The organism is Streptomyces capillispiralis (genome assembly GCF_007829875.1).
GTDB classification, from domain to species: Bacteria; Actinomycetota; Actinomycetes; order Streptomycetales; family Streptomycetaceae; genus Streptomyces; species Streptomyces capillispiralis.
Genome location: NZ_VIWV01000001.1, coordinates 7738191 through 7795129 on the forward strand (window position 1 = coordinate 7738191; position 56939 = coordinate 7795129).

The 56939-nt window shown below is 73.7% G+C and carries 50 protein-coding genes (2 of these 50 cut by a window edge); 35 read left to right on the top strand and 15 right to left on the bottom strand.

What is annotated here, in order from left to right; all coding sequences use genetic code 11:
* Nucleotides 1-248, bottom strand: partial view of a hypothetical protein gene (locus tag FHX78_RS33850; protein ID WP_145871153.1) — the 5' portion only. The gene continues 79 nt to the left of window position 1, outside the view; the window shows 248 of its 327 coding nt (coding positions 1-248); the start codon lies at nucleotides 246-248; the stop codon falls past the left edge of the window.
* Nucleotides 249-472: 224 nt separating this feature from the next.
* Between FHX78_RS33850 and FHX78_RS33855 the strand changes: the two genes are divergently transcribed.
* The 8 genes from FHX78_RS33855 to pgm all read left to right on the top strand — a co-directional run bounded on the left by FHX78_RS33855 (nucleotide 473) and on the right by pgm (nucleotide 8889).
* On the top strand, nucleotides 473-1429 hold the full coding sequence (locus tag FHX78_RS33855; RefSeq protein WP_145871154.1) for an STM4015 family protein: 957 nt from the start codon (nucleotides 473-475) through the stop codon (nucleotides 1427-1429).
* Nucleotides 1430-1436: 7 nt separating this feature from the next.
* Entirely contained in the window at nucleotides 1437-2393 is a 957-nt protein-coding gene (locus FHX78_RS33860; RefSeq protein WP_145871155.1) for an STM4015 family protein, read from the top strand.
* Nucleotides 2374-3576, top strand: coding sequence for an STM4014 family protein (locus FHX78_RS33865; protein ID WP_145871156.1), 1203 nt, complete (start codon nucleotides 2374-2376; stop codon nucleotides 3574-3576). Before FHX78_RS33860 ends, FHX78_RS33865 begins: the two co-directional genes overlap by 20 nt.
* A gap of 61 nt (nucleotides 3577-3637) precedes the next feature.
* On the top strand, nucleotides 3638-4459 hold the full coding sequence (locus FHX78_RS33870) for an STM4013/SEN3800 family hydrolase (protein ID WP_145871157.1): 822 nt from the start codon (nucleotides 3638-3640) through the stop codon (nucleotides 4457-4459).
* Nucleotides 4456-5823, top strand: coding sequence for an STM4012 family radical SAM protein (locus FHX78_RS33875; protein ID WP_145871158.1), 1368 nt, complete (start codon nucleotides 4456-4458; stop codon nucleotides 5821-5823). The genes FHX78_RS33870 and FHX78_RS33875 overlap by 4 nt, the downstream gene beginning before the upstream one ends.
* Nucleotides 5824-5833: 10 nt before the next feature.
* The gene (locus FHX78_RS33880; protein ID WP_145871159.1) at nucleotides 5834-6682 is read left to right on the top strand and encodes an STM4011 family radical SAM protein; all 849 of its coding nucleotides are present in this window, start codon (nucleotides 5834-5836) and stop codon (nucleotides 6680-6682) included.
* Between the two features lie 42 nt (nucleotides 6683-6724).
* Nucleotides 6725-7144: a hypothetical protein gene (locus tag FHX78_RS33885; RefSeq protein ID WP_145871160.1), complete on the top strand. Its 420-nt coding sequence runs from the start codon at nucleotides 6725-6727 to the stop codon at nucleotides 7142-7144.
* A 104-nt stretch (nucleotides 7145-7248) separates the two neighbouring features.
* Entirely contained in the window at nucleotides 7249-8889 is a 1641-nt protein-coding gene (gene pgm / locus FHX78_RS33890) for a phosphoglucomutase (alpha-D-glucose-1,6-bisphosphate-dependent) (RefSeq protein ID WP_145871161.1), read from the top strand.
* A 53-nt stretch (nucleotides 8890-8942) separates the two neighbouring features.
* Here the strand turns inward: pgm and FHX78_RS33895 are convergent, their stop codons facing one another.
* A complete protein-coding gene (locus FHX78_RS33895; RefSeq protein WP_145871162.1) occupies nucleotides 8943-9458 on the bottom strand; it encodes a hypothetical protein in 516 nt (171 codons plus the stop codon).
* A gap of 299 nt (nucleotides 9459-9757) precedes the next feature.
* Between FHX78_RS33895 and FHX78_RS33900 the strand changes: the two genes are divergently transcribed.
* From FHX78_RS33900 to FHX78_RS33955, 12 genes are all read left to right on the top strand, one after another.
* On the top strand, nucleotides 9758-10843 hold the full coding sequence (locus tag FHX78_RS33900) for a PP2C family protein-serine/threonine phosphatase (protein WP_145871163.1): 1086 nt from the start codon (nucleotides 9758-9760) through the stop codon (nucleotides 10841-10843).
* Nucleotides 10844-10877: 34 nt separating this feature from the next.
* Nucleotides 10878-11411, top strand: a complete 534-nt coding sequence (locus tag FHX78_RS33905) for a MarR family winged helix-turn-helix transcriptional regulator (protein WP_145871164.1) — start codon at nucleotides 10878-10880, stop codon at nucleotides 11409-11411.
* 394 nt (nucleotides 11412-11805) lie between these two features.
* A complete protein-coding gene (locus FHX78_RS33910; RefSeq protein ID WP_145871165.1) occupies nucleotides 11806-12798 on the top strand; it encodes an alpha/beta fold hydrolase in 993 nt (330 codons plus the stop codon).
* Between the two features lie 65 nt (nucleotides 12799-12863).
* Nucleotides 12864-13277, top strand: coding sequence for an AraC family ligand binding domain-containing protein (locus FHX78_RS33915; RefSeq protein WP_145871166.1), 414 nt, complete (start codon nucleotides 12864-12866; stop codon nucleotides 13275-13277).
* Between the two features lie 93 nt (nucleotides 13278-13370).
* A complete protein-coding gene (locus FHX78_RS33920; RefSeq protein ID WP_145871167.1) occupies nucleotides 13371-14636 on the top strand; it encodes a glycosyltransferase family 4 protein in 1266 nt (421 codons plus the stop codon).
* The gene (locus FHX78_RS33925) at nucleotides 14633-15448 is read left to right on the top strand and encodes a transferase (RefSeq protein ID WP_145871168.1); all 816 of its coding nucleotides are present in this window, start codon (nucleotides 14633-14635) and stop codon (nucleotides 15446-15448) included. Before FHX78_RS33920 ends, FHX78_RS33925 begins: the two co-directional genes overlap by 4 nt.
* A 135-nt stretch (nucleotides 15449-15583) precedes the next feature.
* Nucleotides 15584-16693, top strand: coding sequence for a substrate-binding domain-containing protein (locus FHX78_RS33930; protein WP_145871169.1), 1110 nt, complete (start codon nucleotides 15584-15586; stop codon nucleotides 16691-16693).
* Between the two features lie 118 nt (nucleotides 16694-16811).
* The gene (locus FHX78_RS33935) at nucleotides 16812-18152 is read left to right on the top strand and encodes an ABC transporter substrate-binding protein (RefSeq protein ID WP_145871170.1); all 1341 of its coding nucleotides are present in this window, start codon (nucleotides 16812-16814) and stop codon (nucleotides 18150-18152) included.
* 29 nt (nucleotides 18153-18181) lie between these two features.
* Complete coding sequence (locus FHX78_RS33940; RefSeq protein WP_145871171.1) at nucleotides 18182-19156, top strand: carbohydrate ABC transporter permease; 975 nt, start codon at nucleotides 18182-18184, stop codon at nucleotides 19154-19156.
* On the top strand, nucleotides 19153-20016 hold the full coding sequence (locus FHX78_RS33945) for a carbohydrate ABC transporter permease (protein ID WP_145871172.1): 864 nt from the start codon (nucleotides 19153-19155) through the stop codon (nucleotides 20014-20016). The genes FHX78_RS33940 and FHX78_RS33945 overlap by 4 nt, the downstream gene beginning before the upstream one ends.
* A gap of 31 nt (nucleotides 20017-20047) precedes the next feature.
* The gene (locus FHX78_RS33950) at nucleotides 20048-21079 is read left to right on the top strand and encodes a hydroxyacid dehydrogenase (protein WP_145871173.1); all 1032 of its coding nucleotides are present in this window, start codon (nucleotides 20048-20050) and stop codon (nucleotides 21077-21079) included.
* On the top strand, nucleotides 21076-22974 hold the full coding sequence (locus FHX78_RS33955) for a DUF2264 domain-containing protein (protein ID WP_145871174.1): 1899 nt from the start codon (nucleotides 21076-21078) through the stop codon (nucleotides 22972-22974). The genes FHX78_RS33950 and FHX78_RS33955 overlap by 4 nt, the downstream gene beginning before the upstream one ends.
* Nucleotides 22975-22989: 15 nt before the next feature.
* Here the strand turns inward: FHX78_RS33955 and FHX78_RS33960 are convergent, their stop codons facing one another.
* Nucleotides 22990-23781, bottom strand: a complete 792-nt coding sequence (locus tag FHX78_RS33960; RefSeq protein WP_145871175.1) for a hypothetical protein — start codon at nucleotides 23779-23781, stop codon at nucleotides 22990-22992.
* 376 nt (nucleotides 23782-24157) lie between these two features.
* On the opposite strand from FHX78_RS33960, the gene FHX78_RS33965 reads away from it, so the two are divergent.
* The gene (locus tag FHX78_RS33965; RefSeq protein ID WP_145871176.1) at nucleotides 24158-27535 is read left to right on the top strand and encodes a CARDB domain-containing protein; all 3378 of its coding nucleotides are present in this window, start codon (nucleotides 24158-24160) and stop codon (nucleotides 27533-27535) included.
* A 194-nt stretch (nucleotides 27536-27729) separates the two neighbouring features.
* Nucleotides 27730-28635 (top strand): L,D-transpeptidase family protein, encoded by a 906-nt coding sequence (locus tag FHX78_RS33970; protein WP_145871177.1) that lies wholly within the window; start codon nucleotides 27730-27732, stop codon nucleotides 28633-28635.
* Between the two features lie 23 nt (nucleotides 28636-28658).
* Here FHX78_RS33970 and FHX78_RS33975 read toward each other — a convergent pair whose 3' ends face one another.
* The 5 genes from FHX78_RS33975 to FHX78_RS33995 form a co-directional block, all read right to left on the bottom strand.
* Nucleotides 28659-29834 carry a phospholipase D-like domain-containing protein gene (locus FHX78_RS33975; protein ID WP_145871178.1) on the bottom strand — a complete coding sequence of 392 codons (1176 nt, stop codon included), beginning with the start codon at nucleotides 29832-29834 and terminating at the stop codon, nucleotides 28659-28661.
* Nucleotides 29831-30382: a DUF6328 family protein gene (locus FHX78_RS33980; protein ID WP_373313061.1), complete on the bottom strand. Its 552-nt coding sequence runs from the start codon at nucleotides 30380-30382 to the stop codon at nucleotides 29831-29833. Before FHX78_RS33980 ends, FHX78_RS33975 begins: the two co-directional genes overlap by 4 nt.
* Before the next feature lie 93 nt (nucleotides 30383-30475).
* Nucleotides 30476-31939, bottom strand: a complete 1464-nt coding sequence (locus FHX78_RS33985; protein ID WP_145871179.1) for an alpha/beta hydrolase family protein — start codon at nucleotides 31937-31939, stop codon at nucleotides 30476-30478.
* Nucleotides 31940-32306: 367 nt separating this feature from the next.
* Nucleotides 32307-33311: an MASE1 domain-containing protein gene (locus FHX78_RS33990; protein ID WP_425282242.1), complete on the bottom strand. Its 1005-nt coding sequence runs from the start codon at nucleotides 33309-33311 to the stop codon at nucleotides 32307-32309.
* 60 nt (nucleotides 33312-33371) lie between these two features.
* Nucleotides 33372-34202 carry a PP2C family protein-serine/threonine phosphatase gene (locus FHX78_RS33995; protein WP_145871181.1) on the bottom strand — a complete coding sequence of 277 codons (831 nt, stop codon included), beginning with the start codon at nucleotides 34200-34202 and terminating at the stop codon, nucleotides 33372-33374.
* Nucleotides 34203-34401: 199 nt separating this feature from the next.
* On the opposite strand from FHX78_RS33995, the gene FHX78_RS34000 reads away from it, so the two are divergent.
* Nucleotides 34402-34752 (top strand): hypothetical protein, encoded by a 351-nt coding sequence (locus FHX78_RS34000; protein WP_145871182.1) that lies wholly within the window; start codon nucleotides 34402-34404, stop codon nucleotides 34750-34752.
* A gap of 21 nt (nucleotides 34753-34773) precedes the next feature.
* Here the strand turns inward: FHX78_RS34000 and FHX78_RS34005 are convergent, their stop codons facing one another.
* Together FHX78_RS34005 and FHX78_RS34010 are read right to left on the bottom strand one after the other, a co-directional pair.
* Nucleotides 34774-36354, bottom strand: coding sequence for a glycerol-3-phosphate dehydrogenase/oxidase (locus FHX78_RS34005; RefSeq protein WP_145871183.1), 1581 nt, complete (start codon nucleotides 36352-36354; stop codon nucleotides 34774-34776).
* Nucleotides 36351-37010 (bottom strand): TetR/AcrR family transcriptional regulator, encoded by a 660-nt coding sequence (locus FHX78_RS34010; RefSeq protein ID WP_145871184.1) that lies wholly within the window; start codon nucleotides 37008-37010, stop codon nucleotides 36351-36353. The genes FHX78_RS34005 and FHX78_RS34010 overlap by 4 nt, the downstream gene beginning before the upstream one ends.
* A gap of 75 nt (nucleotides 37011-37085) precedes the next feature.
* Here FHX78_RS34010 and FHX78_RS34015 point away from each other — a divergent pair, with 75 nt between their 5' ends.
* Nucleotides 37086-38678 (top strand): FAD-binding oxidoreductase, encoded by a 1593-nt coding sequence (locus FHX78_RS34015; protein ID WP_167531924.1) that lies wholly within the window; start codon nucleotides 37086-37088, stop codon nucleotides 38676-38678.
* A 132-nt stretch (nucleotides 38679-38810) separates the two neighbouring features.
* The gene (locus FHX78_RS34020; protein WP_145871185.1) at nucleotides 38811-39692 is read left to right on the top strand and encodes a diacylglycerol/lipid kinase family protein; all 882 of its coding nucleotides are present in this window, start codon (nucleotides 38811-38813) and stop codon (nucleotides 39690-39692) included.
* Nucleotides 39693-39708: 16 nt separating this feature from the next.
* Here FHX78_RS34020 and FHX78_RS34025 read toward each other — a convergent pair whose 3' ends face one another.
* Nucleotides 39709-40158, bottom strand: coding sequence for a hypothetical protein (locus FHX78_RS34025; protein WP_145871186.1), 450 nt, complete (start codon nucleotides 40156-40158; stop codon nucleotides 39709-39711).
* Between the two features lie 94 nt (nucleotides 40159-40252).
* Between FHX78_RS34025 and FHX78_RS34030 the strand changes: the two genes are divergently transcribed.
* The 6 genes from FHX78_RS34030 to FHX78_RS34055 all read left to right on the top strand — a co-directional run bounded on the left by FHX78_RS34030 (nucleotide 40253) and on the right by FHX78_RS34055 (nucleotide 45026).
* Nucleotides 40253-40954, top strand: a complete 702-nt coding sequence (locus FHX78_RS34030; protein ID WP_373313062.1) for a helix-turn-helix transcriptional regulator — start codon at nucleotides 40253-40255, stop codon at nucleotides 40952-40954.
* A gap of 22 nt (nucleotides 40955-40976) precedes the next feature.
* A complete protein-coding gene (locus FHX78_RS34035; protein WP_145871187.1) occupies nucleotides 40977-41519 on the top strand; it encodes a DUF488 domain-containing protein in 543 nt (180 codons plus the stop codon).
* 105 nt (nucleotides 41520-41624) lie between these two features.
* Nucleotides 41625-42080, top strand: a complete 456-nt coding sequence (locus FHX78_RS34040; protein ID WP_145871188.1) for a Fur family transcriptional regulator — start codon at nucleotides 41625-41627, stop codon at nucleotides 42078-42080.
* Between the two features lie 16 nt (nucleotides 42081-42096).
* Nucleotides 42097-44310 (top strand): catalase/peroxidase HPI, encoded by a 2214-nt coding sequence (katG, locus tag FHX78_RS34045; RefSeq protein WP_145871189.1) that lies wholly within the window; start codon nucleotides 42097-42099, stop codon nucleotides 44308-44310.
* A 141-nt stretch (nucleotides 44311-44451) separates the two neighbouring features.
* Nucleotides 44452-44685: a hypervirulence associated TUDOR domain-containing protein gene (locus FHX78_RS34050; RefSeq protein ID WP_145871190.1), complete on the top strand. Its 234-nt coding sequence runs from the start codon at nucleotides 44452-44454 to the stop codon at nucleotides 44683-44685.
* 5 nt (nucleotides 44686-44690) lie between these two features.
* Nucleotides 44691-45026 (top strand): DUF3140 domain-containing protein, encoded by a 336-nt coding sequence (locus FHX78_RS34055; RefSeq protein WP_145871191.1) that lies wholly within the window; start codon nucleotides 44691-44693, stop codon nucleotides 45024-45026.
* An 81-nt stretch (nucleotides 45027-45107) separates the two neighbouring features.
* Here the strand turns inward: FHX78_RS34055 and FHX78_RS34060 are convergent, their stop codons facing one another.
* Nucleotides 45108-46445, bottom strand: a complete 1338-nt coding sequence (locus tag FHX78_RS34060; protein WP_145871192.1) for a cytochrome P450 — start codon at nucleotides 46443-46445, stop codon at nucleotides 45108-45110.
* 218 nt (nucleotides 46446-46663) lie between these two features.
* Between FHX78_RS34060 and FHX78_RS34065 the strand changes: the two genes are divergently transcribed.
* Entirely contained in the window at nucleotides 46664-47536 is an 873-nt protein-coding gene (locus tag FHX78_RS34065) for a trypsin-like serine protease (RefSeq protein WP_145871193.1), read from the top strand.
* A 100-nt stretch (nucleotides 47537-47636) separates the two neighbouring features.
* Here FHX78_RS34065 and FHX78_RS34070 read toward each other — a convergent pair whose 3' ends face one another.
* Nucleotides 47637-50903, bottom strand: coding sequence for a family 78 glycoside hydrolase catalytic domain (locus FHX78_RS34070; protein ID WP_145871194.1), 3267 nt, complete (start codon nucleotides 50901-50903; stop codon nucleotides 47637-47639).
* Between the two features lie 253 nt (nucleotides 50904-51156).
* Between FHX78_RS34070 and FHX78_RS34075 the strand changes: the two genes are divergently transcribed.
* Complete coding sequence (locus FHX78_RS34075) at nucleotides 51157-51609, top strand: hypothetical protein (protein ID WP_145871195.1); 453 nt, start codon at nucleotides 51157-51159, stop codon at nucleotides 51607-51609.
* A 241-nt stretch (nucleotides 51610-51850) separates the two neighbouring features.
* A complete protein-coding gene (locus tag FHX78_RS34080; protein ID WP_268257222.1) occupies nucleotides 51851-51985 on the top strand; it encodes a cellulose binding domain-containing protein in 135 nt (44 codons plus the stop codon).
* Nucleotides 51986-52044: 59 nt separating this feature from the next.
* Here FHX78_RS34080 and FHX78_RS34085 read toward each other — a convergent pair whose 3' ends face one another.
* Nucleotides 52045-52467, bottom strand: coding sequence for a DUF350 domain-containing protein (locus FHX78_RS34085; RefSeq protein WP_145871197.1), 423 nt, complete (start codon nucleotides 52465-52467; stop codon nucleotides 52045-52047).
* A gap of 277 nt (nucleotides 52468-52744) precedes the next feature.
* Between FHX78_RS34085 and FHX78_RS34090 the strand changes: the two genes are divergently transcribed.
* Nucleotides 52745-53104, top strand: a complete 360-nt coding sequence (locus tag FHX78_RS34090; RefSeq protein ID WP_145871198.1) for a hypothetical protein — start codon at nucleotides 52745-52747, stop codon at nucleotides 53102-53104.
* A 129-nt stretch (nucleotides 53105-53233) separates the two neighbouring features.
* Here the strand turns inward: FHX78_RS34090 and FHX78_RS34095 are convergent, their stop codons facing one another.
* Nucleotides 53234-56939: the 3' portion of a metallophosphoesterase gene (locus tag FHX78_RS34095; RefSeq protein WP_167531926.1), read on the bottom strand. Its footprint extends 269 nt past the window's final position; 3706 of the gene's 3975 nt are visible here — the last part of the coding sequence; its start codon lies off the right edge, out of view; its stop codon occupies nucleotides 53234-53236.

Sequence of the window (56939 nt, forward strand, 5' to 3'; positions counted from 1 at the left end):
ATCGCGGCGTGCTCCTCGTGCACCACCCGGCCGCCCTCGGGCAGATGCAGCAGGAACGGGCCGTACGGGCCCGGCTCGCGGACGAGTTCGCCCCGGCCGAGCACCGCGTGCGCGTGCCCGGTGACCTCCCCCAGCGCCAGGACGAGCCTGCCCTTCGCGTCGCGCGGCTCCTTGGGCGCGTCCGGGACGTGCGACGGCACCGCCTCGTCCGCGACGGGCACGATCAGCACGTCTCCCTGCCGGTACATGGCTCTCCCCTCCGCTCCGGCGCACGGCGCTCCGGAGTCCATGCGCAGACAGTAGGGGCGGCCACTGACAACGGACCGTCACCGGCCCCGCCGCCGGGCGTTGTCAGTCCCTGTTGGTAGAACTGCTGCACGCGCCGCCGAACGGTTCGCACCCGGTGCTCCGTGACGGCCCACGCCCCGCACCACCTCCCTTTTTCCCGTGTCGCACGACAGGAGCAGCGCCGATGACCAGCGGAAGCCACCTCGAGGAGCTGTACGGCCTCCCCGCCTTCGTCTTTCCCGGGCGCGACGAGTCGACGGAGCTGCCCGAACCGGACGCCGTGGCCTGGGGGATAGCCGCCCGGACGTACGACGGCGAGGAGGGGTGGGTGGAGACCTTCGAGCGCTTCTGCTCCGAGGTGGACACCACACGGGTCCGCGCCCTGATCGTCGGGGCCTGGGAGGACGCGTACGACTCCGGTCCCACCGACGTCATCGAGGCGCTGGTGGCCGCGCGCGACCGGCTGCCCGCTCTGCGGGCGGTGTTCCTCGGGGACATCGAGAGCGAGGAGTGCGAGATCTCCTGGATCAACCAGGCCGACGTCACCCCCCTGCTGGCCGGCTTCCCCGCGCTGGAGGAATTCGGCGTGCGCGGCGGCCAGGGCCTGGAGTTCCCCGCCGTGCGCCACGACGCGCTGCGCAAGCTGGTCGTGGAGACCGGAGGTCTCCCGGTGGGCGTCGTCCGCGGCATCGCGGCCAGCGAACTGCCCGCACTGGAGCACCTCGACCTGTGGCTCGGCACCTCCTGGTACGGCGCCGACAGCGAGGCCGGCGACCTCGCGCCGATCCTCTCCGGCGCCCGGCTGCCCCGGCTGCGGCACCTGGCCCTGCGCAACAGCGAGATCCAGGACGAGATAGCCGCCGCCGTGGCGTCCGCCCCCGTCGTCGACCGGCTCGAGGTGCTCGACCTGTCCATGGGCACCCTCGGCGACGAGGGCGCCACCGCCCTCCTCGGCGGGCAGCCGCTGACCCACCTCAAGAAGCTCGACCTGCACCACAACTACCTGAGCGAGCCCCTGCGGCAGCGCCTGCGCGCGACGCTCGAACCGGCCGGCGTCGAGCTGGACCTCGACAAGGACGACGCCGACTGGGACCAGGACGACGACGGCACCATCCACCGCTACGTCGCGGTGGGGGAGTGAACCCGGCGTGCGCTACTACCCCTCACACCTGACGCGCTTCCACGGGCTGCCCGTGCACCACTTCGACGGCGGGGAGGACCAGGAGCGCCCCGGCCGGGACCTCCCCGCCCCCGCCTCGGTCGCCTGGCGGCTCGCGGCCGACTGGGAAGTCCCGTTCGAGAAGCGGTGGGGCGCCTTCCTGGACGAGGTGTGCACGGAAGAGGTCGCGGCCCTGGTCATCGGCGCCTGGTGGCAGGAGTGGGACGAGGACGGCATCGACTCCTGCCTCGACCTGCTCACGGCCGAGGCGCACCGCTTCCCGCGGCTGCGCGCGGTGTTCCTCGCGGACGTCGAGTCGGAGGAGACGGAGATCTCCTGGATCAAACAGGGAGACGTCAGCCGGGTGCCGCGCGCCTGGCCCGGTCTGTACGAACTGGGTCTGCGCGGCGCCGACGACCTGGTGATCGAGCCGCTGCGGCACGAGTCGCTGCGGAGGCTGCGCATCGAATGCGGCGGGCTGCCGCCCGAGCCGGTGCGCGCCCTGGCCGCCTGCGACCTCCCCGCCCTGCACCACCTGGAGCTGTGGCTGGGCACCAGCTGGTACGGCGGCGACTGCGCCCCCGAGGACGTCCGGGCGCTCCTGGCAGCGCTCGGCCGCTGCCCCGGACTGCGCCACCTGGGCCTGTGCAACAGCGACATCCAGGACGAGATCGCCGCCGCGGTGGCCGCGGCACCCGTCGTCGCGGGCCTGGACTCCCTCGACCTGAGCATGGGCACGCTCGGCGACGAGGGGGCGGCCGCACTGCTCTCCGGGCAGCCGCTGACCCACCTGCGGGCGTTCGACCTCGGCCACCACTACATGAGCGAACCGATGACCCGGCGGGTGCGCGGCACACTGGGACCGCACATCGCGGACCTCGGCCTCACGCCCGCCCCGCGCAGCACCCACCGCCCGGAGGCCCGCTATGTCGCGGTCGGCGAATGATCCGGGACCGGCCGGAGTAGCCGTGCGCTTCGCCGTCGTGGGCAACCCGGAGAACCGCAGGGCGGCCCTCTTCGCCGACGCCGTCCGCGCGGCCGGGCTGCCCGCCCCGCGCATGGTGCCGTGGGAGCGCGTCCTGCGCTCCGGCGGAGCCGAGTTCGCCGCCGACGAGACCGTCCGGCTCGACTCACCCGGTGAGGACCAGGAGGTCGACCGTCTGCTGCGGGGCGCCCAGGACCCGACCCGGGTGGAGGGCTCGGCCCTCTGGTACCGGCGGTTCGTCCGGGCCGCACGCGGCCTGCGCGGCGGCATCCGGCTCGACGACACCGACGAACTGGCCGTCCTGTTCGACAAGCGGCGCTGCCACGCCGTCCTCGCCGCCGCCGACGTGCCCGTGCCCCGGTCACCCACCTCCGGCCCGGACGCCGCCCCGGTGACCGGCTGGGACGACGTACGCGCCGCCATGCGCGACCACCGCATGCCGAGGCTCTTCGTCAAGCTCGCCCACGGCTCCTCGGCCTCCGGGGTGCTCGCCGTCGAGTCGTCGGCCCAGGGCCGCATCCGAGCCACCACCTCCGTGGAACTCGCCGCGGACGGACGGCTGTTCAACTCCCTGAAGGTGCGCCGCTACGAACGGGAGCGGGACATCGCCGCCATCGTGGACGCGCTCGCCCCGGACGGCCTCCACCTGGAGCGCTGGCTGCCCAAGGCCTCCCAGCGGGGCCGCGCCGCCGACCTGCGGGTCGTGGTGGTGGCCGGCCGCGCCACCCACGCGGTGGTGCGCACCAGCACCTCCCCGCTGACCAACCTCCACCTCGGCGGGAGCCGCGGCGACCTCGACGCGGTCCGCGACGGCGTCGAAGCGGCCGGCGGGCGCTGGGCGGACGTCCTCGCCGTGTGCGAGCGCGCGGCCGCCTGCTTCCCGCGCACCCTCTGCGTGGGCGTCGACCTGCTCCCGGCCGTCGGCTGGCGCCGGTTCGCGGTCGGCGAGGTCAACGCCTTCGGCGACCTCCTGCCCCGCCTCACGGGACTGCCCGGCGGCGGAGCGGAGGGCCTCGACACCTACGCGGCCCAGGTCGCGGCCGTCCTGCGCCGCGCCCGCGCACACACCGGACCCGGCCACCGGCAGCACCGGGACGACGGGCACCACCAGCACAGAACGGGAACCACCCATGTCAGCGCCTGACCCGGCACCCACGCCCCCGGCAGACCCCCCGCGCACAGCCGCGGCAGTGGGGCACCCGGACATGAACGAGATCGTCGGCAGCCACGACATCCTGCTCCTCACCCTCGACACCCTGCGCCACGACGTCGCCGCCGAACTCGCCGCCGCCGGCCGCATCCCGCACCTGGCCCGTCATCTGCCCGGCGGCCGCTGGGAGAAGCGGCACGCCCCGGGCAGCTTCACCTACGCCTCCCACCAGGCGATCTTCGCCGGCTTCCTGCCGACACCGGCCGCACCGGGCCCGCACCCGCGCCTGTTCGCGGCCCGTTTCGCCGGAAGCGAGACGACGGCCGAGCGCACCTTCGTCTACGACACCCCCGACCTGGTGTCCGGCCTCGCCCGCGAGGGCTACCGCACGGTGTGCGTCGGCGGGGTCGGCTTCTTCACCAAGCGGGGCCCGCTCGGATCGGTCCTGCCCGGCCTCTTCCAGGAGTCCCACTGGGAACCGGAGTTCGGCGTCACCTCGCCCACCTCCTTCGAGTCCCAGGTCACCCGGGCGGAACAGGTCGTGCGCGAACTGCCGCACGAACAACGGCTGTTCCTCTTCGTCAACGTGGCCGCACTGCACCAGCCCAACTGGTTCCACCGGCCCGGCGCGACCCGCGAGGACGGCGACACCCGCGCCACCCACGCCGCCGCCCTGGAGTACGTGGACCGGCACATCGGCCGGCTGTTCGCCGCCGTGAGCAGCCGGCGCCGCTGCTTCGCCATCGTCTGCTCCGACCACGGCACCGCCTACGGGGACGACGGCTACACCGGCCACCGCCTCGGTCACGAGTCCGTGTGGACCGTCCCCTACGCGCACTTCACCCTGGACCACACCCCCGCCGAGGCCGCCCGATGACCCTCACCGCCCCCGCGCCGACGGGCACCGACGTCCCGTCGAGCCCGTACCAGAGCTACGTCTACGCCTACCCGCACAAGACCGCCTACCGCGCGCTCCCCGACCGCCCCCGCCTCGACGCGCTCTGGGCCACCGAACCCAAGGAAGCCCTCTCCCTCTACCTGCACATCCCGTTCTGCGAGGTCCGCTGCGGCTTCTGCAACCTGTTCACGCGGATCGGCGCCCCCGACGGCCTGACCGGCGCCTACCTGGACGCCCTCGACCGGCAGGCGACCGCCGTGCGGGACGCGCTGGGGGAGCGGGCACCGGTACGGTTCGCCACCGCGGCCTTCGGCGGCGGCACCCCCACCTTCCTCACCGCCGCCGAACTGGACCGGCTCTGCGACATCGCCGAACACCGCATGGGCGCCGACCTGCGCGCGGTCCCGCTGTCCGTGGAGGCCTCGCCCGCCACGGCCACCGCCGACCGGCTCCGGGTGCTGGCCGCGCGCGGCACCACCCGCCTCAGCCTGGGCGTGCAGAGCTTCGACGACACCGAGGCCCGGGCCGCCGTACGGCCCCAGCGCCGCGCCGACGTCGAGGCGGCCCTCGGCCGTGTCCGCGACGCCCGGATCCCCGTCCTCAACATCGACCTCATCTACGGCATCGACGGCCAGACCGAACGGACCTGGCTGCGCTCCCTGGACGCGGCCCTCGCCTGGCACCCCGAGGAGCTCTACCTCTACCCCCTCTACATACGCCCCCTCACCGGCCTCGGCCGCCGCGCCGGCACGGACCCGGCCTGGGACGAACAGCGGCTGCGCCTGTACCGCCTGGGCCGCGACCACCTCCTCGCCCACGGCTACGAGCAGCGGTCCATGCGGATGTTCCGCCGCGCGGACGCCCCGCCGCAGGGCGCGGACGACTACGCCTGCCAGACCGACGGCATGATCGGACTCGGCTGCGGTGCCCGCTCGTACACCGCCGGACTGCACTACTCCTTCGACTACGCCGTCGGCATGCACGAGATCCGCGGCATCATCGACGACTACGTCTCCCGCCCGGCCGCCGACTTCGCCCACGCCGAGTACGGCCGCAGCATGGACACCGACGAGTCCCGCCGCCGGCACCTGTTGCAGTCCCTGCTCCAGGCGGACGGACTCGGACTCGCCGACTACCGCGCCCGGTTCGGCGGCCGCACGCCGCACGACGACTTCGCGGCCGAGCTGTCCCGCTTCGCCGCCCGCGGCTGGCTGGCGGACGACGGCCCGGACGCCACGGTCCTGCGCCTGACCCCCGAGGGCCTGGCCCACTCCGACGCCATCGGCCCGGAGCTGTTCTCCCCGGCCGTCCGGGCCGCCATGGCCGCCTACGAGCGGAAGTGAGCACCGCCCCATGGACCTGACCCTGCTCTACCGCGGCCCGCTGGCCTCCTGCGACTACGACTGCCCGTACTGCCCCTTCGCCAAGCGCCGCGACAGCCGCGAGCAGCTCCGGGCGGACCGCGCCGGCCTGGAGAGGTTCGCCGACTGGGCCACCGGGCAGACCGACGACCGGCTCTCCCTGCTGTTCACCCCCTGGGGCGAGGGCCTGGTCCGCTCCTGGTACCGCCGCACCCTGACCCACCTGTCCCACCAGCCGCACATCCGCCGCGTCGCCATCCAGACCAACCTCAGCTGCCGCACCGACTGGATCGCCGACGCCGACCCGGACACCCTCGCCCTGTGGTGCACCTACCACCCGGACCAGACCCCCTACGACCGCTTCCTGGCCAAGTGCCGCGAACTCGACCGCCTCGGCACCCGGTTCAGCGTCGGCATCGTCGGCCTGCCCGGCCACCTCGACGCGGCCCGCCGGCTCCGCGCCGACCTGCCCGACCGGGTGTACCTGTGGGTCAACGCCGCGGAGGGCCACACCTACGACGACGCCGAGGCCGCGGTATGGACCGCGCTGGACCCCCTCTTCCCCTACAGCCGCCGCCCCCACGCCAGCGCCGGCCTGCCCTGCCGCACGGGGGAGTCCGTGATCTCGGTCGACGGCGAGGGCACGGTGCGCCGCTGCCACTTCGTCCGCGCGGAACTCGGCAACCTCTACGACGGCAGCTACCGGCAGGCCCTGCGCCCGCGCCCCTGCCCCCTCACCACCTGCGACTGCCACATCGGCTACGTCCACCTCGAGACGCTGCCGCTGTACGACGTGTTCGCGGGCGGCGTGCTGGAGCGCATACCGGCCCCGCTCGCGTAGGCGGGCGTGTTTGCCGCCGGAGCCAGCGGCAAGTCGGAGTCCATGAGCGAACAGAACAAGAGCACGCATCGGAAGACCACGTCCACCCGGTCCACCGCGTCCAAGGCCCAGGAGACGGCCGGCAAGGCGACCGAGCGGGCGGCCGGCCGCGCCGCCGACACGGCGGGTGACGCGGCGTCAGCCGCCGCGTCGGGCGCCGAGCGCGCGGCCACGGCGGCGAACGGCGCCGTGCGGAGCGCGGCCAAGGGCGTCGAGGCGGGCCGCCGCGCCGTCGTCGCCACCTCGGGGCAGGTCGCGGCCACCGCCAAGACCGCCTGGACGGTCATCGCGAACCGCCGGCTCGCCGCCGCCGGGGCCGCCGCGGGCCTGACCGCGCTGACCGCCGCCTCCTACGCGGTGGGCCGCCGAGCGGAGCGCCACACCCACGGCCCCCTCACCCGTATGACCGGCGGCCGGATCTGACGCCGGGGTGGCCGCGCGGGCCCGGGCCCACTCGCGCGGCACCGCCCCGAAGAGGAAAGATGTGTCCGCAAGCGAAGAATCAACCCATCCCAAGGAGTGGGCACATGCAGCACGAGCGAGCGGGCGGCCCGGCCGGCCCCGAGGATCTCGTCGACGTCGCTCGGCTGGTCACGGCGTACTACGCGCTGCACCCCGACCCCGACGACCCGGCGCAGCGCGTCGCCTTCGGGACGTCCGGACACCGCGGCTCGTCCCTGGCGGCCGCCTTCAACGAGGACCACATCGCCGCCACCAGCCAGGCCATCTGCGAGTACCGCGAGAGCCAGGGCACCGACGGCCCCCTCTTCCTCGGCGCCGACACCCACGCGCTGTCCGAGCCCGCCCGGGTCACCGCCCTGGAGGTGTTCGCGGCCAACGGGGTCACGGTGCTCATCGACAGCGCCGACGGCTACACCCCGACCCCGGCGGTCTCCCACGCCGTCCTCACCCACAACAAGGGGCGCGGCACGGGCCTCGCCGACGGCGTGGTGGTCACCCCCTCGCACAACCCGCCGGCCGACGGCGGCTTCAAGTACAACCCGCCGAGCGGCGGCCCGGCGGGTTCGGACGCGACCGGCTGGATCCAGGACCGGGCCAACGACCTCATCCGCGGCGGCCTGAAGGACGTCCGCCGCATCCCCCACGCCCGCGCCCTCGCCGCACCCGGAACCGGCCGCTACGACTTCCTCGGCACCTACGTCGCCGACCTGCCGAGCGTGCTGGACCTGGACGCGATCCGCGCGGCCGGCGTCCGGATCGGCGCCGACCCGCTGGGCGGGGCGTCCGTCGCCTACTGGGGCCGGATCGCCGAACAGCACCGCCTCGACCTCACCGTGGTCAACCCGCTCACCGACCCCACCTGGCGGTTCATGACGCTGGACTGGGACGGGAAGATCCGCATGGACTGCTCGTCGCCGTACGCCATGGCGTCGCTGATCGGGCAGCGGGACCGTTTCGACATCGCCACCGGGAACGACGCCGACGCCGACCGGCACGGCATCGTCACCCCGGACGCCGGCCTGATGAACCCCAACCACTACCTGGCCACGGCCATCGGCTACCTCTACGCGCACCGCGAGCAGTGGCCGTCCGCGGCCGGCGTAGGCAAGACGCTGGTGTCCTCCGCGATGATCGACCGGGTCGCCGCCGACCTGAAGCGCGAACTGGTCGAGGTGCCCGTCGGGTTCAAGTGGTTCGTGGACGGGCTCGTGGACGGCAGCCTCGGCTTCGGCGGCGAGGAGTCGGCCGGTGCCTCCTTCCTGCGCCGGGACGGCTCGGTGTGGACCACCGACAAGGACGGCATCATCCTGGCGCTGCTCGCCTCCGAGATCACGGCGGTCACCGGGAAGACGCCCTCCGAGCACTACGCCGCGCTCACCGCCCGTTTCGGCGAGCCCGCCTACGAGCGGATCGACGCGCCCGCGACCCGTGAGGAGAAGGCCCGCCTCGCCAAGCTCTCCCCGGCCCAGGTCACCGCGGACACCCTCGCCGGCGAGCCGGTCACCGCCGTCCTCACCGAGGCACCTGGCAACGGCGCGTCCATCGGGGGCATCAAGGTGACCACGGACAGCGCGTGGTTCGCCGCCCGCCCCTCCGGCACGGAGGACGTCTACAAGATCTACGCCGAGTCCTTCCAGGGGCCCGGCCATCTCCGCCGGGTCCAGGAGGAGGCCAAGTCAGTGGTCCTCGCGGCCCTGGGCGGCTGAGCCGCGTCCCGCTCCCGGTGCACCTCGGTCGCCCCTTACCGGCGGCCGGGGTGTCAGCCCGCCCGGACGCCGGGGACGGACGGGGACGGGGAAGCGAGCCCGGGCGGCAGCGACGTGGCCGTGGGCAGCTCCGCGGGAGCCTCCTCCGACTGCTGCAGGACGGTGTCGCCGGGCCCCTCGGCGGGTGTGCCGGGACCGGTGGACAGCTGGGACCACGCCGCCAGAGCCAGGGCGACGGCGGCGGCCGTCCCCACCACGCGTCCGGCGCGGCGCAGTCTGGCCCGGCCGTCCAGGTCCCGCCAGGACGGACCGTCCCAGGGGTCGTCCGGACGCCACAGTTCGCCCACCGGCTCGCTCCCGGTGTCCGGGCCCGGGCCGGTGCCGCCGGTGTGCGGCGGCGGTGGCCAGGCCCCCGGCACGCGCCGGCGTGCGGAGGGCTCCCTGGGGGCGGTGGCCCGGATGGCGTGCTCGGTGTCGGTGAGGAAGCGCTGCCAGACGTCCTCGGGCAGCGACGGCGTACCGTCCCGCTCCTCTGGCGTTCCGCCGTCGTCCGGCCCCTGCGCGGTCACGTCCGTTCCGTCCTCTCGTGCGCGGGAGCCCGCCGACGGCTTCTGCGCGCACCGGCGGCCGGATCCCGCCAGGATCATTGCACAGCGCAAAACCGGAAGGACACGGGGCCGTGCCCGCCCGCACGGGCACGCGGCCCCGCCGCCGGATCCGGACGGGACGTCGGACTCGATTGGATAAAGGTCCGCTGCGCGGGGCGCGGCGATCCGCCGACCGTTGCATAGGCTAAAGGTGGGGGAGGGGCGCGTCTACGGAGGAAAGGGGCGGCCCTCAACGGCCCTCGACACCGCTGGAGCAGGCCATGACCGACGAGAAACCGCCCACGCGCCAGGGCGCGCTGGCCTGGATGCCGATCGTGGTGATGGCGGTGATCGCGGTCGTCGACGTCATGGCCGGCCCCCGCATCGGACTGCTGCCCCTGGTGTCGCTGGGGCCCGCCTTCGCCGGCCTGGTCGGCGGCTGGCGCCGTACCGCGATGATCGGCGCACTGGCGCTGCTGCTCTGCGTCGGCCTGGGCGTCTACAACGGGCTGTTCGTGAAGCCCCGCGGCTACACCGCCATGGCGTCGGTGGCCGGAGTCACCGGCGTCGGCATCGCGGCCGCCGTGGCCCGCTCGCGCCGGGAGGCGGAACTGGCCAGCGTGCGCTCGATCGCGGAGGTCGCCCAGCGCGTGCTGCTGCGGCCGGTGCCGCTGACCGCCGGCCCCGTCCAGGCCGCGGTGTCCTACACGTCCGCCGTCGCCGAGGCCCGCATCGGCGGAGACCTCTACGAGGTGGTGGCGTCGCCGCACGGAGTACGGGTCATCGTGGGCGATGTGCAGGGCAAGGGCCTGGCCGCGGTCGAGACGGCCGCCGTGGTGCTGGGCGCGTTCCGGGAGGCCGCCCACGACGAGCCGGAACTCGTCGGGCTGGGCGAGCGGGTGGAGCGCAGCGTGGCCCGGGAGCTGGAGGACGAACGGTTCGTCACCGCGATCCTCGCGGAGATCCGCGCCGACCGGGAGGTCGTCCTCCTCAACTACGGCCATCCCGCACCGATGCTGGTACGCCGCGACGGCAAGGCGGACTTCCCCGCACCGCCGTCGTACGCGCTGCCGCTGGGCCTGTCCGCGCACGGGAGCGACGGCCCGCAGCCCTTCCGCGTCCCGTTCGCACCCGGTGAGCAACTGCTGCTCTACACCGACGGCGTCACCGAGGCCCGCGACCGGGAAGGGCGCTTCTACCCGCTGGGCGAGCGCACGCGCCTGCTGGACGAACCCGACGCACACCGCGCCCTGGAGGCGCTGCGCGAGGACCTGGTCCGGCATGCCGGAGGGCCGCCCGGCGACGACGCCGCGATGCTCCTGCTCCGCTACCACCGGCACCGGGACGGGGCCGCGCCCACCGGGTGAGTGGGCGGAGCCGCCGGCGGGGTACAAAGGACGCATGCCGGAGCGTGAGAGCCCCCTCGGGGCCAGGGACGACGTCGAGGCGGTCACCCGCGCGGTACTGACCGCCTCGCGGCTGCTGGTGGCGGTCTCCGCCCGTTCCCTCGCCGCGGTCGAGGACCGGGTGACGCTGCCGCAGTTCCGCATGCTGGTGGTGCTCTCCACCCGTGGCGCCACCAAGCTCGTCGCGCTCGCCGACCTGCTCCACGTCGCCCCGTCCACGGCGATGCGCATGGTCGACCGGCTGATCGCGGCCGGGCTCGCCGACCGGCAGACCAACCCCGCCAACCGGCGCGAGACGCTGCTGCGGCTCACCGAGGAGGGCCGGCGCACGGTCGAGGACGTCACCGCGCGGCGTCGCGCCGAGATCGCCGCGATCGTGGAGCGGCTGGCCCCGCGGCAGCGGGCCGCCCTGGTCACGGCCCTCACCGCGTTCAACGAGGCCGGCGGCGAGCCCCTGGCCGACGACCCGGAGCCGCACCCGCTCGGCTGGGCGGTGGACGGAACCGGCACGGGCACCCACGACGGGTGACCACCCCGGCCACCCGCGCGCGAAACGGGCCGTCGCCGGGCCTCGTGGGCCCGGTTCGGTGCGCCGGGTGCGCCGGGTGCCGGCTCGTGCCGGGGCCGGAGGCGTCCCCGTTCCGCCCGGTTCATGCCTGCTGGCCGGCTGCTGGCCTGCCCGCACCCGGCTCGGACACACCCCTGCCCCGCCCGCGACCATGCCCGCTCCTGGCCCCCGCGCACGCCCGGCCGCCCGCCCGCCCGGCCTCCGTCACCCCGCGCATTTGCCGAACCGGCAACAAGCCTCGTCCCTCCCGAATCGCCCCGGCCATGCTCGACGCACGGTCCCCGGCACCGTGCGGCCCTCCCCGGCCGCCCGCCATCCGGAGCCCCGACGATCCCGTACGACCCAGGAGAACGCCATGTCACAGCACCCGGTGAACGAGCTCACGCACCGGCTCATCCCCTCGCCCGCGGGCCGGCTCCACGTGGTGGAGCAGGGCAGCGGCCCCTTGGTGCTGCTCGTCCACGGCTTCCCGGAGTCCTGGTACTCCTGGCGCCACCAGATGCCGGCCCTGGCCGCGGCCGGCTACCGCGCGGCGGCCGTCGACGTCCGCGGCTACGGGCGTTCGTCCCGGCCGGCCGCCACGGACGCCTACCGCATGCGGGAACTGGTGGCGGACAACGTCGCGGTGGTGGAGGCCCTGGGTGAACGGACCGCCGTCGTCGTCGGCCACGACTGGGGATCGACGATCGCCGCGAACTCCGCCCTCATCCGGCCGGACGTCTTCCGCGCGGTGGCCCTGCTCAGCGTCCCGTACGCCCCGCGCGGCGGCCCGCGGCCGAGCACGGTGTTCGCCTCGATGGGCGGCGACCAGGAGTTCTACGTCTCCTACTTCCAGGAACCGGGCCGCGCCGAGGCCGAGATCGAGCCCGACGTACGCGGCTGGCTCGCCGGTTTCTACGCGGCCCTGTCCGCCGACACCATGCCCGCGCCCGGCGCACCCGACCCCCACTTCGTCGGCCCGGGCGGAACCCTCCGCGACCGCTTCCCCGCCGGCCGGCTGCCCGGCTGGCTGAGCGAGGAGGATCTCGACGTGTACGCCGGGGAGTTCGAACGCACGGGACTGAGCGGGGCGCTGGCCCGCTACCGGAACATGGACCGGGACTGGGAGGACCTCGCCGACCACGACGGCGCCCCCCTCACCCAGCCGTCCCTGTTCATCGGCGGCGGTCTGGACGCGTCCACCACCTGGATGGCCGACGCGATCGACGCCTTCCCCACCACCCTCCCGGGCCTGTCGTCCTCCCACGTCCTCGACGGCTGCGGCCACTGGCTCCAGCAGGAACGCCCCGCGCAGACCAACCGCATCCTGACGGACTGGCTCGGCTCCCTGCCCGAAACGGCATGTTAGGTTCCCCCTTCGAAGGGCGGCCGCGGACGACCGGCGCGTCCACGCACAGGGGACGGTGACACCTCATGACGCCAGAAGGCAGCGACCCGCCCGGCGGTGACGTCCCCCTCCCGCGGATCCTGTACGACACGGCCGCGCCGGCCGCCCCCGGCGGCCCGTCCGCGGGTGCCCTGTGGCGGCTCGCCGAACCCGGCCGGCAACTCGACGCCAACGTCGTGCACCTGCCGGCCGGGCAGCGCGTCGACACCCACCGCGAGCCCGACCTCGACGTGCTGCTGCTCGTCCTCGGCGGCACGGGCATCCTCACCGGCGCCGACGGCCCCCACTCCCTCCCCGCGGGCACCCTGACCTGGCTCCCGCACGGCTCCACCCGGAGCCTCGCCGCCGGCCCGGAGGGCATGACCTACCTCACCGTCCACCGCCGCCGCCCCGGCATGCGCATCCAGCGCCGGGACGGGGCGGCGGGGCCCGGGGACTGACACCGGGAGAGCCGCCGCGCACCCCGGACCGGGCACGGCCACAATGTGGTAACGGTGAACAACGGGTGAAGAGTTGACGCTGTCTAGTCCGCCATGAAGATCTCTTTTCTCCTCCACAACGCCTATGGGATCGGAGGCACCATCACCACCACGTTCAACCTGGCGGGCGCGCTGGCCGAGCGGCACGACGTGGAGATCGTCTCGGTGTTACGGCACCGGGAGCACCCCAACCTCACCCCGCAGCCCGGGGTGCGGCTGCGGGCGCTGGTGGACCTGCGGCGGGAGAAGGACCACCCCCTGCACGGCAGACCGGCGAAGGTGTTCCCCTCCGCCGAGTACCGCCACCACCAGTACAGCGAACTGACGGACCAGCGGATCGCCGCGTGCCTGGAGGCCATCGACGCCGACGTCGTCATCGGCACCCGGCCCGGGCTCAACGTGCACCTCGCCCTCCAGGCGCCCCGGCACGTCATACGCGTCGGCCAGGAACACCTCACCCTCGACAACCACACCCCGGCGCTGCGCACCGCCCTGCGCCGGGCCTACCGCCGGCTCGACGTGCTCACCACGGTCACGGAGGCGGACGCCGCCTGCTACCGGCGCAAGATGCGGCTGCCCGGGGTGCGGGTGGAGGCGCTGCCCAACAGCGTCCCCGACCCCGTGCTGCCCGGCGCCGACGGCAACGCCAGGACCGTGGTCGCGGCGGGCCGGCTCGTCCCGGTCAAGCGGTACGACCTGATCATCGAGGCGTTCGCCCGGGTCGTCGCCGAGTTCCCCGACTGGCGGCTGCGCATCTACGGCAAGGGCGAGGAACACGACCGGCTGCGGGCGCGGATCGAGACGCTCGGCCTGTGGAACAACGTCTTCCTGATGGGCGCGGCGACCCCCATGGAGGCCGAATGGGTCAAGGGGTCGATCGGCGCGGCCGCGTCCAACTTCGAGCCGTTCGGCATGACCATCGTCGAGGCTATGCGCTGCGGGCTGCCCGTCGTGAGCACCGACTGCCCCTACGGGCCCGGCGAGATCATCAGGGACGGCGAGGACGGCCGCCTGGTGCCGGTCGGTGACGAACGGGCCTTCGGCGAGGCCCTGCTGGACCTGGTCCGTGACGACGAGCGGCGCCGCCGCATGGGGAGGGCGGCACTCGACAACGCCCGCCGGTTCGCCCCCGGCCCGGTCGTCGCCCAGGCCGAACGCCTGTTCACGGAGGCGATCGAGGCCAGGGACGGCGGCCCGCGCCGTACCTCCCGCGCCGACGGAACGCACCACTCCCTGAGCGCCCGGGGCCACGCCGCCCGCGATCTCGCCCACACCGTCGCCGCGGGCGCGTTGCGCACCGTACGGAAGGGACGCCGATGAGCACCGGACGCACCGCGGGGCTCCGCGCCGACTGCACCGCCGACAGCGAGGGCCGGATCACCTTCCGCCTGCGGCCACCGTCGGCCGCCCGGCCCCGGCTGGTGCTGGCGCTGCGCCCCAAGCAGGGCCGGCCCGAGGAGAAGAGCCACACCCTCGACCTCGAACCCTGGGGCGACGCAGGGGAGTTCCGCGCCGTGCTGGCACCGGCGCCCCGGCTCGCCGAGGGCCGCTGGGACGCCTACCTGCTGCGCGACCCCGACGCCGCACGGGAGCGGCTGCGCCCCGGCCTGCGGGACCTGCGCGCGCTCGTGGACGGCGCCGAGCGGGACCGGACGTCACCGGTCGCCGTCCGGGTGCCCTACGCCACCAAGGACGGCTTCCTGGCCGTACGGACCTGGCTGCGCACCGCCCACGCGGAGGCCGGTCCCCTCGACGTCACCGGGACCGCGATGACGGTCCGGGCCCGCCTCCACGGTGCCGAACTGTCCGAGGGGGCCGCGGTCGTCCTGCGGCTGAGGGGCGACAAGGGCACCGTGCGCAGCTTCCCGGTCGAGCCGTCGAGCGGCCGCGCCGTCTCCCGCGCCGTCGCCTGGGCGGACCTCGCGGTCGAGGCCGCGGGCCCCCGCTTCTGGGACGCCTTCGTCCGCCCCGCCGCCGGCGCACCGCTGATCAGGATCGGCCGCATCCTCGACGACGTGGCCGACCGCAAGCACGTGTTCGTGTACCCGCGGGTCACCGCCGAGGGGGCGGCGCTCCGGCCCTACTTCACGGTCGACAACGACCTGGCCGTCGAGGTGGACGCCCTGCGCTGAACGGCGGCGACCCCTGCGGCCGCCGCGGCCCCCGCGGCCCGTGACGCCCGGCGGGGGTCCGTCCCGGGTCTCGAACGATCGTTATGATGAGCCCGTATCGTTCAAACGAACATCCAGGCGCGGGTAGGGGGCCTCATGCGGGAGCCGGTCGAGCTCAGGAGGCAGCGGATCCTGGCCGCCGTCGCGGCCCGGGGGTCGGCGCGGGTCAGTGACCTCGCCGACGAGCTCCAGGTGTCGGTGGTGACGGTGCGGCGGGACGTGGAGGAGCTGGCCCGCGAGGGCCGGCTGCGGCGCGGGCACGGCGTCGTGCGCTCCACGCTCGCCGCGCAGGACCTGCCCGTGACCCCGCCGCCCGAGGGGGACGCGGTGGCCGTCGTCGTCCCGGAGCGGCACACCTACCTGTACGAGTCCCTGCACGGTGCCCGCTCGGTGCTCGAAGCCGCCGGCAAGCGCATCGCGCTGCACATCGCGCCGCAGGTGGCGGGCGCCGAGCGGCCGCTGGTGGAGCGGGCCCTCGCGGACGGCGCCGCGGGGCTTCTGCTGGCCCCGCGCTGGCGCACCCGGGCCGACGAGGAGGGCGACCACGGCTGGCTCGCCGCGCTGGACGTGCCCGCGGTGCTGATGGAACGGCGGCCCCCGCGGGGCAGCGCGCTGCACGCGATGGACTCGGTCTGCTCCGACCACGCCTACGGCGCCCACCTGGCCGTGCGGCACCTGGTGGAGCTGGGGCACCGGCGGATCGTGTTCGCCACCCGCGACGACAGCCCCACCGCCCGCACCCTGCGCTCCGCCTTCGCGCGGATCGCGGACGGGCATCCGCTGGTGGAGAAGTGGGCGTGGATGCTGAGCGCCCCGGAGGCCGGACAGGACGGGCCCTACGCGGAGCACGAGACGGCGGAGCTGTCCGCGGTGCTGCGCGAGCTGGGGGCCACGGCGGCGGTGCTGCACGGCGACGTGGACGCGCTGATGCTGGTCCAGCAGCTGGCGGACAACGGGGTGCGAGTGCCGCAGGACTGCTCGGTCGTGGCCTACGACGACGTGGTGGCCGGGCTCGGGACCACGCCGCTGACGGCCGTCGCCCCGCCCAAGGGGGAGGTCGGCCGGGCCGCGGCGGAACTGCTGCTCCAGCGGCTGGACGCGCCGCGCGGCGGTGGGGGAGCCGTGCGGCGGGTCGAACTGCTGCCCGCGCTGAGCGTGCGCGGGTCCACCCGGCGGTGGGACGACGACGCGGACCGACCGAAGTGAGCGTTTGAACGTTTTATTTTCTTCTGATCGGTCTCTTGACCGTTTACGGCTCCGGCGATGAGTATTCCCGTGTCCCGAACAGCCGTGTCCCCGACACGCAGGAGCCGCGGGAGGCGCCATGCCCGGTCGACACCCCCGTCGATCCGTGCTCGCCGCGATGGCCGCCGCGCCGCTGACAGGAGCCCTGGGCGCCTGCAGCGGGGGCGCGGACACCCCATCACGCAGCACGACACGAGCCAGCAAGGCCACACGCATCACCTTCTGGTCCGCCCTGCGCGGCAGCCAGGAGGTGGTCGACGCCTTCAACCGCACGCACGACCGCATCCAGGTCGACTTCCAGCAGATCCCCTCCGGCGGCCAGGGCGGCTACGCCAAACTCAGCAACGCCGCCCGGGCCGGCAATGCCCCCGACGTCGCCACGATCGAGTACCCGCAGGTGCCCGGCTTCGCCATCGACGGCGTCGCCCTCGACATCACGGACCTCATCAGCGACTCCCTGAGGGCCGGACTGCTGCCCCAGGCCTTCGGCCTGACCACCTTCCAGGGCCGCACCTTCAGCGTCCCCCTCGACGTCGAGCCCATGGTCATGCACTACCGCACCGACCTCTTCCAGCGGTACGGGCTCGACGTACCGCGCACCTGGGAGGAGTTCGCCGCCCTTGCCGCCACCGTGCGCCGCACGGCACCCGACCGGCGGCTCGTGCTGTTCCCCACCGACGGGGCCACCCAGTTCGCCGCCTACTCCTGGCAGGCGGGCGCCCAGTGGTTCGACACCCGCGACGGCGCCTGGAACGTCTCCCTCGCCGACGCGCCGACCCGGCGCGTGGCGGCGTACTGGCAGGACCTCATCGACCGCGACGACGTCTTCATCAACGCCGTCGAGAGCAGGCACTCCGACGCGCAGATCGGCGGGGGACTGGTCCTCACCCGGCTCAGCGGCGCCTGGGACGCGGGCGCCCAGATGAACGCCCGCCCCGGACAGCGGAACCAGTGGCGCATCGCCCCGCTGCCGCAGTGGGACACCGGCCGGCCCGCCGTCGGCACCCACGGCGGCTCCACGTTCGCCGTCACCAAGGACAGCCGTCACCCCGAGGCCGCGATGGAGTTCATCGCCTGGCAGGTCTCCCACCCCGACGCCCTGCGCGCCCGCCTCTCCAGCGGCACCAGCAGCCAGTACCCGGCGGCCTCCGCACTCGTCGCCGTCGGCCGGGACGCCTTCGACCGGTCGTACTACGGCGGCCAGGACATCTACACCCTGTTCCGGCAGGAGGCGGAGAAGATCCGCGACGGCTGGGTCTGGGGACCGAGGATGACCGCCACCGGCAAGGTCATGCAGGACTCCTTCGCCCGCGTCGGCGCCGGCCGCGGCTCGCTCGTCGAGTCGATGCGCGCCGCCCAGGACGGCACCATGCCCGACCTCAAGGCCCTCGGCCTGTCGACCACCCGGCACACCACCTGAGCCGCCCGAAAGGCAGGTGACACCCCCGCATGACCGTGACCACCGAGCAGCCCGTGCAGGCCCGCGCACCGCGCGCCGCCGTCCCCGCCGACCGCGCCCGCAGGACCGCCCGGCGCCGCCGACTGGGCGCCTGCGGTGTGCTGATGGCGCCCTTCTTCCTCCTGCTGACCACCGTCTTCCTGATCCCCGTCGGCACGGCCACGTACCTCAGCTTCTTCAGCGACGACCAGCCCGGCCTCGGCTTCGGCCCCGAACGCACCGTCTTCGTCGGACTGCGCAGCTACGCCGCCGTGCTGACCGACCCCACCTTCCTCGGCGGACTCGGCACCGTCGCCCTGTACTGCCTGATCTACATCCCGCTCATGGTCGCCGGCGCGCTCGTCCTCGCCCTGCTGCTGGACTCCGGAGTCGTCCGGCTGCGCGCCTGGGCCCAGCTCGGGCTGTTCCTGCCGCACGCGGTGCCCGGCATCATCGCCGCCCTCATCTGGCTGTACCTCTACACCCCCGGCATCAGCCCCGTCATCGACCTGTTCGCCCGCGCCGACATCACCCTCGACTTCCTGGGCGTCCACACCGTCCTGCCGTCCATCGTCAACATCGCCCTGTGGAGCAACCTCGGCTACAACATGGTGGTCTTCTACGCCGCCCTCCAGGCCGTGCCCCGCGAGGTGATCGAGGCCGCCGTCGTCGACGGCGCCGGACCGGTGCGCACCGCCCTGCGGGTCAAGACCCCGCTGGTGCGGGCCTCGATCGTGATGGTCGCGATGTTCACCCTGATCTGGGCGCTGCAACTGTTCACCGAGCCGATGCTGCTCAGCCAGTCCTCACCGATGATCAACTCCCGATTCTCGCCCAGCATGTACATCTACGACGCGGCCTTCACCCGCAACAACTACAGCCTGGCCGCGGCCGCCTCGGTCGTCCTGCTGTTGTTCACCATCGCCCTGTCCTACGGCGTCACCCGCTTCACCAGCCGCAACGCCGCCGCCGAGGAGGCCCGATGAGCGCCACCGACAGCACCCTGCCACGTCCCCGGACGCTGGGCCGAGCCACCGTCAACGCCGTCGTCGCGATCTCCGTCCTCTACACGCTGCTGCCCGTGCTCTGGCTGGTCCTCGCCGCCGCCAAGAACCGGGACGCGCTGTTCGGCAGCGACCTGCTGTCCCTGGACGGCTTCTCCTTCCTCACCAACCTCGGCGACCTGTTCGCCATGGACGGCGGCCAGTACGGACGCTGGTACGCCAACAGCCTGCTGTACGCCGTGCTCGGCGCCGCCGTCGGCTCGCTGGTGAGCGTCGCCTGCGGCTACGCCTTCGACAAGTACCGCTTCCGCCACAAGGAGAAGCTGTTCGGGCTGGTCCTCGCCGCCGTCATGGTGCCGCAGACCGTCCTCGCCCTGCCGCTGTACCTGATGGCCTCCGAGGCCGGGGTCGTCAACACCTTCTGGGCCGTGTTCGTCCCCGTCCTGTTCAACCCCTTCGGCGTCTACCTCGGCCGCGTCTTCAGCCAGGGCTACGTACCCGACGAGGTGCTGGAGGCCGCGCGCATCGACGGCGCCGGCGAACTGGCCGCCTACGTCCGGGTGGCGCTGCGGATGCTCGGCCCCGGCCTGGTCACCGTCTTCCTGTTCCAGCTCACCGCCATCTGGAACAACTTCTTCCTGCCCATGGTGATGCTGTCCGACCAGGACCTCTACCCGGTCAGCCTCGGCTTGTACACGTGGAACAGCTCCGCGTCCGTCTCGCCGGAGTACTACCCCGTGGTCATCATGGGATCACTGCTCGCCGTCCTCCCCCTCATCCTCGCCTTCGCCCTGCTCCAGCGCTTCTGGCGGAGCGGTCTGACCGCCGGCGCCGTGAAGTGACCCCGTCCGCACAAGGAGTTCCCCCACCACCATGACCGAGCCCACGCCCGGCCCCGGCTCCCGCCCCCGCGCCGCACTGGCCATGTCCCCGGACGTCGCCTCGGCCGTCCTCGACCCCGAGTCGCTCGCGGCACTGGCCGCCCTGTGCGACCTGGCGCCCCTCCCGGTGCTCGACGACCTGACCACGCCCCGCGCCCGCGCCGTGCTCGCCGACGTCGACCTGCTGGTCACCGGCTGGGGCTGCCCGCCCCTGGACGAGGACGTGCTGCGGTCGGCCCCGCGGCTGCGGGCCGTCGTGCACACCGCGGGCAGCGTACGCGGCCACGTCACCGACGCCTGCTGGGACCGCGGCGTCGAGGTCTCCTCCGCCGCCGCGGCCAACGCCCTGCCCGTCGCCGAGTACACCCTCGCCATGATCCTGCTCACCGGCAAGCGGGCCCTGGAGTCCGCACGCGACTACCGCGCCGCCCGCACCCGGCCGGACTGGCTGCGCACCCCCCGCTCGGTCGGCAACCACCGCCGCACCGTCGGCATCCTGTCGGCCTCCCTCATCGGCCGCCGCGTCATCGACCTGCTGCGCCCCCACGACGTCGACGTGCTGCTGCACGACCCGTACGTCGACGACACGGAGGCGAAGGAACTCGGCGTGGAGCTCGTCGGACTGGCCGAGCTCTTCCGGCGCGGGGACACCGTGAGCGTGCACACCCCGCTGCTGCCCGGGACCCGCGGACTCGTCGGCCGCACGCTGATCGACTCCATGCGCCCCGACGCCGTACTGATCAACACGGCACGCGGCGCGGTCGTCGACCAGGACGCGCTCACCGACGCCGCGCTGGCCGGCCGCATCCGCGCCGTGCTCGACGTGACCGACCCCGAAGTCCTGCCGCCCGACCACCCGTTGTGGAGCTGCGACAACGTTCTCCTCACCCCTCACCTGGCCGGATCCCAGGGCAACGAGTGGCGCAGGCTGGCCGATCTCGCCGTCGCCGAGACCGGGCGCTGGGCCTCCGGCGAGGGCTTCCTCCACCCCGTACGACGCGAAAGGCTGGCCTTCCTGGCATGAGCATCCCGTTCGAACTGCCCGCCGACGACCACGACCTGAGCCCGTCCACCGGCTACACCCGGGCCCACTGGGAGGCCGTCGCCGACGGACTCCTCACGGCCGCCTGGCGCTGGAGCACCCCCGGCTGCGCCCTGCTCGACCTGCCGGGCCGCCCCTCCCGCTCGGGCGTGCGCTCCGACGGACTCGAAGGCTACGCCCGCACGTTCCTCGCCGCCGCCTTCCGGATCGCCGGCGCGGACGGCGACGACCCGCACGGCATGCTGGAGCGGTACGCGAGCGGACTGGCCGCCGGCACCCGCACCCCCGGCCGCGACGACACCGAGTCCTGGCCACTGATCCTCGACCACGACGTACAGGGCCAGCCCATGGTCGAGTCGGCGTCCGTCGCCCTCGGCCTGCGGCTGACCGCCCCCTGGCTGTGGAAGCACCTCGACGCCGGTGTGCGGGACCGCGCGGAGGAGTGGCTGCGGGGCGCGCTGCGCCACACCCCCGCACCCAACAACTGGTACCTCTTCCCCTACACGGTCGCCGGGTTCCTGGAGTCCGTCGGCCGCGGCGACGCCGAGACGGCGGCGGCCCGGCAGCGGGCACTGGACCTGCTGGAGAGCTGGTACCGCGGCGACGGCTGGTACGCCGACGGCGACGGGCGCGCCTTCGACCACTACAACGGCTGGGCCCTGCACCTGTACCCGGTGCTCGACGCCCACCTCGCGGGCGACGGGGAGGCGCTGGCGCACCACGGCGCACGGCTGCGCGCCCATCTGGAGGGCTACTCCCTGATGTTCGGCGCGGACGGCGCGCCACTGCACTTCGGCCGCTCGCTGACCTACCGCTTCGCCGCCTCGGCGGCCGTCGGCCTGGGCGCGCTCACCGGCCACACCCCGCTCACCGCCGGCGCCTCGCGCCGCGTCGCCAGCGGCAGCCTGCGCCACTTCCTGGACCGGGGCGCGCTCGACGCCGACGGACTGCTCTCCCTGGGCTGGTACGGCCCGCACGAGGCGAGTCTGCAGAGCTACTCGGGCCCGGCGTCGCCGTACTGGGCGTCCAAGGCCTTCGTCGCCCTGCTCGCCCCCGCCGGCCACCCCCTGTGGACCGCCCCCGAGGAGCCGGCACCGGTGGAGGAGGACGACCAGGTGCGGGCGCTGCCCGCGCTGGGACTGCTCGTCCAGTCCACCCGCGCGGACGGGATCGTACGGCTGCACAACCACGGCAGCGACCACGTGCGCCCGCACGAGGGCGAGACGGCGGCCGGGGACGACCCGCACTACGGACGCCAGGCGTACTCGACGCGCACCGGCCCCACGGCCTCCGGCAACGTCCCGGACAACCACCTGTCGGTGGTGACCGGCGGCCGGCCCAGCCTGCGCCGCCGCGTCCACCCCCTGGGCGCGGGCCACGGGGACGGCTGGGGCTGGGCGGCCTCCTGGCACCGTCCCGTCTTCGCCGACGGCCCGCCGATGGTGCCGGGACTGCGGGTGGAGAGCGTCACCGTGGCGCACGGCCGGTACGAGCTGCGGGCGCACCGGGTCGTGGGGGCACCGGCGGGATCCCGTCTCACCCTCACCGGCTGGGCCACCGGCCCCGAGGAGCCCCTGACCTCCGCCCTGTACGGCCTGCACGGCTGGGACGACCCCGCCCCGGACCTCGTCCGCGCCCCGCAGGGCACCGCCTGGACCCGGTGGGCGCGGCTGCCGCGCCTCACCGGCGGGTGCGCGGGCACCTCCGTGCACCTCGCCCTGGCGTCCCTCACCGCGGAATCCGACGCCGCGCCCCTGCCGGACGTCGTCGAGGAGGTGCGGGTGGACGGCGCCACGATCGAGGTCACCTGGGCCGACGGCACCACCCGCACCCGGATCGCCTTCGACCCGGTGGAGGTGCGCCACACGCGGCGGTGAGCGGGTGAGGCGGCGTCAGGACTGCGCCTCGCCGCCACCCGCCGCTTTCCGCCCGGCGGCGTCGGGCGCCGTGTAGAAGACCGACGAGCCCTGCTTGCTGCGCTGGGCCTGGTTGCGGGCGACCAGGCCCTCCAGGGTGCTGCGCACGACCGTGGTCCTGATGGTGCGCTCGGGGTGGGCCTGTCCGAGGGCACCGGCGACCTCCGCCGCCGAGCGCGGCTCGCTCTGCTCGCCCAGGTGACGGCGGACGAGTTCCACCAGCTTGGGCCCGTCCGCCTTGGCGCCCCGCGCCCCGGGCCGCTCCGTCTCCGCGGCCGGCCTGCGTGCCGGCTTGCCCGCCGTGGTGCGGGCCGGCTTCCCGGGCGTGGTGCGCGGGCCCGTCTTCTTCGCCCGCTTCAGCTTGTCCGCCCCCGACTTGGCGCTGCTCCGCCGGCGCGGCGCGGGGACGCTCGCCCGGTCCGGCGCCGTGCGGGGCTCGGGCGCCGTCGCGGGTTCGGGCGTGCTCCCTGCCTCGGGGGTGCCCACCGGTTCGGATGTGCTCACGGCCTGGGACGTGCCCACGGGCTCGGGTGTACCCACGGGCTCGGGTGCCCTCATGGCCTCGGCGGGCGCCGCGGCGAGGCCGAGCGCCTGGCGCATGTTCACCAGCAGGGCGTGGTCGTGCCGCAGCACGGTCAACTGCTCCTGCAGCGCGGCGATTTCCGCGGTGACGCGCTCCTGCTCCTTGACGTTGCGCTCCAGGTCGTTCGCGACCTGAGCCGTGTACTGCGACGTCAGGTCGGTGGTGGCGGTCGAGTTCTCGGACACGGCAGTGCCCCCTTCTCTCCTCGTGGTTCCCCTGGTGGCCAGCCATGGTACGGCCGGGCGCGGTTGACCGTTTCTTCTGAACGCCCCCCGGTTGACGTTCCCGTGCGACGCCGGAGAGCCGGCGACGCCTCGTGCGCGTTGTGTGCCCGCCATTGACAAGAGAGGCGTGAGCCGGAAGCTTCAGTGCAGGAGCCGCAAGAAACAAACGAGGCGACGCAAAAGCCGTACTGGTACATGGCATTCCGTGGCAGACGCTCCGTCGGCTGCCACGGCCCGGCCACCCCGACGCGTACCCACGAGGGCTCCTTCCTGCTCCGCCGTACCTCCCGCGCACCGCCCCACCACGCCCCAGCACCCGCCGTGGAACGAGGACTTCATGAGACGGAAGCGATGCGGCCTGCGAACGATCACCGGCCTGCTCCTGGCCGGCCTGGTCGCCGTCGGTCTCCCCTCCGGCACGGCCGGTGCCGCAGCACCAGCGGCACCCGGCCCCAACCTGGCACTCGGCAGGAGCGCCACCGCCGGCGGCTCCCACGCCGGCCACCCCGCCACCCATGCGACCGACGGGAGCCAGCTCAGCTACTGGGAAGGCCCCGCCGGGTCGTTCCCGCAGTGGATCCGGGTCGACCTCGGCGCCGCCGTGGCGGCCGACCGGGTCGTCCTGAAGCTGCCGACCGGCTGGGAGGCCCGCACCCAGACCCTCACCGTGGAGGGCAGCACCGACGGCTCCGCGTTCACCGCGTTGTCGGGCTCCGCCGCCCACCGCTTCGACCCCGCCGACGGCAACACCGTCACCGTCGGCTTCACCACCCGCCGGATACGTCACATCCAGGTCCGGGTGAGCGCCAACACCGGCTGGAACGCGGCCCAGTTGTCCGAGATCGAGGTCTACGGCGATGACGGCGGCACCCCGCAGCAGCCACCGGCCGACGGGAGCAACCTGTCGCTCGGCAAACCGATCGAGGCCTCGTCCACAATTCACTCGTTCGTGGCGGCCCACGCCAATGACGGGAGGACGGACACCTACTGGGAGTCCCACGGCCACCCCGCCACCCTCACCGTCGACCTGGGCGCCGAGGCCGACCTCACCGGTGTGGTCGTCGCACTGAACCCGGACTCCGCCTGGGCCGAGCGGACCCAGGGCATCGAGGTCCTCGGCCGCGACCGGACCAGCTCCGCCTTCACCTCGCTCAAGGCACTCGCCGACTACACCTTCACCCCCGGCTCCCGGGGCAACGAGGTCACCATCCCGGTCACCGGCCGCCACGCCGAGGTGCGCCTGCGGTTCACCCACAACTCCAGCGGATACGGCGCCCAGGTCGCCGAGATGCGGGTGACCGGAACCGCGGCCCCGCACCCCGACCTGATCGTCTCCGACCTCACCTGGACGCCCGCGTCCCCCACCGAGTCGGATGCCGTCACCGTCCGCGCGACCGTGCGCAACGCGGGGACCGCCGCGTCCGCCGCCGCCACCGTCGACGTCAGCCTGGAGGGCACCGTCGCGGGCAGCGCCCCCGTCGGCGCGCTCGCCGCGGGGGCCTCGCAGACCGTCGCCGTGGAGGCCGGCCGGCGCGCCGAGGGCAGTTACACCGTGTCCGCCGTGGTCGACCCGACCGACACCGTCCCCGAACAGGACGACACCAACAACAGCCGCACCGGGGCCGACAAGCTGACCGTCGCCCGGAGCCCCGGCCCGGACCTCGAGGTCCGCGCCATCGGCACCAGCCCGGCGCACCCCGCCGCGGGCGCCCCGGTGTCCTTCACCGTCTCCGTGCACAACCGGGGCACCTCACCCGCCGCCGGTTCCGTCACCCGGCTCGCGGTCGGCGACACGACGCTCGACGGAGCGACCGGCGCGCTCGCCGCGGGCGCCACCGCGGAGGTCTCCGTCAGCGGCACCTGGACCGCCACCGCCGGCCCGGCCGTCCTCACCGCGACGGCGGACGCCACGGACACCGTCGGGGAGACCAACGAGGACAACAACGTCCTCACCCGCTCGATCGTCGTCGGCCGCGGCGCCGCCGTGCCGTACACCGAGTACGAGGCGGAGGACGGCACCTACCGGGGCACGCTGCTGACCGCCGACGCCAAACGGACCTTCGGGCACACCAACTTCGCCACCGAGTCCTCCGGACGCCGGTCGGTCCGGCTCGACAGCACCGGCCAGTACGTGCAGTTCACCTCGGCCGGCCCCACCAACTCCGTCGTCGTGCGCAACTCCGTCCCGGACGCCCCGGCCGGCGGCGGCACCGAGGCCACGCTCAGCCTGTACGCCGACGGCCGGTTCGTGCAGAAGATCGGCCTCAGCTCCAAGCACAGCTGGCTGTACGGCACCACCGACGCCCCCGAGGGACTCACCAACACCCCGCAGGCGGACGCCCGCCGGCTCTTCGACGAGTCCCACGCGCTGCTCGGCAGGTCCTTCCCCGCGGGCACCGTCTTCCGGCTGCAGCGCGACACCGACGACACCGCCGCGTTCTACGTCGTCGACCTGATCGACCTGGAACAGGTGGCCCCGCCCGCCGCCAAGCCGGCCGGATGCGTCTCCCTCACCGAGTACGGGGCCGTCCCCAACGACGGCATCGACGACACCGACGCCCTCCAGCGCGCCGTGACCGACGACCAGAACGGACGCATCGACTGCGTGTGGGTCCCGCCGGGCCAGTGGCGCCAGGAGCAGAAGATCCTCACCGACGACCCGCAGAACCGCGGCCCGTACAACCAGGTCGGCATCCGCGACGTCACCGTCCGCGGCGCCGGCATGTGGCACTCGCAGTTCCACACGCTGACACCACCGCACCAGGCGGGCGGCATCAACCACCCGCACGAGGGCAACTTCGGCTTCGACATCGACGACAACACCAGGATCTCCGACATCGCGATCTTCGGCTCGGGCACCATCCGCGGCGGCGACGGAGGAGCCGAGGGCGGCGTCGGCCTCAACGGCCGGTTCGGCAAGAACACCGTGATCAGCAACGTGTGGATCGAACACGCCAACGTCGGCGTCTGGGTCGGCCGCGACTACAGCGACATCCCCGAACTCTGGGGCCCCGCCGACGGACTGCGGTTCAGCGGCATGCGCATCCGCGACACCTACGCGGACGGCGTCAACTTCGCCAACGGAACACGCAACTCCGTGGTGGAGAACTCCTCGCTGCGCAACACCGGTGACGACGCGCTCGCGGTATGGGCGAGCAAGTACGTCAAGGACCCCGCCGTCGACATCGGCCACGACAACCACTTCCGCAACAACACCGTCCAACTGCCCTGGCGGGCCAACGGCATCGCCGTCTACGGCGGCCACGGCAACACCATCGAGAGCAACCTGATCCACGACACCATGAACTACCCGGGCATCATGCTGGCGACCGACCACGACCCGCTGCCCTTCTCCGGGCAGACGCTCGTCGCCGACAACGGCCTGTACCGCACCGGCGGCGCCTTCTGGAACGAGGACCAGGAGTTCGGGGCCATCACCCTGTTCGCCCAGGGCCCCGACATCCCGGGAGTGGTGATCCGCGACACCGACATCCACGACTCGACCTACGACGGCATCCAGTTCAAGTCGGGCGGCGGCGCGGTCCCGGACGCCCGGATCACCGGCGTCACCATCGGCGAGTCCACCAACGGGTCGGGCATCCTCGCCATGGGCGGGGCCCGCGGCAGCGCCACCCTGACGGACGTCACCATCACCGGTTCGGCCGAAGGGGACGTGGTGATCGAACCCGGTTCGCAGTTCGTGATCAACCGGTAGCGCCGTCCTCGCGCGGTACTCCGTCCGGCGGGCCCGTACTCCACCCGGGGTGCGGGTCCGTCACCCGGACGGGCGCCCGGCGCGGGCGTCCGGGTGACGGGGGACCGTGCGCCGGGCGCGCGCAGACGGGGGACTTCCCCGGACTCGCGCGGGGAGCCGAGGCGTTTCGCGGAAGTCGAAGCCAGGCTGAGTGCATGGCTTCATCGATCCCCCGCCCGCTCCGCTCGCGGCACCGCGCTCCGTCCCGGGCCGGCCGACGGGCCGGCGCCCTCCTCCGCGCGGCGGCGCCGGCCGCCGTCCTCGTCGTCCTTGCCGTCCTGACCGGCTGCGGGGCGGTCACCGGCACCACGGCGCGGGACGTCCCGGCGGCCACCGCGCCGGCGGCGGGCCCGCCGGGCACCGCGTACTCCGCGCCGGGCACAGGCGCGTCCGGCACCGCGCCGACGGCCGGTGCGTCCGGCACCGGACAGACCGCGCAGGGCCGCGTGGGCGCCGGGGCGGAGACCCGGACGCCCGCCCGGATCGCCGGCCTCGGTCCCCGGACGCTGGCGTGGATCCCCGAGAACGCCCGTCAGGTCCTCGTCGTCACGGGCCGGGGCCGGGACGCCAACCGCTCCGAGGCCGTCCTCCACCAGGACACCGGATCCGGATGGCGGGCGGGCCCGGTGTGGCCAGCCCGCAACGCCCTCAAGGGCTGGACCGACGACCACCGGGCCGGCGATCTGCGCTCGCCCGTCGGCGTGTTCACCCTCGGCGACGCCGGGGGCCTGCTGCCCGATCCCGGCACCGAGCTGCCGTACGACCGGTCCGACGGCTTCGCCGTCGGCGGCACCGGGTTCGCGGGGGAGCCGCTGGCCGGGTCCTTCGACTACGTCGTCGCCATCGACTACAACCGCGTGCCGGGCACCTCACCGCTGGACCTCACCCGCCCCCTCGGCGCCGGCCGGGGCGGCGGCATCTGGCTGCACGTCGACCACCAGGGGCCGACCCAGGGCTGTGTGAGCCTCGACAAGCACCACATGAGGGAACTCCTGCGCACCCTGGATCCCGACCTGCACCCGGTGATCGTGATGGGGGACGCCGCGTCACTCCGCCTGTGAACGGCCCCCGGATTCCCGGACCGTCACAGGAACCGGCGCAGCGGCACGACCGCCGCCTCGCGCAGCCGCCGGGTCACCGGGCGCCGCCGCCAGCGCGCGGGGTCGACGGGCTCACCCGCGCGGCGGTCCTCGTCGAAGTCACGGTCGAGGGCGGCCGTGAACTCGGCGTCGAGCACGGCCAGCATGACCTCCTCGTCGTGCTCCATCGACCGCCGGTTGAAGTTGGTGGAGCCGATCAGCGAGGCCACGCCGTCGACCGTGACGATCTTCGTGTGGAGCATGGTCGGCTGGTACTCGCGTATCTCGACGCCCGCGTCGAGCAGGGTGCCGTAGTGCCGCTGTCCGGCGATCCTGCACACCCTCTGGTCGGTGTGCGGCCCGGGCAGCAGGATCTCCACGCGCACGCCCCGGCGGGCGGTGTCCGCGAGCAGCCCGACGAAGTACGCGTCGGGGGCGAAGTAGGCGGTGGACAGGCGGAAGCGCTCCTCCGCCGAGGTCAGCACGATGCGCATCAGCGTCTGCATGTCCTGCCAGCCGAAACCCGCCGAGCCGCGCACCACCTGCACGGTGGCCCGCCCGGGCTGCTCGTGCTCGGTGAACCGGTCGCGCTCGTCGTACAGGGTGTCGTGGCACTCCGCCCAGTTCTGCGCGAACGCGGCGGCGATGCCGTCCACGGCCGGACCGCGCACCCGTACGTGCGTGTCACGCCATTCACCCGGGGTGCGGGCGTCGCCGCACCACTCCTCGGCGATGCCCACCCCGCCGGTGAACGCGGTGCGTTCGTCGACGACCAGGGCCTTGCGGTGGCAGCGGTGGTTCTGCTTGAACGGCGACAGGTGCAGCGGTTTGCGGAACCAGGCGATCTGCACGCCGGCGGCGTCCATGGCGTCGAGCAGGTCCTGCTCTATCTCCATCGCGCCGAACCCGTCGAGCAGCAGACGCACCCGCAGTCCGGCGCGGGCCCGGTCGGCCAGGGCCCGCGCGAACTCCTGCGCGATGGCGCCCTTCCAGTAGACGAACGTCATCATGTCGACGGTGTGTTCCGCCCCGCGGATCGCCTCGAGCATCGCGGGGAAGATCGCGTCGCCGTTGCGCAGCGGCACGATTTCGTTGCCTTCGGTGGCGGCGATGCCGAGCAGCCGCTCCAGGCGTCTTCGCAGCCGCTGCTCACGCAGGTCCGCCCTGTTCGCGGTGGTCATGCGGCGTCCTCACCGTCCGGGCGCCGGGCGGCACGCCGGCGCAGCCACAGGGGGAGGGCGTACCAGGACAGCGCGAACCACAGCATGACCGCACCGGCGAGCAGTTCGGACAGCAGGCCGGGGACGACGACGTGCAGGATGAGCAGGAGCGTGCAGCCGATCGTCAGCGCCATCAGCACCATGCCGCACATCATGAGCCGGTGTGCGACCTCCACCATCTCGTCCTTCATCCGCTGACCGGAGAGGAAGCGGTGGAGGGACACCGGCGCTATCAGGGACGCGGTGGCCAACGCCCCGAGCACCACGGTGATGACGTAGACGACATGGGCGAAGGTGCCGAGGTCCCTGAAGTGCTGCGTGAAGGCCACGCTCAGCAGGAAACCGAAGAGGATCTGCACACCGGTCTGCGCGACCCGCGTCTCCTGCATGATCTCGTTCCACCTGCGGTTCACGCGTTCCCGCGGCGTCTCCGGGGATTCCCGGTCGTCGTCGTCCGGCCCCGGGCGGGACCGTCCTGGACCGGACCGCTCCGCCGCTTGTGTCGTCATGGCCATCGAGTTCCTCCCCACGTCCGGTCACTCCTTGTGCCCCGCCCGGGCATATGCATGCCGAGCGGCCCCGGCGGGGCGGGAGGCCGCGGGTCAGGGGGCGATCCCGACCCCCTCGACACGGCTCCAGGACTTCTCCTGCGCCGCCGTCATGGCCGGCCACGTGGTACCGCCCGGACGCGGCGCGACGCGTGAGGCGTACGAGGACGGCCGGTAGTCCGGGTCGTAGAAGCATCCGGTGGCGTAGGCGCGGTCGAAGACGGCGCAAGCCGCCGCGACCGACCGCGGTGTCGGCCGGTCACCGGTGCGCACCCAGCGGTCCAGTGCAGCGAGGGAGCCCGCGTACTCCGCGTCGCTCAGCGCGCTGTGCTCGTGCTCGTCGGTGAACGTCTGCACCAGGTTGCGGTCCCGGTGTGCGCCCGCCAGCGCGTCGCGGTAGGCGGCCTCGTGCTCGACGAAGGCGGTGGGGTCGTCGATGGCGTGCAGCGTCAGGACCGGGATCTTCACCTTGCCGGTGAGGTCACTGTCGTAGGACAGGTCGCGCACGGCCGTCGGATCGGCGGTGAACCGCTCCACCCCCGCGTTCAGCGCCTCGTCGTCGTGCGAACCGGAGTACCGCACGCCCTCGTTGGTGAACGGATTGCGGTCGCCCAGCCGCTTGTGCACGATGTCGCGGAACGTGAAGACCGAGAAGCGCAGGTGCGACTCCAGCGTGCGCTCGGGGATGCGGGTGACGGCGAGGATGTCGTCCAGGTTGCGCTGCTGCGACGCGGTGCGCTCCTCGGGGGGCGAGGCGTGTCCCGTGCACTCCTGGAGCCGGGCGCGCAGCCCGGCCGTGGTCAGCGTCGAGCTGGGCCGCAGGCCCTGCCACAGCGGGTACTGCGGCTCGGTGGGGCGCGGCAGGTTCCGGCAGTAGTACTGGTAGACGACGCGCAGGTCGACCCGGTAGTCGTAGCCCCGGGAGCCGCCGCCGAGGACCCCGTTGGTGAGCAGGGCGCCGTCGTAGGGGCCGTCCGCCCCGCCGTACGTCTCCACGACCTTGGCGGCCACGTTGCCGCCCCAGGACTGGCCGTGGACGTACGTCCGCCGCGGCCCGCCGAACTCCTCGGTGAACAGGCGGCGCAGGTTCTCGGTGTCGGCCGCGGCCATCCGGGTGCCGTAGCCGCCCCGGCGGTACGACGAGCCGGCCCAGGCGTATCCCTGGTCCACCATGACCTGCCACCGCTCCAGGTCACCGGTGCTGCGCTCGGGGTCCGACGCGTCACCGAGGTCGGGGCCGCCGTGGGCGTGGACGACGAGCGACCTGTTCCAGTCGTCGGGGATGGCGATGGTGTAGTACGCGCCGTTGGTGTCCCGGCCGGTGTAGCAGGTGGCCTTGCCGTCGAGGCCGGACGGGCAGGCGACGGGGGCCGGTCCCGCGCTCTCGGCGCCTACGGCCGGCGCCTGGGTGAGGGAGCCGGCGACGGCGGCGGCCAGACACAGGGCGACCGCCCGCCACCGGCCTCGCCGGGCACGCGACGATCGGGGAACGCGGGGGACATGACGGGATCTGTTCAAGGCGCGGCTCCTGGTTCGTGGCGCATTCCTGCGCATGGGCCGGGATGCTAGGAAGGGCCGGCGCCGAGGGCCATGGGGACGGCGGTTGCGTTCATACTGTTCGGCCGGCCGAGGACGGGACCGAGCCCTCGCTGCCGTACGCGGACCCCTGCCTGCTGGAGGGCATCCTGCGGGTTCCGCGGCCGTGGGACGTCGACCGGGCGCTCGGCGTCCCGACGGGCCTGAGCCGCGAGGCCGCGGACGTCGAGGGGGCCTCGGATGCTCGGGGATCCGGATGGACAGGGGGCCCGGCGGCGCAGCAGCGGGCCGGCGCCCCGCGGACGCCGCGGGGCCGGGCCCGGACGTCCCGTCGCCCCGGACGGTCACCTCACCCGTCGTCCGCCTCCCGGCGCCGGCCGCCCTCCTCGCGAGGCAGGCGGCCCGCCGCGGATTCCCCCGCCGTCAGATGCTCCAGCACCTCGACGAGTTCCTGGCAGGCGCGCTCGATGGAGCGCCGGGTGTTGCGCTGCTCGGCGATCACGGCGGACAGCAGCAGGGCGGTCAGCGCCATCGCCCCGTTGAAGGCCTGGAGGTTGATCATGATCTCCACCTCGGACAGGGCCTCGAACGGCCCGGCCCGGTCGGTCGCCGCAAGGGTGGCCAGGACGGAGGCGTACAGGGCGCACATCATGCTGCCGGCGAGCTGGAACCGCAGGGCGGCCCAGATCAGCAGCGGATAGACGGAGAACAGCACACTGGCCGGGCTGTGCGTCGCCAGGGGCACGAGACCGCCCGTGATCAGCGTCAGCCCCGCCGCCTCCTTCCACCGCGACCAGCGCACCGGGGCACGCAGGCCGCGGAGCACGAGCAGCAGCGGGGTGACGAGCAGGACACCCATCGCGTCGCCCACCCACCAGGCCAGCCACACCCCCCAGAAGCCCTCCCCCGGGAGGTCGCCCGTGGCGACGAGCAGGCCCACCCCGACGGACGAGCTGATCAGCATGGCGCCGAAGGCGGCGAGGAAGACCAGGGCGAGGCAGTCCCGTAAGCGGGTGAGATCGGTGCGGAAGCCCACCCCGCGCAACAGGAGGTACCCGCACACGGGCGCGGCGGTGTTGCCCGCGAGGACGCCCAGCGAGGACGGCCGCAGCGTGGTGAGGTGCATGAGGACGAGCAGGGCGCCCAGCGCGATCCCCGCCCAGCAGCGCAGTCCGCGGATCAGCAGACAGGCGACCGCCACCCCCGTGGGCGGCCAGATGGGCGAGACCACGGCCCCGCCGACGGTCAGGTCACGCAGCAGCCCGAGCCGGCCGCCCGCGTAGTAGCAGGCGGCGACCACCAGCGTCTCGAGCGTGAAGACGACTGGTGTGCGCAGATGCTGGCCGGCCACCACACAGGCCATCAGACACCGGGGCCGCCGCACAGGCGAGGCGGGGCGGGCGGACCTGCGGCCCTATGGCTGAGTGTGCGGTCCGTCGTGGCCGATCACCAGGACGGCCGCGTCGTCCTCGTGCCCCACCCGCTCCGCCACCTTGATCACCGCGGCGGCGAGCGCGTCGGTGTCCATCCGTGCGACCGCCGCGACCCCGGCGAGCCGCACCACCTGGTCCAGCCCGTCGTCGAGCGGCATGGACGGCCCCTCCACGACCCCGTCGGTGAGCATCACGAACACCCCGCCCGTGTCGAGGCGGTAGCGGGTGACGGGGTACACCGCCCCGGGCTGGATCCCGAGCGGAGGACCCCCCTCGTCCTCGGTCACCCCGGACCGGCCGTCCGCGGTGGCCCAGACGCACGGCAGATGCCCGGCCCGTGCGCTCTCCATCAGCCGGGTGGCCGGGTCGAGCCGCAGGAAGGTGCAGGTGGCGAAGAGGTCCGAGCTGAGCGACAGCAGCAGTTCGTTGGTCCGGGCGAGCAGCTCACCCGGTTCGCTGTCCACGGAGGCGAGCGCCCGGAGCCCGACCCGGACCTGCCCCATGAAGGCGGCCGCCTCGATGTTGTGCCCCTGCACGTCGCCGATGGACAGACCGATGCGGCCGTCGGGCATGGTGAACGCGTCGTACCAGTCACCGCCCACGTTGAGTCCCTGATACGCGGGCGCGTACCGCACGGCCAGCCGCACCCCGTCGCCGGCCGGCAGTCCCCTCGGCAGCATGCCGCGCTGCAGGGCGATGGCCAGTTCGACCCGGGAGCGTTGCACCTCCGCCTGGGCACGCGCCTGGGCCGTCAGCGTCCCGAGCCTGATCAGAAGCTCGTCGCCGTTGTCCGTGGAGCCGGTACGGGACATGGATCACTCACTCGGGCGAGGACGCGCACGCGGGATGGCCGCCCTCGGCGCCCTCGGGGACAAAACGCTCATTCATATATGCAAAGGATGATAGTCAGACAGGGGATGGCCGGGCCAGTCACGGACCGGGGGTGCCGGGACGGTGCGCGCCTCACGCGCGCACCCGTCCGGGGTGCCCGCGGGCGTCTAGGCTGTCCGCATGGAGCAGCGGGAGATCATGCAGCGGAGCGTCGGCATCCTCACCGAGGCCCTCGAGATGCGGCGGCGGCTCCGGGAGGATCCGGACGCCGACGTGACCCGCAACGGGGCGGTCGCCGGGCTCCTGGAGGAGATGCTGCCGCACATCCAGCTCCCGGCCGACGCGAGCGTGCGCGAGGTGGCGGACATCGTCACCGCGAAGCTGGGCCCCGCCATCGTGCAGATCGCCTCCGCGTTCACCCACGCCTTCGTCCAGCTCGCCGAGATCCACGACGAGGGCCGCACCGACGTCTCCTCCGCCGACGTCCTGCGCTCCCTCTCCCTGCACTACGAGGCCGGCGGCGAACGGTAGCCCCGCACGCCCCCGGGCGGCTCAACCGCCCGACGGCAGTGCCCTGTCCACGAGTTCACGGACCGCGTCCAGGGCCCTGGCGCGGTCGGCGGGGACGAGGCCGATGCGGGTGCGGCGGTCGAGCACGTCCGCCTCGTCGAGCGCGCCCTCGTGGCGCAGGGACCACAGCAGTTCGGCGCCGGTGACGGGATGTCCCGGCAGCACCGGCTCGCCGAGCCGGGGGTCGCGCTCCCCGAGCGCCCGCACGGCCGGTGCCTCCGTGCCGTAGCGGCCGACCAGGCGGCGCGGCGCGGACAGGCCGGCGAGGACGCGCGGCGGCGCGGCCCCGACGAGGGGGAGCGAGGCGGTGGGGGACGGGCCGGCCGGCAGGCGGCGGACGCGTACGGCGGTGTCGACGGCGTCCTCGGCCATGCGGCGGTAGGTGGTCAGTTTGCCCCCGACGACGGTGACGACGCCCTCCGAGGAGGTCAGGACGGCGTGACGCCGCGACAGGTCGGCGGTCCTCGGCGCCGTACCGGAGCGCGCCGGTGCCGTGTCGAGCAGGGGGCGCAGTCCGGCGAAGGCGCCGACCACGTCGGCGCGGCGGACCGGGACGTGCAGGACGGAGCAGAGGACGTCGAGGAGGAAGCCGACGTCCGTCTCCGGTGCCTCCGCAACGTCGGGGATGTCGCCGTCCACGGGTTCGTCGGTGAGGCCGACGTAGATCCGGCCGTCGTCCTGGGGGAGGACGAGCACGAACCGGTTGCTCTCCCCGGGGACCGGGATGTGCAGTCCCGCGGTCGGCGGGCCGAGGCTCTCGGGGCGCAGGACGAGGTGGGTGCCGCGGGAGGGGCGTATCCGGACGCCGTCGACGAGGCCGCCCGCCCAGACGCCGGACGCGTTGATCACCGCACGGGCGCGGATCTCGCCCTCCTCGCCGGTGAGTTCGTCGCGGACCAGGGCGCCCGTGGAGCCGAGGCGCAGGGCCCGGACCCGGGTCAGGACGCGTGCCCCGCGCCCGGCGGCCGTACGGGCCAGGGCGGTCACCAGGCGGGCGTCGTCGGTGAGCCGGCCGTCCCAGGACAGCAGTCCGCCCCGCAGGCCGTCGTCGCGCAGGGCGGGGGCGAGGCGGTGCGTCTCGACCGCGGAGAGCCGGCGCGGCGGGGGCAGGGTGGCGCGGGCGGTGCCGGCGGCCAGGCGCAGCGTGTCCCCGGCGCCGAACCCGGCCCGGGCCAGGGCGGCCCGGCCGCGCGAGACCAGCGGAGTCAGGGGGAGCACGAACGGCTGGGCCCGTACGAGGTGCGGCGCGGTGCGCTCCATCAGCACCCCGCGCTCCACGGCGCTCTCGTGGGCGACGCCGAGCTGTCCGGAGGCGAGGTAGCGCAGCCCGCCGTGGATGAGCTTGCTGCTGAAGCGGGAGGTGCCGAACGCCAGGTCGTGGGCGTCGACGGCGACCACGCTCAGCCCGCGCGCGGCGGCGTCCAGCGCCGCCCCGGCCCCCGTGGCGCCGAGACCGACGACCAGGACGTCGACGACGTCGCCGTTCACCGAGGCGGTCAGTTCACGGGCTCGCCGGGCGGCGGACAGGGAGGAGCCGGGGGCCGGGCCGCTGAGGGGGGTCATGGCGTGAGGGTCCTCTCCAGGATGTGGCGCAGCTCCCCGAGGAAGGCCTCGGCGGCCAGCTCGGGATCGTCCTCGTCGGTCATGGTCCGCAGGGACAGGGTGAAGGACTGCACGACCAGCAGTACGGAGCGGGCCTGCCGTTCGGGGTGGCCGGCCCGCACCGAGCCGTCGGCGTGCCCCTCGCGCAGGATGCCGGCCAGCATCTCCAGCAGGGCGTCCTGGCTGGCTCCGCGCCGGTCCAGGACGTAGGGGAGGAGCAGTTCGGGGTCCACGTCGAGGATCTTGCGGAAGAGCGGATGGGCGCCGAAGGCGCGGACCGCCGCCACCAGCCCTTCGGTGATCACCTCCCGGCCGGTCGTCCCCGGCCGGCGCTCGGGGACGGCGCCGGTGGCCACGGCGATCCACTCCCGGGTCATCAGGTCCCCGACCAGGGACCGGACATCGGGCCAGCGCCGGTACAGCGTCATCCGGGAGAGCCCGGCGCGACGGGCCACGTCGGTGAGCGTGGTGCGGCGGACCCCGACGGCCAGGACGCAGTCCCGCACCGCGTCGAGCACCGCGTCGTTGTCCGAGCCCGCGGAGGAGGCGGCGGAGGAACCGGCGGAGGAACCGGCGGAGGAACCGGCGGAGGAACCGTTGTGACGAATGGGCGTCATGTGTCACAGTGTAACGCCATGTGAGGCCGTCGGTCGACGGCATCGCTCGTTTCCGAACCGGTGAGGACGACAGCCATGGACATGCTGTGGAGCGGCTGGGGCGACCCGGCCAGGGCGACGCCGCTGCCGGACACGGTGACCGGGCTGCTGCGCGATCTGCTCGGCGTCGAGCCGCGCCGGACCGCACCGCTGGCCCTGGAGGACCTGGACGTCCCCGACAGCCCGCTGACGCCCGCCGCGCACCGTGCCCTGACCGAGGCCCTGGGCGGGGAGGACCGGGTGCGCACCGACGCGGAGACCCGCGTCCGGCACACCCGCGGCAAGTCCACCCCCGACCTGCTGCGCATCCGCGAGGGCGACCTCGCCGACGTTCCCGCGGCCGTGCTGCTGCCCGCCGGGCACGACGAGGTGCTCGCCGTGCTGCGGGCGTGCGCCGAACACGGCCTGTCCCTGGTGCCGTTCGGCGGCGGCACCTCCGTCGTCGGCGGCCTCGCGCCCGCCCGGCGCGCCACCTTCGTCGCCCTGGACCTGCGCCGCATGGACGGCCTGCTCGACCTCGACCCGGTGTCCCGCACCGCCACCTTCCAGCCCGGCCTGCGCGCCCCGCGGGCCGAGGCGCTGCTCGCGGAACACGGCTTCACCCTCGGCCACTTCCCCCAGTCCTACGAGTGGGCCACCATCGGCGGTTTCGCCGCCACCCGCTCCAGCGGCCAGGCGTCCGCGGGCCACGGCCGCTTCGACGAGATGGTGCTGTCCCTCACGCTGGCCACGCCCGAGGGCACCCTCGACACCGGACGCGCCCCCCGCTCGGCCGCCGGGCCCGACCTGCGCCAGCTCGTCCTCGGTTCGGAGGGCGCGTTCGGCGTCATCACGTCGGTGACGGTCCGCGTCCGCCCCGTCCCGCGGACCCGCGTGTACGAGGGCTGGCACTTCCCCTCGTTCGAGGAGGGGACCACCGCACTGCGCCGGCTCGCGCAGGACGGTCCGCGTCCGACCGTGCTGAGGCTGTCCGACGAGACCGAGACGCTGGTCGGCCTCGCACAGCCCGACGCGATCGGCTCCGGCGCCCCGCACCAGGCCGGCTGTACGGCCGTCGCCGGCTACGAGGGCACGGACGAGGACACCGCGTACCGCAGGGAACGGGCCGCCCACGTGCTGCGCGCGTGCGGCGGAACGCCGCTGGGGGAGGAGCCCGGCCGGCGCTGGGCCCACGGCCGCTACGCGGCCCCGTACCTGCGTGACGCGCTGCTCGACGCCGGGGCCTTCGCCGAGACCCTGGAGACGGCGGCGTTCTGGTCCCGCGTCCCCGGGCTGTACGCCGCGGTCCGCGACGCGCTCACCGCCACCCTGACCGGGGTCGGCACCCCGCCCCTGGTCATGTGCCACATCTCCCACGTCTACGAGAACGGCGCCTCGCTGTACTTCACCGTCGTCTCGGCCCGGGGCGAGGACCCCCTGGCGCACTGGGCGCGCGCCAAGCACGCCGCCAACGAGGCGATCCTCGCCGCCGGCGGCACGATCACCCACCACCACGGGGTCGGCACCGACCACCGCGACTGGTACGTGCGCGAGGCCGGCTCCCTGGGCATCGGCGCCCTGCGCGCGGTGAAGCGGCACCTGGACCCGTCGGGAGTGCTCAGCCCCGGCGTCCTCCTGCCGGCCGACTGACCGGCACGCGGAACCTCGATGCCCCGGTGGCCCGTGGGTCGACCCCAGATGCTGCCCGGCCCGCCGGTCCACCCCGCACCCCGTCAGGCACCCGCTCCTCCCCATCCCGTCGGCCGTCCCGGAGGCACCCCGATGCGACAGTTCACCGCCGTCGTCAACCCCACCGCCGGCGCGGCCACCGCGGCGGCCGCGTTGCTCGCCCTGGCCCGGCACCTCCGCCAGGAGGGGGCCGACCTGCGCACCGAGTACAGCCGGAGCCTGGCCCACGCCCGGGAACTGGCCCGCGAGGCCGGGCGGCGGGGACGCGTCGTCCTCGCCGTCGGGGGCGACGGCATCACGGGCGCCGTCGGCGGCGCCCTCAGCGGTACCGGCGCCACCCTCGGGCTCGTCCCGGCCGGCCGGGGCAACGACTTCGCCCGCGCCCTCGGGCTGCCCGAGGACCCCGCCGCCCTGGCCCGCGTCCTGCTCCACGGCGAGCCCCGGCCGGTCGACACCATCGAGGTCCGCTCCGCCGTCCACGACCGCACCGCGGTCCTCGGCAGCGTGTACGCGGGCGTGGACGCCCTGGCCAACCGCCACGCCAACCGGTCCCGGCTGCTGAAGGGCTCCGCGGCCTACTACGCGGGCGGCCTGCGGGCCGTCACCACCTGGCGGCCGGCCCGCTACCGGGTCACCGTCGACGGCGAGGAACACCCGCACACCGGGTACACGGTGGTCGTCGCCAATTCCGGCCACTACGGTTCGGGCCGCGTGATCGCCCCGGACGCCCGCGTGGACGACGGCCTGCTGGACGTCGTCCTGATCCGGGCGGCACCCCGGCGGCTGTTCTTCACGCTGATGAACGAGCTCAGGACCGGCGCCCACGTCCACCGGCCCCAGGTGCGGATCCTGCGCGGCCGCGAGGTGTGCGTCTCGGCCGACCGCGACGTCCCCTACGGCGCCGACGGCGAGGTCGAGGCCGCCCTCCCCCTGACGGCCAGGGTCCTGCCCGGGGCCCTGACCGTGCTCCACTGACCGCGCCGGCCGCCCGTCACACCGTCCGGCGGGACCGTGCGCCGTGGTAGTGCCGGGCCAGCCTGGCGAGCGCCACCGCGCCGAGCAGCAGCCCGAAGTCGCGCAGCGCGATGTCGTAGTGGCCGGGGATCGTGAGCAGGTTGACGATGATGCCCGCGAGCCAGCCGGCCACCAGCCAGCCCCCGAAGCGCGGCGCGATGCCCACGACGACACCGGCCACGATCTCGATCACGCCCACCGCGTACATGGCCGCCTGGGCGCTGCCCGGGACGAGGTCGTCGATCCACGGCGCGAGATAGGCGGGCCAGTCGACGAGGAGATGGGCGAACTTGTCCAGTCCGAACAGGATCGGCGCGACGGTGAAGCCCGTGCGCAGGATGGCGAACGCCTGGTAGCCCGGATCGGTGAGCGAGGCACGCCGAGGAGGCGCCGAGGTGCCGCCGGTGGTGGTGGAGGTGGAGGTCATGGCCTTCCCCTTACGTCCGCTGACGTGTGCCGAGTCTGAGTCTTCTATCGACAACTTCCATTAACGATAGAAGCTCCGTTTCCCTCTTTAGTCAATGCCTGTTGCTTTTACACTGGTGTTCGTGGACGACACGGAAGACGTACGCGACAAGGACATCTCCGCCATCGCCGCGCTCGGCGAGCCCACCCGCCGCAGGCTGTACGAGTACGTGGTGGGCCGACGGCACCCCGTCGGCCGCGACGAGGCGGCCGAGGCCCTGGGACTGGCGCGGCAGACCGCGGCCTTCCACCTGGACCGGCTGGCCGCGGAGAACCTGCTCGACGTGCTCCACGTGCGCCGCAGCGGGCGCACCGGACCGGGCGCGGGCCGGCCCGCCAAGCTCTACCGGCGCTCGGCGGCGCAGATCGCCGTCAGCCTCCCGGACCGCCGTTACGAACTCGCCGGACGGCTGCTCGCCCAGGCCGTGGAGGAGTCCGACACCACCGGGCGGCCCGTGCGCGAGGTACTGCACCACCGGGCGCGGGAACTGGGCGTACGGCTGGGCGAGGAGAGCGAGGAGAAGGAGCCCCTGGGCCTGCTGGAGCGGCACGGCTTCGAGCCGCGGCCCGAGGACGGCTCCGTCGTCCTGGGCAACTGCCCCTTCCACGCGCTGGCCCGCGCGCACACGCAGACGGTGTGCGGCATGAACCTCCACCTGATGCGCGGCCTGCTCGAAGGGCTCGACGCGGGCGGACTCGAGGCACGCCTCGCCCCCGAACCGGGCCGCTGCTGCGTCCGTCTGGACCCGGCCGCCTGAACCGGCTGCCCGGAGGCGCCCCATGACCCCGCCCGCACTGTCGACCTTCGGCCACGGCACGGCGGGCCGGGGCGCGCTGACCGCACTGCTGCGCGACGCCGGGATCGCCGCCGTCGTGGACGTCAGGACCGCCCCGGGCAGCCGCCGTGACCCCGACCTGGCGCGGCTCCGACTGGCCGCCTGGCTGCCCGAGGAGGGCATCGCCTACCGGTGGGAACGCGACCTGGGCGGCTTCCGCAGGCCGCCGCCCGACTCGCCGGACACGGTCTGGCGCAACGCCTCCTTCCGCGGCTACGCCGCGCACACCCGCACCCCCGAGTTCGTCGCCGCGATGGACCTCCTGCTGGACCGGGCGGCCCGGGAGCCGACCGCCGTGATGTGCGGCGAAGCGGTCTGGTGGCGGTGCCACCGGCGGCTGATCGCCGACTTCGCCGTCCTGGCCCGCGGCGTGCCCGTACGCCATCTGATGCACGACGGACGCCACACACCGCACCGCCCCACGCCGGGCGCCCGCCTGCGCGACGACGGGCTGATCGTCTACGACGACACGGCGGCGGCCCCGTAGCGGCGGACCGCAACCCGGGAGTCACCCGCTGTTATCGGACACGACCCAAGACTGGACCGGTTCGTTCTCTGGAATTATTCGTGTCTGGGGTTGTAGGTTCGTCCCATGACCGGACCCCGGGTTCCCACCGCCGCCGAGGAGCTGCGCGCGGCCGGCCTGCGCGTCACTGCCGCGCGGGCCGCGCTGCTGGAAACCGTCCGGGCCGGTGACCACCTCGGTGTCGAGGCCATCGCCGGCGGGGTGCGCGACCGCGTGGGTCACGTCTCCCTGCAAGCCGTGTACGAGGGCCTGCACGCCCTCACCGCGGCGGGACTCGTGCGCCGTATCGAACCGGCGGGCGGCCCGGCCCGGTTCGAGGGGCGCGTCGGCGACAACCACCACCACGTCGTGTGCCGCTCGTGCGCTCGCGTCGCCGACGTCGACTGCGCCGCCGGCGAGGCCCCCTGCCTGACCGCGTCCCACCACCACGGCTTCACCGTCGACGAGGCCGAGGTCATCTACTGGGGCCTGTGCCCCGACTGCTCCACGCCCCCCAGTGCCCGAGCACTGCGATCCACCTAGTTCCGGAAGGTTTCCCATGACTGAGAACCCCGATGCGATCGTCACCGACGCGAAGACGGAGGGCACCGGTGGCTGCCCCGTCGCACACGATCGCGCCGCGCACCCCACGCAGGGCGGCGGCAACCGTCAGTGGTGGCCGGAACGCCTCAACCTGAAGATCCTCGCCAAGAACCCCGCCGTGGCGAACCCGCTCGGCGAGGAGTTCGACTACGCGAAGGCGTTCCAGGCCCTCGACCTCGACGCCGTGAAGCGGGACATCGCCGAGGTGCTGGGCACCTCGCAGGACTGGTGGCCCGCCGACTTCGGCCACTACGGCCCGCTGATGATCCGTATGGCCTGGCACAGCGCGGGCACCTACCGCATCAGCGACGGCCGCGGCGGCGCCGGCGCCGGCCAGCAGCGCTTCGCCCCGCTCAACAGCTGGCCGGACAACGGCAACCTCGACAAGGCCCGCCGACTGCTGTGGCCGGTCAAGAAGAAGTACGGCCAGAGCATCTCCTGGGCCGACCTGATGATCCTCACCGGCAACGTCGCCCTGGAGCAGATGGGCTTCGAGACCTTCGGCTTCGGCGGCGGCCGCGAGGACGTCTGGGAGGCCGAGGAGGACGTCTACTGGGGCCCCGAGACCACCTGGCTGGACGACCGGCGCTACTCCGGCGACCGCGAGCTGGAGAACCCGCTCGGCGCCGTCCAGATGGGCCTCATCTACGTCAACCCGGAGGGCCCGAACGGCAACCCGGACCCGGTCGCCGCGGCCCGCGACATCCGTGAGACCTTCCGCCGCATGGCGATGAACGACGAGGAGACCGTCGCCCTCATCGCCGGCGGCCACACCTTCGGCAAGACCCACGGCGCGGGCCCGGCGGACGCCGTCGGCGACGCCCCCGAGGCCGCGCCGATGGAGCAGATGGGCCTCGGCTGGCAGAGCACCCACGGCACCGGCAAGGGCAAGGACGCCATCACCAGCGGCCTCGAGGTCACCTGGACCAGCACCCCGACCCGGTGGAGCAACGGCTTCTTCAAGAACCTCTTCGAGTTCGAGTACGAGCTCACCAAGAGCCCGGCCGGCGCCCACCAGTGGGTGGCGAAGGACGCCCCGGAGATCATCCCCGACGCGCACGACCCGTCGAAGAAGCACCGCCCGACGATGCTCACCACCGACCTGTCGCTGCGCTTCGACCCGGTCTACGAGCAGATCTCCCGCCGGTTCTACGAGAACCCGCAGGAGTTCGCCGACGCCTTCGCCCGCGCCTGGTACAAGCTGACCCACCGCGACATGGGCCCGAAGTCGCTGTACCTCGGCCCGGAGGTCCCGGAGGAGACCCTGCTGTGGCAGGACCCGCTGCCGGAGGCCGAGGGCGAGACCGTCGACGCCGCCGACGTCACGGCCCTCAAGGCGAAGATCCTCGCCTCCGGTCTGACCGTCCCGCAGCTGGTCGGCGCCGCCTGGGCGTCCGCCGCCACCTTCCGCGGCAGCGACAAGCGCGGCGGCGCCAACGGCGCCCGCGTCCGCCTGCAGCCGCAGAGCGGCTGGGAGGTCAACAACCCCGACCAGCTCGCGCAGGTCCTGCGCACCCTGGAGACCATCCAGGCCGAGTTCAACACCGGCGCCAAGAAGGTCTCCCTGGCCGACCTGATCGTCCTCGGCGGCGTGGCCGCCGTGGAGAAGGCCGCCCAGGACGCCGGTGTCGAGGTCGAGGTGCCCTTCACCCCGGGCCGGGTCGACGCGACGGAGGAGCACACCGACGCCGAGTCGTTCGCGGCGCTGGAGCCGACCTACGACGGCTTCCGCAACTACGTGGGCAAGGGCAACCGCCTGCCGGCCGAGTACCTGCTGCTGGACCGCGCCAACCTGCTCACGCTGAGCGCCCCCGAGATGACCGTCCTGGTCGGCGGCCTGCGGGTGCTGGACGCCAACCACAACGGCTCCCGGCACGGCGTGCTCACCGAGACGCCGGGCAGGCTCACCAACGACTTCTTCGTCAACCTGCTCGACCTGGGCACGACCTGGAAGTCCACTTCCGAGGACCAGACCACGTTCGAGGGCCGTGACGCCTCCGGCGCGGTCAAGTGGACCGGCACGCGCGCCGACCTCGTCTTCGGCTCCAACTCCGAGCTGCGCGCCCTCGCCGAGGTCTACGCGAGCGACGACGCCAAGGAGAAGTTCGTGCGGGACTTCGTCAAGGCGTGGGACAAGGTCATGAACCTCGACCGGTTCGACCTGGTCTGATCCTTCCGCACCGCTGCCGCACACCGTCCGGGCCGGCCCGCAGGGGCCGGCCCGGACGTGTCTCCCGCCCCGAGATGCGGGTCCGCCGCCCGCCCATCAGGGTGGAAGCGAGTCGATCGTCATCCGAAGGAGGCGTCCGGGATGGGCAAGGGCAGCGACCGCGGGAAGAAGCTGCACAAGGGCGACGAGGTCGCCTGGAGCAGCCACGGCAGCGAGACGACGGGCAAGGTCGAGAAGAGGATCACCGAGCGCACCGAGGCGGCCGGGCGCACGGTCGCCGCCTCGGAGGAGGAGCCGCAGTACGAGGTGCGCAGCGACAAGTCGGGCAGGTCCGCCGTCCACAAGCCCTCCGCGCTCAAGCGGAAGAAGAAGTGAGCGCCGTGGACGGGGAACGCCGGGACGAGACGTGGGAGGAGTTCCGCGAGCTGGTCAACATGAAGCCCGCCGACCTCGAGCAGTGGCTGGGGACGGAGGAGTCCCGCAGCGCGGGCCAGCACAAGGACGGAGGCGAGTCGACCGGGCACGCCTCCGGCCGGCGCATCGTGGACATCCTCCGCGCCGGACGCCGGGACCTCTCCGACGAGGACTACGCGCACATGCGCAAGGTCGTCGGCTACATCCGCCGCCACCTCGCCCAGCGCCCCTCGGGCGACGTGCGCGACACCCGCTGGCGCCACTCCCTGATGAACTGGGGCCACGACCCCCTCGACGACTGAGGCCGCGGCCCGCCTCCCGGCAGGTGCCGGAGCCCGGCGGGCCGCCGCCGCGGAACGGCCGGGCCGCGGCCCCGGACGCGGTCAGCCCGTGCGGGGCCGCACCGTCATCAGCAGCCGGCGGGGGCGCACGGTGGCCCGGGCCACGGGGGTGACGGTCCGGCCGGGGGCGAGGGTGAGCCGGACCGCGGGCAGGATCGTCGCCAGGGCGGTGGCCAGCTCGGTCAGTGCGAAGCGGTCCCCGATGCACTTGTGCCTGCCCGCGCCGAACGGCAGGAAGGCGGCGGGCGGCGAGCCGTCCTGGTGGCGGTCCGGGTCGAATGCCAGCGGATCGGGGAAGAGGTCGGGGTCTCGGTGCAGGGCGTGCTGGCAGTAGGCCAGTTCGGTGCCCGGCGGCAGCGTCCACGCGCCCAGGCGGGTCTCGGTGACGGTACGGCGGGTCACCAGCCAGCCGGTGTGGTGCAGCCGCAGCGTCTCGGTGATGACGCGGTTGAGGTAGGGCAGCCGGGTCAGGTGGTCGAAGGTCACCGGCTCGCCGCCCAGGACCTCGTCGAGTTCCTCCAGCACCCGTGCCTCGATGCCGGGGTGGCGGGCGAGTTCGTACAGCACCCAGGACAGCACCGACGCCGTGGTCTCCGTACCGGCCACGGCCAGGGTCAGGATCTCCGAGCAGATCTGATAACCGGTCAGCGGCCGCCCCGTCTCCTCGTCCCGGGCGCGCAGCAGCAGGGAGAGCATGTCCCCGGTGTCGTGTCCCGACGCCTGGAGGTCGGTGACCGCGCGGTCGATGGTGGCGCGCACGGCGTCGCGCGCGCGGTCGAAGCGCCGGTTGGCCGGGAGCGGGAGGCGTTCGACCCAGTCGGGCAGCATGATGCGGGCCCCGACCCCGTTCATCACCACCGACAGGTCGCGGCGCAGCCGGCGGAAGGTCCGCTCGTCCAGACTGCCGGAGAACACGGTCTTGGCGAGCATGTCCAGGGACAGTCTCACCATCGCCTCGCGCACGTCGAGGGTCTGCCCCGGGCGCCAGCCGGCCAGGGCGGTGTCCGCCTCCCGGCGCATGATCGCGACGTACCGGGCGATCTCGGAGTGGGTGAACGCCGGTTGCAGCTGGCGGCGTTTGCTGACGTGGCGCCGGCCCGCGGCGGTGACGACCGAGTCGCCCAGCAACTGGCCCATCTTCTCGAAGAAGCGGCCCTTGTCGAGGCTCGGGCCGAGGTCGACGAGCATGGCGCGGATCAGGGCCGGGTCCTGGACGACGATCGTCCGGTTCCCCGGCAGGCCGATCTCCACGAGCGGACCGTGGTCGGCGCGGAGCGAGGCGATGAAGCCGAGGTTGTCACGGACCAGCTGTAACGCGTGCCCCAGGACCGGAAGGGATCCGGAGGCCCTGGGTATGGGGGGAGGAGCTGCGAGCGTCATGGGGGTGCTCCCTTCACGGCGGTCACGGGCGCCCGATCACTTCCCTTCCACCGCGGCCGGGTAATCGGCGACCGGACGTGTCCTGCGCCACGCGCCCCGGCACGGCCGGCCCCGTTCCATGCCCACGGGGGCCTTGCCGCAGCCGATCACTCACGCTTCAATGCACCTCATCCCCCACAGGAGGAACACCCGACCCACACCCAGCAAAGGGGTTCTTCTTGACCGCCCTACGCGTCACCGCCGTCACGGCCGCGGCCTGCGCCACCGTGCTCGCCACCGCCCTGCCCTCGTCGGCGATCAACTCGTACAACGCCACCCCCGCCCCCGAACGCACCGAGGTCGGCGCCCTCGTGGCCACCTGGGACAACGACGGCGATCCGGCGACCCCGGACCGGGTCGACTGGGTCTGCTCCGGCACCATGATCGACGCGGACACCTTCCTCACGGCGGCCCACTGCACCACCGACTGGCCGGACAACGTACGGTTCCACGTCTCGCTGGAGCAGGACGTGCAGGCCGCCCTGGACGCCGCCGCGAAGAAGCACCCCGGCGACCCCGCCGCCCAGGCGAACGCCGTCGCCGTCCCGGGCACGGCCCACAGCCACCCCGGCTACCCGGGCCCCGCCGCCGACACCCGCGACATCGCGGTCGTCGAACTGCCCGCCGCGCAGACGAAGGCGCGCTGGTCCTTCACCCCCGCCGCCCTGCCCACCGCCGACCAGCTCGGCGCGCTCGGCCCGCGGAAGCTGAACTCCACCGACTGGGCCGTCGCCGGCTACGGCACCCAGGAGGCGCTGAACGGCCCCGGCGGCCAGACCCACCCCGGCGGCGGCGTCCGCATGAAGGCGCCGGTGACCTTCGACGCCCTCAACGACGCGTGGGTGCGCCTGGCGATGACCGCCCCGCAGGGCAACGGCGGGGCCTGCTACGGCGACTCGGGCGGCCCCAACTTCGCCGTCCTCGGCGGCAAGCGGATCCTCGCGGCGACGACCATCACCGGCGACAGCCCGTGCTACGCCACCAACGTCACCTACCGGCTGGACACGGCGGGGGCGCGTTCCTTCCTGTCCCCCTTCGTGGACCTGCCGTAGCCGGGGCGGGGGCCGGGCGGACCCGTGCGAGCGGCACACACGCTCACCGGCACGGCCCACCCGGCCCCCCCCGACGCCGGTATGACCCAAACGACAGACCCTACGCCCGCCCGGTGAACTCCCACTGTCCGTGCGGCACTTCGTAGACCACGAAGCCCGGCTCCGCGCGCAGGAACCGTGCGCCCCGCGGCGCGGTGACCCCGGCGCGGCCGTCCCCGGGCACGTGGACGTCGGCGGTCGCGCCCACGGGGACGCGCACCGCCAGCCGCAGCCGGCCGTCGATCCGCGCCCAGGACACCGCGGCCGGCCCGCGCACCGTGCGCAGGGAGGTGCGCGCCCAGTCCACCCCCGTACGGGCGTCGGGCCGCACCACGAAGGTGCGGTAACCGGCGTCGCCGGGCCGCAGACCGGCCACGTTCTCGTAGAGCCACTGCACGACCGTGCCCTGGAAGTAGTGGTCGCGGGAGCGGGAGTCCAGGGGCCACATCTCCCACATGGTGTCGGCGCCGTGCTCGTGCCAGTGCCCCCAGCCCGGGTACGTCCGCTGGGTGGCCACCGCGTGCGCCACGTCCGGGTGGCCGTGGGCGCACAGCACCCGCAGCAGCACGCTGGTGCCCAGCGCGCCCGTGTCGAGATGGTTGCCGCGCTCCTCGATGTCCCGCACCAGGCTGTCGACGACGGAGGCGCGGGCTCCCGGCGGCACCAGGCCGAAGGCCAGCGGCACGGCGTTGGACGTCTGCCGGTAACCGGGGTCCTTGGCCGTGCGGTAGTGCCCCTCCGGGCCGAGGAAGGCCGCGTTGAAGGCGTCCCGCAGCCTCCCGGCGGCCGCCCGGTAACGGGCCGCGGTCTCCCGCTCGCCCAGCAGGTCGCCCGTCTCCGCGGTGTGCAGCAGGGCGCGGTGCAGATACGCCGTCGCCGTCAGCCGGGTGTCCTCGGGCGGATTGCCGCCGTAGCCCGGCGGCAGGTAGTCGCCCAGCGCGGTGACCGCCAGCCCGTCCCGCAGCCGGGACAGCTCCCAGTCCAGGTAGCGCACCAGCGGAGCCCAGTGCTCCCGGGCCACCCGCTCGTCGCCGTACACGCGGTACATCTCGCGCACCACGAACGGGTACACCGTGGTCCACTCGGGCGAGGGTCCCAGATCGCCGTAGCCCCAGCCGCCGCTCGGCACGATCACCGGCAGCTGCCCCGCCGCCGTCTGACTGTCCGCCAGGTCGCCCAGCCACTTGGACAGCAGCCGGTGCACCCCGAAGGCGTACGCCATGACGGGGGCGCCGAGCTGGGCGTCGCCGGTCCAGCCGTTCTTCTCGTACATCGGTGTGTCGGTGGGGATGCCGTGCAGGTTGTTCAGCACGGTCCGGCGCATGGCCCCGTCCAGCCACTCGTAGAACGGCTCGGAGCAGGAGAAGTCGCTGACCTCCTCCACCCGGGTGTGCACCACCCGGCCGAGCACCTGCTCGGCGGAGGGCCGCGCCGGCAGCCCGCCGATCTGCACATAGCGGAAGCCCTTGTACGAGAACGAGGGCTCCCACACCTCCTCGGCGCCCCCGGCGCACACGTACTCGTCCGTCTGGAAGCGGCCCGGCACATGACCCGTCTCGGCGTGCACGCTGCCGTCTTCCTTCAGCTTCTCGCCGTGCACCAGCCGCACCACCGTCCCTGGGGTGGCGTCCCGCACGGTGAGCCGGGTCCAGCCGGCCATGGTGCGGCCCATGTCGACCACGTACACGCCGGGGCGCAGCTCGGTGATCCCCGTGGGCCGCACCGTCTCGACGATCTCGATCGGGTCGTGCGGCTGCGCCCGCAGGGTCCCGGCCGGCGCCTGCCGCACCCCGGCCGGGCGCCACGCGCTGTCGTCGAAACCGGGCCGGGTCCAGCCGGCCGGGAGCAGACGGGCGTCGAAGGTCTCCCCGGCGTACAGGGAGTCGGAGCGGGTCGGGCCGTCGGCGAGGCGCCAGTCGCCGTCCGAGACGACGGTGGTGCGGGAGCCGTCCGGGTGGTCGATCTCCAGCTGGGCGAGCAGGCACGGCTCGCCGTGCCAGGGCGCGCGGTGCCAGTTCCACACGTTCGGGGTGGTCATGCCGAAGAAGCCGCGTCCCAGGGTGACACCGAGGGCGTTCTCGCCGCGTTCCAGCAGAGCGGTCACGTCGTGCACGGCGTACAGCACGGTCTCGTCGTAGTCGGTGAAACCAGGGTCGAGGACCTGCCGTCCGACCCGGCGGCCGTTGAGGTGCGCCTCGTAGTAGGCCAGTCCGCTGATGTGGAGGCGGGCCGCCGAGACCTCCTTGCGCACGGTGAAGGCCCTGCGCAGCAGCGGCGCGGGCCGGTCCGGTACCGCCACCGACACCCCCGAGCCCCACGGCCCCTGGCCGTACGGCGCGAGGACGGCCGCCCGCGCCCAGCCGGAGTCGTCGAAATCCGGCCGTTCCCAGCCCTGTTGCTCCGTCTGCGAGGTGAGCCAGGCCGGGCCGGTGACGAGTTCGTGGCTCCGTCCGTCGGTGGTGTCCACGACCAGACGGACCAGCAGGCCGCCCGGATTGACCGTGGCCCCGCCCCGGTTGGTGGCGAGCGCGGCCAGGACGACCGCCCCGCCGCCGGACTCCTGCCCGGCGGCACGGACGAGTTCCGTGATGTCCGCGACGTGTCCGGTGCGCCAGCCGTCCTGCTGCTGCGGCGCGTGCAGCACCCGCTCCCCGCACGCGTACAGCGTGAAGTCGTCGTCGGCGGTGGCGACCAGCACCGCCCGCCGGACCGTCGCGCCCGCGGGCGGCGCCGTTCGTGCCCGGAACCACCGGGGGCCCTCGGGAGCGTCGGAGGAGGTGGCGCCCGGCGACCAGATCCACGAGGCGCCCTCGAACGACGGCGGCCGCGGCGGGGCGTCGGCGCCGATCCAACGCGCCCGCCAGTCAGAATCGGACAACGTTGTCTCCCACCACCGCGGCTCGCTCCAGCGGGACGCCCGGCCCCGTGCGTCCCACACCCGCACACGCCAGAAGTAGCGGGTGCGGGGGAGGAGTTCGGGGCCGCCGTAGGCGACACCGACCGTCCGGTCCGAGGCGACCTTCCCGGAGTCCCACACCGGCCGGCCGTCCCAGCGGTCGTGGTCGCGCACCACCTGGATCCGGTACGCGCCCTGCCGGGCGCCCTGTCCCGGCGCCTCCAATTCCCAGGAGAGTCGTGGGCGTTCGACGTCCGTGCCGAGCAGTGTCTCGGCGTACTCCACAGTGGTGCGCACGATGCGCGGCCCGCTCGCCCCCGGGCCGGACGACGGGGCGGCCGCCGCCGGCGGCGCGGCGGCGAACCCGCCGAGGCCCGCTCCGGCGGCCACGGTTCCCTGTAGGAAGACTCTTCGCTTCCAGCCTTCAGCCATGATGCGTCCCTTGCTCGTTCCTCACCGACGATGCTTGAAACGTTTCATTCGCGCTCTTCAGTGATCCTAGGGACGCCGGAAGAGGCGCTACAAGGGGTGTGACGGCGGGGATGTCGAGGACACGCCGACCGGATCGGCGTGTATTGCGCTCGCGTTGTCGGTGTGAGGTTGCACAATGATCTTAAAAGGAGATCAACTCCGGCGCCGCGCTGGGTAGACGGTCTCATGTCCCGGCCCCGGAAAGGTCCCGCTCATGCTCTCGACCGTCAACCGCACGAAGGCCCTCGCCGTCCTGCCGACCGTACGCCGTGGAGGACCGGCGACGGCCGGGCTCCGGGAGGGCCGCTCCCGGTCGCGCACCCCGGCCGACACCACCCACGCCGACGTGCTGCGCATCATCGCCGACCCCCGCAGCCCCACGTACGTCACCGTGTACGCGGGCGGCCGCCGCAGATACAGCTACTGGCGTCCGCTCGACTCCGCCACCGGTACCGGCGGCTGCTACGCGGCCCTGCCCACCGCCGCGTGCGACGAGCTGCACGCGGCCGGACGGATCACGCTGGGCGAGCCGGTCGTGGACCCGAACCGGACGACGTACCGCGTCCGTCCCGCCGCTCGCGCCCAGACGGTCACGCGCGCGCCCTCGGTCGCGTGCCCTCCGGCCGAGCCGGTGCGCCCCGTGCGGCAGCGGGCGCGCGTGGCCTGACCGGGTCCGTACCCTGCTCCTGGATGCGGGCCGGAGCCTCTCGCGAGCGCGGCGACACATTCGGCCCTGTGCCTCTCCTCCCACAGGGCCTTGTCGGTGAGGGGGCAGGTGACCGGCGCAGACAGCGAAGGATTTCGGGCTATCGGCAGGGCATCGAAAAAGCCCCTCCGAAGCGACCGCCTCCCTGCTGTTGTCATGCCCCTGAAAGGTCTCCGGCCTGGGGGCGTGCTCCCGCTCCGGGATCGGCGGGACGGTCGGGGTGCGCAACACCGAGTGGGACGGAACCGTGGCACCGGGCGGTTCGGCCTCCTTCGAGTTCACCGCCACCGACAGCTCCTCGGCGGCACCGCACACGCTCACCTGTGCCCGCCCCTGAACCGCCGGCCGGCCGTCCGCGCCCCGGCCCGGGGCGCGGACGGCCACGGCTCGGCCCGGTCAGGCGATGGACGCCGAAACGATCGCGGACACCGCGAGGTTGCAGGACGCGGTCACCCAGACCGCCGGGTGCGGTGCGGGATCGACCAGCGTGGCACCCAGGCGGCCCGGCGTGATGAGGTCCACCACCAGGAACGCCACGGCCATCATCACCAGCCCCAGCACGCCGAACGCCGCGGTGGACACCAGCCCCTTGCCGAAGTCCTGGTACGTCGTCCAGATCGACGTGAACACGATGCCGCCGATGCCGAGCAGCGAGGAGCTGAGCACCACGGCGGCGTTGCGGTTGCGCTCCTGCCAGATCTGCCGGCCGAGCTTCCCCGGCGTCAGCACGTCGACCAGCACGATGCCGAGAACCAGCAGGACCAGCCCGAGTGCGCCGTAGGCGGTGGCCCGGCCCAGTCCGTTGACGATGTCGCTCATGAGGTTGCCGGCTCCGTAGCGTGAGAGATCGTGAATGATCGCGGTCAAGGGCGAGCAAAATGTAGCGCACCCGTTCGGCCCCCTGACCTGGCGCCCCGCCGTCCGGCACGGTTCCCGGCCGGCAACTCGGCCGTGAGCGGCGGCAGATGGGTCCCGCCGCGGACGACGAGTCATGCCGCCGCCCATCCGGGGCATCAGCAGTCCATGAGGCGTCAGCGGGGCGCCGGCGGCGACCGGCCGCCGGTACGCCGTGACGGCACGCGAAGGAGAAGCAGCCATGAGCAGGGGCAGCCGCACGCTCACCGTCCTGTACGCCGCCGTCGCCCTCTGGCTCTCCTTCTGCACCGTACGCACCTGGGGCACGGTCCCCGTCTGGAGCAGCCTCGCCATGGTGGTTGCCGCCCTCGCCCCCGTCGTGGGTGTCGTCCGCGAGACCGTCATCGCCGACGAACGGCGTGCCGTCGCCGTCCTGCGCGAACGGGAGGGCCGCCGGGCGGCGTGGCGGGACGCGGCGGCCGCGGCGCTCGCCCAGGCCGAGGTGGAGGCCGCCTGCTGCGAACGCTGGTGGACGTCGTGCGCGACCGAGCACGACGCCGGCTGCGCGCACCGGAGGTCCTGGGGCAGCAGCACGGCGTGACCTCACTCGGGCCGCCGTACGGAAGGGACACCCGGGCCTGCGGGACGGCGCGGGCCACGAGGTGAGCGCGCCGCCGCCCCGGACCGTCGGGTCCGGGGCGGCGGGGTCACCGTCTCGTGGTCCGGCCCGTCACCGGCGGGCCGCGGTGGAGGCGTACCAGGGGTAGGCGGGTACGTCCGGTCCCCAGGTCCCGGGCCGGCCGTCGGCCTTCCTGGTCACGAAGACGGTCGGCTCGGACGCGGTCACGCCGCCGCCGGCCGACCGGGCCGTGACGAACCACGCGTGGGCCGTTCCGGGCGTGAGCCGGTTCCAGGTCACCGAGGCGGTCTCACCGGAGCCGGCCTTGTCCCTGCCGATGACGCGCACGGGGTTGTACAGCGCCAGCGAGTCCGTCCTGAAGGACGTGGTGCGGGTGGTGAGGTCCACCGGCAGCACCATGTTGTCCTCGGTGCCGTCGTAGCGGTGGTCCGCGTCGTACTCGGTGGCGCCGAACTCGTCCAGCAGCGGCGAGTAGGTGTCCACGGTCAGCTCGGCGCGGTCGACGTCGAACTGGAGCATCCGGAAGAAGCTCGCGCCGAACCGCAGCTGCTCGTCGGGCCGGTAGCCGCCGATCCCGGTGAGTCCGAGCCGGTCGGCGGAGACCGTGTAGAACTGGTAGTCCGCGAGGAGTTCGACGACGCCGTGGGCGACCTCGCCGACCTTCGGCTTCACATTGGTGCCCACCCCGTGCTCGTGACCGGCGAGGATCAGGAACACGTTCGGGTTCTCCTGGACCACCGTCCTGTACAGCATCGACCCGTCGGGCGCCGCGAACGGGGCGCCGCGTCCGTCGGGGCTGCCGCTCGGGGCGAGGTAGTCGTGCGACAGCAGGATGCCGTTGCGGTCCGGGTAGCGCTCGAACACGGAGTCCGCCCAGGCCGCCTCCTCCTTCGTGACGCCGTACGACAGCCCGACCACCACGAAGTCGACCCCGCCGGCGGAGAACAGGTCGTAGTGGTTCTGGTTGTCGCCCTCCCGCCACGGGCCGCCGTACTCGGCGTGCCGCCAGCCCTTGGACAGCGCCTGGTAGCGGTCGGGCCCGTAGTACCGGTTGTAGAGGGAGCCCGGGCCGGTGTCGGTACCCGACCGGTTGTCGTGGTTGCCCGCGATCACCCCGTTGGGGACACCGGCGTCGTCGAGGATCCGCTGCTGCTTCGAGGACACCTCCATCTCGCCCACGACCTGCCGCTCGGTGGCCTCGTCGGCGGGCTTGCGGATGTTGTTCTCGATGATGTCGCCGGTGTGGGCGACATAGGCGATCTTCCGCTCGTCCTTGTTGGCGGCGATCCAGCGCGTCACATCCCCGTACGCCTTCTCCCACACCGCGCGCTCCGCGGCCGTCTCTTGCTCCACCGCGCCCTCGGAGAGGTACTGGGTGTCGGTGAAGTGGACGAGGGAGAAGTCGTATGCGCCGGGGTCGGCGAACCGGTCGGGGTCACCGGCGTCGATGTCGTCGGCGAACGGGTCCTCGCCCGTCACCATCACGTGCACCTGCTGCCCGTCGACGTACGCGCGGTCGACGACGGCCGTCAGGACGGTGTCGCCGTCGGCGGCGCCCCGGGCGCTGGTCAGGACGTCCCAGCGGGCGGCGGCGGTGTTCCACACGCGCAGCGAGACGAGCCGTTCGGGGTCGACGACGCCCTCCCAGCGCAGTACCGGCGCGTCGGCGTGCCCCCGCACCCGGACGTCGAACCGCTGGTAGGTGACGTCCCGCGCGGTGGGTGCGTCCAGGGTCCTGCCGTCGCCGGGGGTGAGGCCGGTGGCCTTCACCCCGCGCTCGCCCGGCACGCGCAGCGTCGTGGGTACGGAGGCGGCGGTGCCCTCGTACACCTGCCGCGGCGTGAGGATCTCGGCCTCGGAGAACGTGGCGCTCACCGTGCCCCCGTCGGGCTCCGCCACCTCGGCCGACAGCCGCACGCTGCGGCCCACGTCGGTCGTGCCCGCCTCCGGGCTGAGCGCGGACGGAGTGTCCGGGACGCCGGCCGAGGTGAACGTCACCTCACGGGTACCGGAGTTGCCGAGTCCGTCGGTGCCGGACACCGACAGGGTGTGCTCGCCCGCGGACAGACCCGGGCCGATGTCCGTGCCGACCTCGACCGGTCTGCCGTCGAGCTTCACCTCCGGGCCGTCCACCACACCGGAGGCGTCGTCCAGCCGTACGTCCAGCGCGACCGACGCGGTGATCCGCTGTCCGGCGGCCGGGACACTGGCCGCGATCCGGGGGGCGGAGTTGTCGGTGACCAGCAGGCGGGTGGCCTTCCCGCCGGACCGGGACACCGCGGCCAGGGTGTGCCCGCCGTCGTCGATGCGCCCGGTGTCCAGGTCGGCGCGCAGCCCCTGGGCCGGGCCCTCGACGTAGAACTCGAGGTCGATCTCGGTGAGCGGGTTGACGTTGTCGCCGCAGTTCCCGTCGCCCAGGCTGTACGCGCCCTTGATCATCCGTCCGGTGGCGGTGCCGCGCGCCGGGGTGAGGGTGATGCCGGAGACGGCGAAGTCGTCACGGTTGGCCCCGCAGGACGTCGTGAACGTGCCCGCGACGAAGTCGACGGTGTTCCAGCCGGGTTCGAGCCATTCGTTGGGGAAGGACAGGTCGACGTGCCGGCTCGCGACGTCGCTCTCCAGTACCTGCTTGCGGCCGTTGACCAGGACGTGGTTGCCGTAGCGGGCCTCGATCGAGTTGCCGCCCACGGTGAAGCCGAGGGTGGCGCTGCCGGAGCCGAGGGTGTCGGCCACGGGCACGGCCGGCGCGTCGATCGTGTAGTGCAGCTCGATCTCCCGCAGGCGTGTGTCACTGCTGCCGCAGGAACCGTCGCCCAGGGCGTAGGAGTCCTCGATGTCCCGCCCGGTGACGGTGCCGCCGTCGAGGGCGAGGCCGAGGCCAAAGATGTCGAAGTCGTCGAGGTTGTCGCCGCAGCTGTCCCGGTAGGCGCCGGCGACCACTTCGACGGTGTTGTCGCCCGGCACGAGATGACGGGCCGGGATCGCGATCTCGGCCCGCTGGCTCACCCAGGTGCCGCCCAGGTCGATCCGCTTGCCGTTGACGAGCAGGTGGTTGTCGTACCGGTCGTCGATCGAGTTGGCCCCGACGTCGAAGGAGAAGGTGGCCGCGCCGCTGCCGAGGTGCGCCCGGGTGACGGGTGCCGCGCCGTCCACGGTCAGCGACGTGACGCCGCCGTCGGCGCCCGCCGGGAGGCTCGCGGACACCGTCTGCCGGCCGGACACCACGGTGCCGTCCTCGGGCAGCAGCCGGGGCGCGCCCGCGGGGGCGTTGTTGACCGTCACGGTGTTCTCGACCGTCTTGCCCGACGCGGTCGTCGCGCTGAGGACGTGCGTGCCGTTGCCGAGCCGCGTGGTGTCCAGGTCGGCGCGCAGGCCGGTGGTGCCCTGCGGGTCGCGCAGCACGAAGAAGGTGAGCGTCGCCTTCGTCAGCAGGGCGGGGTTGGTGCCGCAACTGCCGTCGCCGAAGGAGTAGGTGTACTCGTTCTCCTCGCCGTCGGCGCTCTCGCCGAGGAGTTCCAGCCTGATGTCCGAGAGCACGAAGTCGTCGTGGTTGGTGCCGCAGGAGCTCTCCACGGCGCCGGCGACGATCTCCACCGTGTTCTCGCCCTTGACCAGGTGCCGGTTGGGAATGTCGAGGGTGCCCCGCTTGTTGGCGAGGTCACCGATGTCGGCCCGGAACTCGCCGTTGACCACGACGTGGTTGCCGTAGCGGGCCTCCGTCGAGTTCGACCCGACGTCGAAGCCGAGCCGGGACACCCCGGTGGTCCGCTCGGCGTCGACGGCCTTCCCGTCGACC

Bases quoted from the DNA above. Each gene is read 5' to 3' on its own strand.
- FHX78_RS33855 (WP_145871154.1), top strand. From the start codon at position 473: ATGACCAGCGGAAGCCACCTCGAGGAGCTGTACGGCCTCCCCGCCTTC.
- FHX78_RS33865 (WP_145871156.1), top strand. From the start codon at position 2,374: ATGTCGCGGTCGGCGAATGATCCGGGACCGGCCGGAGTAGCCGTGCGC.
- FHX78_RS33870 (WP_145871157.1), top strand. From the start codon at position 3,638: ATGAACGAGATCGTCGGCAGCCACGACATCCTGCTCCTCACCCTCGAC.
- FHX78_RS33875 (WP_145871158.1), top strand. From the start codon at position 4,456: ATGACCCTCACCGCCCCCGCGCCGACGGGCACCGACGTCCCGTCGAGC.
- FHX78_RS33880 (WP_145871159.1), top strand. From the start codon at position 5,834: ATGGACCTGACCCTGCTCTACCGCGGCCCGCTGGCCTCCTGCGACTAC.
- FHX78_RS33885 (WP_145871160.1), top strand. From the start codon at position 6,725: ATGAGCGAACAGAACAAGAGCACGCATCGGAAGACCACGTCCACCCGG.
- pgm (WP_145871161.1), top strand. From the start codon at position 7,249: ATGCAGCACGAGCGAGCGGGCGGCCCGGCCGGCCCCGAGGATCTCGTC.
- FHX78_RS33900 (WP_145871163.1), top strand. From the start codon at position 9,758: ATGACCGACGAGAAACCGCCCACGCGCCAGGGCGCGCTGGCCTGGATG.
- FHX78_RS33905 (WP_145871164.1), top strand. From the start codon at position 10,878: ATGCCGGAGCGTGAGAGCCCCCTCGGGGCCAGGGACGACGTCGAGGCG.
- FHX78_RS33910 (WP_145871165.1), top strand. From the start codon at position 11,806: ATGTCACAGCACCCGGTGAACGAGCTCACGCACCGGCTCATCCCCTCG.
- FHX78_RS33915 (WP_145871166.1), top strand. From the start codon at position 12,864: ATGACGCCAGAAGGCAGCGACCCGCCCGGCGGTGACGTCCCCCTCCCG.
- FHX78_RS33920 (WP_145871167.1), top strand. From the start codon at position 13,371: ATGAAGATCTCTTTTCTCCTCCACAACGCCTATGGGATCGGAGGCACC.
- FHX78_RS33925 (WP_145871168.1), top strand. From the start codon at position 14,633: ATGAGCACCGGACGCACCGCGGGGCTCCGCGCCGACTGCACCGCCGAC.
- FHX78_RS33930 (WP_145871169.1), top strand. From the start codon at position 15,584: ATGCGGGAGCCGGTCGAGCTCAGGAGGCAGCGGATCCTGGCCGCCGTC.
- FHX78_RS33935 (WP_145871170.1), top strand. From the start codon at position 16,812: ATGCCCGGTCGACACCCCCGTCGATCCGTGCTCGCCGCGATGGCCGCC.
- FHX78_RS33940 (WP_145871171.1), top strand. From the start codon at position 18,182: ATGACCGTGACCACCGAGCAGCCCGTGCAGGCCCGCGCACCGCGCGCC.
- FHX78_RS33945 (WP_145871172.1), top strand. From the start codon at position 19,153: ATGAGCGCCACCGACAGCACCCTGCCACGTCCCCGGACGCTGGGCCGA.
- FHX78_RS33950 (WP_145871173.1), top strand. From the start codon at position 20,048: ATGACCGAGCCCACGCCCGGCCCCGGCTCCCGCCCCCGCGCCGCACTG.
- FHX78_RS33955 (WP_145871174.1), top strand. From the start codon at position 21,076: ATGAGCATCCCGTTCGAACTGCCCGCCGACGACCACGACCTGAGCCCG.
- FHX78_RS33965 (WP_145871176.1), top strand. From the start codon at position 24,158: ATGAGACGGAAGCGATGCGGCCTGCGAACGATCACCGGCCTGCTCCTG.
- FHX78_RS33970 (WP_145871177.1), top strand. From the start codon at position 27,730: ATGGCTTCATCGATCCCCCGCCCGCTCCGCTCGCGGCACCGCGCTCCG.
- FHX78_RS33975 (WP_145871178.1), bottom strand. From the start codon at position 29,834: ATGACCACCGCGAACAGGGCGGACCTGCGTGAGCAGCGGCTGCGAAGA.
- FHX78_RS33980 (WP_373313061.1), bottom strand. From the start codon at position 30,382: ATGACGACACAAGCGGCGGAGCGGTCCGGTCCAGGACGGTCCCGCCCG.
- FHX78_RS33995 (WP_145871181.1), bottom strand. From the start codon at position 34,202: ATGTCCCGTACCGGCTCCACGGACAACGGCGACGAGCTTCTGATCAGG.
- FHX78_RS34000 (WP_145871182.1), top strand. From the start codon at position 34,402: ATGGAGCAGCGGGAGATCATGCAGCGGAGCGTCGGCATCCTCACCGAG.
- FHX78_RS34005 (WP_145871183.1), bottom strand. From the start codon at position 36,354: ATGACCCCCCTCAGCGGCCCGGCCCCCGGCTCCTCCCTGTCCGCCGCC.
- FHX78_RS34010 (WP_145871184.1), bottom strand. From the start codon at position 37,010: ATGACGCCCATTCGTCACAACGGTTCCTCCGCCGGTTCCTCCGCCGGT.
- FHX78_RS34015 (WP_167531924.1), top strand. From the start codon at position 37,086: ATGGACATGCTGTGGAGCGGCTGGGGCGACCCGGCCAGGGCGACGCCG.
- FHX78_RS34020 (WP_145871185.1), top strand. From the start codon at position 38,811: ATGCGACAGTTCACCGCCGTCGTCAACCCCACCGCCGGCGCGGCCACC.
- FHX78_RS34025 (WP_145871186.1), bottom strand. From the start codon at position 40,158: ATGACCTCCACCTCCACCACCACCGGCGGCACCTCGGCGCCTCCTCGG.
- FHX78_RS34030 (WP_373313062.1), top strand. From the start codon at position 40,253: ATGCCTGTTGCTTTTACACTGGTGTTCGTGGACGACACGGAAGACGTA.
- FHX78_RS34035 (WP_145871187.1), top strand. From the start codon at position 40,977: ATGACCCCGCCCGCACTGTCGACCTTCGGCCACGGCACGGCGGGCCGG.
- FHX78_RS34040 (WP_145871188.1), top strand. From the start codon at position 41,625: ATGACCGGACCCCGGGTTCCCACCGCCGCCGAGGAGCTGCGCGCGGCC.
- katG (WP_145871189.1), top strand. From the start codon at position 42,097: ATGACTGAGAACCCCGATGCGATCGTCACCGACGCGAAGACGGAGGGC.
- FHX78_RS34050 (WP_145871190.1), top strand. From the start codon at position 44,452: ATGGGCAAGGGCAGCGACCGCGGGAAGAAGCTGCACAAGGGCGACGAG.
- FHX78_RS34060 (WP_145871192.1), bottom strand. From the start codon at position 46,445: ATGACGCTCGCAGCTCCTCCCCCCATACCCAGGGCCTCCGGATCCCTT.
- FHX78_RS34070 (WP_145871194.1), bottom strand. From the start codon at position 50,903: ATGGCTGAAGGCTGGAAGCGAAGAGTCTTCCTACAGGGAACCGTGGCC.
- FHX78_RS34075 (WP_145871195.1), top strand. From the start codon at position 51,157: ATGCTCTCGACCGTCAACCGCACGAAGGCCCTCGCCGTCCTGCCGACC.
- FHX78_RS34085 (WP_145871197.1), bottom strand. From the start codon at position 52,467: ATGAGCGACATCGTCAACGGACTGGGCCGGGCCACCGCCTACGGCGCA.
- FHX78_RS34090 (WP_145871198.1), top strand. From the start codon at position 52,745: ATGAGCAGGGGCAGCCGCACGCTCACCGTCCTGTACGCCGCCGTCGCC.